The following is a 57,671-nucleotide window of genomic DNA, read 5'->3' as shown; positions in this document are numbered from 1 at the left end:
ATCATCGCCCATTGTTCCGGGAAAGCAGGGCGGGTGTAAATTTCTAAGGCTGCTTCATAAAATGCGATCGCCTTTTCGATATTCTCACCCGGTTCTCCTTTGATTCTGTCACTGTAAGCATTTGCCAGATTATTTTGAATAGCTGCCCAAAATTCGGCCGAAAAATTTCGCTTAAAAATTTGCAGCCCCACCTCGTAGCCTGCAATGGCAATTTCCATATTGCTGCTTTTGCTTCCCAGCGGAAACTCTTGAATCAAGTCACTGAAGTTAAGAATATTAATAGTAATGTTTGTAGCTTGGCGAAACTCCATTTCTGCCAGAGTTTGAGTAGCCCAATCGCGCAAAACTGAGGTGAAGTTATCGTCGATTAGTTCGAGATTGTTTTGCAGGATAGCGATTTGTTCGTCCCTTGGGGAGTTGATCAGGGATTCGATCAGGTCGAAATAGGTTTGTTTTTTGCTTTTCATTGCACTACCCATGTTTGGGATATTGTACATTTTTTGCGCGGGAAAAACCAGGGATTTTTGCACAATACCTTTACCCAGATTTTGTAGGGGCGGGTTCCACCAACAATATCTAAGGAATACCAACAATCTAGATAAACCCGCCCCCCACCACCGATAACCCACATCAACCTGGAATTTGCATCGCATCGGAAAATGTAGGTTGGTATTTTTCGTTGGGTGGGGGCGGGTTTTCGAGATTGTCGATAATTGGCAATTATGGTTGGTGAAACCCGCCCCTACGGGCACCATGTACATTGTGATTTATGGTTGGGTGGGGGCGGGTTTATCAGATTGTCTATAATTGACGATTATGGTTGGTAAAACCCGCCCCTACAGTTTCCCCGAAATCACCTGATCCGAGTAATTAACCCAACCCTTCAACTAACAAATTGCGAGCACTTTCCAACGCTTCCTGCAACTTACTTGCATCGCGTCCCCCAGCTTGCGCCAAATTCGGCCGCCCGCCGCCTTTTCCGCCGCAAATTTGAGCAATTCCCCCGATAAACTTGCCAGCTTGTAATCCTTTCTTATTGACTTCAGGACTAAAAGCTGCCACCAAACTTACCTTGTCTGGTTCAGGAATTGAGGCCAAAACAACCGCAGCATTTCCTAACTTTTGCTGCAATCTTTCCGCCGCAGTTTTCAGCGCTTCTGTATCCACATCACCCAATTGAGCTACAATGATTTTGAATTCGCCGATCGCCTCCGCCGCACTCAGCAACTGGTCGGATTTCGCGATCGCCAATTCCGACTTCACAGCAGCCAAATGTTTCTGAGTATCCTTCAACTCATTCTGCAAATTAGTAATCCGGTTCGGCAATTCTTCAGGCTTCGCCTTAAATCGATCGCCCAAATCGCGCACCACCTTATCCCGCACATTCAAATAATCCAAAACAGCTTGACCGGAAACCGCTTCAATCCTGCGAGTTCCCGCCGCTACCCCCGCTTCGGAAACAATCTTAAACAGCCCGATTTCTGCGGTATTGCTGACGTGAGTTCCGCCGCACAATTCCATCGAAACGCCGGGAAAATCGATAACCCGCACCACATCGCCGTACTTCTCGCCAAACATCGCAGTCGCGCCTTTTTCTCTCGCAAGGGCGATCGGCATTTCTGCAACCTCAGCAGCGTGCGCCTCAGCAATCCAACTATTAACTAAATCCTCAATTTTCTGCAACTCTTCTGCTGTGACAGCGCGCGGAGAATTGAAATCAAACCGCAATCTCTCAGACGATACCAGCGAACCAGCTTGCGAAATCGAATCGTCCACAATTTTTCGCAAAGCTGATTGTAATAAGTGAGTTGCTGTGTGGTTAGCCTGAACTCGGCGGCGACCGCTATTGTCAATTTTCGCAGTAATACTATCGCCAACTCTCAGCGTTCCCCGTTCCACAAAGCCGAAATGCACGAAGAAATCCGATTCCTTCTTCACATCCTCAACTCTTACTAACAAACCATCACCATTATCTCCGGTTTTCAAATAACCTTTATCCCCAATTTGTCCGCCGGATTCTGCATAAAACGGCGTTTGGTTCAAAACAACTTGTACCTCGGTACCGGCGGCTGCTTCTTCCACAGATTTGCCGTCAACCAAGATAACTTCCACCTCAGCTAAACTCGACAATTCAGCATAACCGACAAACTCAGTCCCCTGGATTGTTTCAGCCAACTTATCCAAAGAACCCTGCACCGTTAAATCGATTGTTTGGCGAGCATCTTTAGCGCGAGTTTGCTGTTCCTTCATCGCCGCTTCAAAGCCGTCCAAATCCACAGTAATTCCCTGTTCCTCAGCAATTTCTTGAGTCAGTTCTAAGGGGAAACCGTAGGTATCGTAAAGAGTGAAAGCATCTTGACCGCTGATTTGTTGGTTTGCTTGCTGTTTTGTGCGATCGACAATTTCCTCCAGCAGCTTCTCTCCGCGTTCCAAAGTCTTGAGAAACTGCGCCTCTTCCCTTGCCAATTCCGCCTTAATTTGAGCTTCCCGCAGCCGCACGTTCGGATAAGCTGCTTCCGAAAGGGCGATCGCACTTTCAGCCACCCGCACCGTAAATTCGCCCTGAATTCCAATCAGTCGCCCGTGGCGCACCACCCGGCGAATCAACCGGCGCAAAATGTAACCCCGACCAACATTCGACGCGCGAATTTCGTCCGCAATCATGTGCACCACAGCCCGAATGTGATCGCCAATTACTTTCAGCGAAACCTTGACTTTTTCGTCGCTATTGTGGTAATCAATCCCGGCAATTTCCGCCGCCGATTGAATGATCGGAAAAATCAAATCTGTTTCGTAATTATTGGGGACTTTCTGGAGGATTTGCGCCATCCGTTCCAGTCCCAAGCCAGTATCAATATTTTGATTTTGCAGCGGTGTTAAATTGCCCTCTGCATCTTTATTGTACTGCATGAAAACCAGGTTGTAGAATTCAATAAACCTGCTATCATCTTCGAGGTCAATATTGTCGCCTCTTTCTGGGTGAAAATCATAGTAAATCTCCGAACACGGGCCGCAGGGGCCAGTCGGGCCGGATTGCCAGAAATTGTCATCTTCTCCCATGCGCTGAATGCGATCGCCCGGAATGCCAATTTCATCGCGCCAAATCGCAAAAGCTTCGTCATCTTCTCGGAAAACGCTAACAACCAAATTCGACGCTGGTAAACCGAAAACTTCCGTGGAAAGTTCCCACGCCCAGGCGATCGCCTGTTTCTTGAAATAATCCCCGAAACTGAAGTTACCCAACATTTCAAAAAACGTGTGGTGGCGGGCGGTGCGGCCGACGTTTTCGATATCGTTGGTGCGGATGCACTTTTGAGAAGTCGTGGCGCGCGGTGATTCGGCGGTGCGCTGTCCGAGAAATATCGGCTTGAATTGTAGCATTCCGGCGATCGTCAGCAACACCGTCGGATCTTCGGGCACCAAAGAAGCACTCGGCAATATCTTATGTCCCCGCTGAGCATAAAAGTCGAGGAAGGTTTGGCGGATTTGGCTGCCACTGAGAAACTTAGGAGAAATAGTCATGACAAGAACTGTTAAGAATGTAAAGATGTAGCAACAATAGAATTTATAGGACTTTTGCACGGGTGTCCAGAAACCGGGTTTTTCAACCAAAATACTTGCTTAAAATCCTCAATCTCGGTGAAAAAACCCGGTTTCTTTGTTCGGAGTGCGTGAGTGCTAACTTACATCTATTTGGATATTCATATCATTATACTTAGTAATGTAAAGACCTATCAAGTTTTGCAAATAGTGCTTTACTCCTCCGAAAGGCCATGCTAACTTAATAATAGACACCGGGACAGAAAGAGAAAGGAGGTCGCTATATTTAGAAAGAAAGTTCGAGGATATAGGCATGGTGTCTCCGGTCTAGATTCCGAGGCGCAGCAGAAATTAACCGAACACAACTTGGAATAGTGGCGAACTGCCGATCGAGCAGTCAAGCCAAACCGCAGTCGAGTCAGACTTATTGTGGTTGCGGATTAAAAGTAAAGCTGCATAAGTTGTAAACCCTAGTAAGTAACAGTTCTCAACCGGAAACACATCTCGTTTGTTAGAAAAAACAAAGTTCTCATATTATTGGGTCTGGTCGCTGTCGATCGGGCCCTATGAATTTTTAGAGGGCCTCGCAGGAGAAGAGGCTTCCAGGCAGGGCGGTTTCATTCTCTTGTAGGGGCAGCCCCCCGTGGCTGCCCCAATCTCTGAAACACGAGCGCAAATCGTGGATGGGGAGGGTAGGCACTCTTAGCACTACAAGAGTCAAAATCATCGTTTTCCGTAAGGGCAATCCGACCCCTACTCCCCGTGGTTGCCCCGAAACAGCCCTGGGCTTCCAGGAGCACAGAGGGGCCGAGTTCGGCTGTATAAGTGGTTTCTGCTGAAAGAAAACTTCCCTGTGAGGCGATCGGCGAGCGATCTGTGCAGCTTTTGAGTTATATTATATATAAGGGGACGTGGAGCAAGCCCACCCGCTTTTTGCCGGGACTCCAGCGCAGTGATAGGAGCCACTGTCAAGATGAGATATCATTGAGGATGTCACTCAAGACCTTAAAACCTTCCCCGCTGTGCTGTATCGCAGCAAAATCTACGCTTCTATTAGCTTGCTGCAAGCCAAGGATAGCCAACCGCCATTTTTGGTGACAAGACCAGGCTCAAAAATTTGAATCTCAGGATATTTAGAGTCAAAACTCTAAAAAATCCCATCCCCGACGCAGGGGTTAGAGTTCAAACAATAAAAGCCCGCCCACTCAAAAAAGCTAGTGCCACCCACAACGGTAGTAAATCACTAGCACAGTTCTTAAACTCACAATGTCCAGAGATTCCAGGTAAAAGTATGCCCGAAATAACTAAAGAAGAAATGCGCGAACGGCTGGGAAATATCGACCAGATCCGCGATATCATTTTTGGAGCGCAGCTTAGAGAATACGACAATCGCTTCGATAAAATAGATTCCGACTTGTCGATGATGCAGCAAGATATGCAAACTCGCATCGAACAAGTAAGAACAGTTCTTTCAGGAGAAATGAGGGCTGCAGTTGATTCGTTAGAAAAGAAAGTTAAATCGCTCACCTCAAACACCCAAGAAGAAAGCGCCGATATCCGTCAGCAAGTCGATCGCATTAACCGCAAATTCTCCAGCAGCGTGGAAGCCCTCGACGAGGCTATAGACAATCAAACCAGTTCGCTTCGCGACGAACTCTCCAAAACCAGAGATCGACTATCTGAAGAAAGCCGCACTTTGAAAACACAAGTGTTTGAAGAACTCGATCGTCGCTTTTCTATGCTCAGAGATGTTAAAGTTTCTAGAGACGACATGGCAGAAATTCTGTTTGAACTCGGCATGAGGCTCAAAGGAACAGAATTTGTACCCGAACTTAAAGGCGTTGCGGATAATAAGTTAAATACCGAATTTCTGTTGCCGGAGCGCCACCATAACGGATAATAACGCATGGCTTTACCGAAAGAAAATCCGGCTGACGAAAATGAGTTAGAGGGTTTTGTTTCTCAACCTGACGAGTCTGCTGCAGATGCAGCAACCCAGCTAGAACCCTTGCTGAATCTGTTAGTCGATCTCAAAATTATTGCGGGTTCAAACCAGCAAAATGCAGAGCCAGAAAGTGACAGCAGTGGCGACAATAATCAAGCTGGGGCCCTCGGCGGGTTGATGGATTTGTTAGGTATTTCTGAGCAAGCGCCAGAGGAAGTTGCAGCGAGTGTACCCGAAACTGGATCTGGCCAACCGGAGTCTGGCGATACGCCGCCTGTTGCAGACGAGTTCAAAAGTTTGCTGTGGGCTACTCACAAACTCAACACTTCAGAACTGGAAAAAGACTATTCCTCAGCTAAAACTATAGATGTTTCCGCGATCGCCCAGCCGGATTTGGAGGAGGAATCACAGCCTGTCGAAGAATTGTCTAACTTGACAATGAAAGATTCTCTACAGTACGTACAGGCTCAAAAATCCCACAAGTTCGATCGGCATTTACAGGATGTTTCCCCTCCCGAAACCGAGTCAAAACCCTCGGAAATTCCCCATAATCCCATAGTTTCCACAGTCTCAGATCCACCAGAAACGGGATATTTAGATACTGCGGTGGCTTCGACTCTAGAAAGCCCTAACTTACTAGAACCGCCAGCAGAAATATTAGGTCAAATTAAACAGGATTTACATGAAGCCGACACCGCGATGGAAAGGCTGCAAAATCTGATGTTCGGCTCAAAAATGTCGGATATCGAGCAAGTCAAAAATCTTCTGGCAGAAAACGATTTGCCGGGGGTGCGCCACCTGATGGCCACAATCGACGATAAATTAGGAAAATTGGAGCACCAAATCTACGAGCCCCAAGAGTTGATTGAGTTGATGCTGCCTTGGATCGCAGAAATTCTCAGCCGCAAAGTGGCCGATTCCAGGGAAGAAGTTGTTAAGGCGATCGTGCCCATTATTGACGAAGTGATTAGGGCAAAAACTCAGGAAAACAAGTCGGCAATGAGTGCGGCAATAGCTGAGTTACTTCCCGACGCACTGGCTCAACAAATCGTGAATTCCCCAGCGGATATTGCTAACGCGATCGCCCCAGAAATCGGTCTGGCAATTAAAGAGCAAATTCGCCTTGACCAAGAGTCGATCGCTCAAGCCCTCGCGCCGGAAATGGGCAAAGCGATTACAGCCCAAATAAGACTCGAACGCGACTCTATGGTGGATGCGCTCTATCCCGTAATTGGCAGTACAATTTCCCGATACATGGCAGAAGCTATCAAGACAATCAATGAAAAAGTGTCAAATGCCATCAGCGTCGAAGGATTCAAGAGAAAAATTCGCTCCAAAGTACAAGGAGTCTCCGAAGCTGAATTAATCCTCAAAGAATCAATACCCTTTACCGTCCAAGCAGCATTCTTAATTCACAAAGCATCTGGCTTGATTATTTCCGAAGTTCAAAACTCAGAAAGCTACCAGTTAGAATCAGAAATGGTAGCAGGAATGCTCACAGCTATTCGCAGCTTTGTTAACGAGTGCATCCTTGGGCCGGGAGAAGTTTCCGAACTCAATCAAATTGAATACGGCGACTCAAAAATTATGCTAGAAGTAGCTGGATATTGCTACATGGCCGTCGTGATTAAAGGAGAACCGCCACAGTCGTTCATCAACAAACTGCGGCAAACAGTTAGTAATCTCATCCTTAATTACGCTAAAGTAATTCACGAGTTTAATGGCGACCCCGGTACTATACCGGAGTCGCTGCACCCGTGTATAAAAACTTTATTCGACCCGCTACAAAAAGAAAAATCAACAAAACCCCCGATCGCCCTAGCGGCTATCAGTTTAGCCGCCCTGAGCTTAATCTTAGTACCTTGGGGGATTTATCAGTATCGCAGCAGCGTTGAGCGCCGCCTCGAAGCAAATGCCCTCGCAGCTTTAGCATCCACTCCCGAATTAGCAGTTTACCGCTTAGATGTTGCAGTTGATGGCAAAACTTTAAAGCTAACCGGAAAGTTGCCAAATCAAGAATTGCGGGCACAAGCTGCAAAAATAGCCGCATCAACTGCACCGAAATTGCAATTAGATAATAGAATTCTAGCTGTAGATGTCCCCCCAGATCCAGTTTTGACGGCGGCGGAGGTGCAGCGGATTACCGCTGTTTTGAATCAGAAAGAGGGCCTTTCTATTTCTACGCGGTATGGCGATCGTAAAGTGACTGTAGAGGGTACCGTTAGAGACGGTGCAGACGCACAGAAAATAGCTCAGTCCCTGAAGCAAATACCCGGTGTTCAATCGGTGATTAGCACAGTTAAATTAGATCCGCTGAAAATTACAACCCGCATCTACTTCCAGCAAGGAACGGCAATATTAGACTCTACACATGGAGAAATCATCGCCAGTGTCAAAAAGTTTATGGATCAATATCCTCAAAAACAGATTAAGATAATTGGACACAGCGATCGAACTGGGGAAATTTCTACAAATCAACAGTTGTCGCTGAGGCGTGCCGCAGCAGTGCGAGATGCTTTAGTGCGGCAGGGTGCTGACCCAAAGCGCCTCCAAACGGTTGGCATCCCCCATCCTCCTGCCGACGTGGAGCCCAATCAACCACGACTTTTAAGCAGATGCGTGGTATTTGAACCAATAACTAACACCATAAACAGTAAATAATTATGTCAGTTACTATATCTAAAAAAATGTGTATGATCGGCGATTTTGGCGTGGGCAAAACCAGCCTGATCCGCCGTTTTGTCGATCGGCAATTCACCGACCAATACCTCTCCACCGTGGGAGTAAAAATTTCTCGCAAAAACGTAGAATTAGAAAACGTAAAACAGCGGGAAAACGTGACTGCACAGTTGCTGATTTGGGACTTAGAAGGGCATACAAAATTCAAAGGAATAGCACCGACTTACTTGCAGGGAGCTAGTGGCGCTTTAATCGTTGCCGATGTCAGCCGATCCGAAACAGTTGAGCGAATCTCCGAACACATTCAGCTTTTTTCTTCAGTGAATCCTAAAGGGTCAATTATCGTCGCTTTAAACAAAGTAGACTTGATTGACGAGGAAAAATTGGCGCTGCTAGTGGAAATGTCCCATTCGATAGGTCAAGACAAAGTAATAGCAGTTTGCACGACATCTGCTAAAACCGGCAAAGACGTTGACGAAATTTTCTACAAACTAGCTTACACAATGGTAGAAAAAGTATGAATCCCCTGTTAAGAAAGCTGTTAGGCCCGCGACAAACACAGTATTTTCTAGTAAATCACCATTTCATCATTCAGGAAACCTCCGCCGAAGTGCAGAATTATGCCGATACTCCGGGCGACGCGATACCAGGTGCAGATGCTCGCCTGAGTTTTCCCGAACTGATTGGCATTGAAAATATCCTCATGTCTATCATTATGGGACGGCTCCCTGGTTTTGAAATCAAAGGTATCGCTCGGTTTGCCGACCCGAACCGCCCTTTATACTTTGATATGTTGGCTATCAAATATGAAGAAGAACAAGAATATGTGCCAAGTAAATTGCTAATTTTGATTGAAGATACCACCGAAAAGATGGTAATGAAGCAATCCTTGATTCAGAGGGCGAATGAAGCTAATCTTTTGGTTAGTGCCTTAGCCGCTTCTAAAGATTATATAGATAAAGTTATTCGTTCGATGGGCGATGCTTTGTTGGTGACAACAACATTAGGAAATATCAAAAGAATCAATCAATCGTCCCAATGGTTATTTGGGTATAGCGAAGCAGAATTAATCGGTCAGCCCCTGTCTTTAATATTACTAGAAGAAACCTTAATCTCCCAAGCTCGCCACCGCTATATTTTGTCTCATAAAGAGCTGCGTAGAGAACTAGAAATAGTCTGCACTACTAAAGCAGGAGAAGAAATTTGGGTAGAATTTTCCTGTTCGGCAATTCAGACAGAATTAGAGGGACTTTACGATTTAATTTATATAGGCAGGGACATCACAGAACGCAAACAACAAGAAATAGAAATTCGCCGCTCTTTGGCAAAAGAGCAAGAACTCAGACAGGTAAAATCTCGTTTTTTCTCGATGATTGCTCACGAATTTGGCAATCCTTTAAATACAATATTATTTGCTACTAAAATCCTCCAAGACTACGGCGACGAAATCACCCACGAGGAAAAACAAGAATACCTCGCACACGTTAAATCCGCATCTAAACACATGGCTCAGCTATTAGATGACGTGCGGTTGCTCAGCAGCGCCGAAGCAGGAAAACTCGAATTCTATCCCGCACCAGTTGACTTAAAACAATTTTGCAGCGAGTTAGTAGAATCAATTACAATTAGTTATGGAAAAAATCATACAATTAACTTTATTTATCAAGAATTAGTTACGCCAGCGAAAAAAGATGATAGCGACTCGCAGGAAACGCAACAGTTGCCCGCACTAGATCCAAAATTGCTGCGGCACATATTGACAAATTTGCTGTCAAATGCTGTCAAATATTCGCCCCTCGACAGCAATATTTATTTTGAATTAAATTGTCAGAATAATGAAGAAGCTATATTTAAAATTAAAGATGCAGGCATTGGCATTCCTCTCGAAGACCAGGAACAACTCTTTGAATCTTATTATCGAGCGAAAAATGTCGGAAAAATACCCGGTACAGGACTGGGTTTATCCATAGTCAAGCAGTGTGTAGATTTGCACGGAGGTCAAATCGAATTTTCCAGCGAGATAGGGTTAGGCACTACCTTTATAGTCAGAATTCCCTTTGAGAAACAGAGATAAATATAGCCTTTCTCAGTAACATGAGGTGCTCTCGCGGGCATAGGGCATAGGCCTCCCTGGGCATAGGGCATAGGCCTCCGTGGGCATACCTCACCAAGATGGAGAACCGCTATAGATTGATTTTCGATAATTCGATACACAGGGCGCATTCACTACTAAGAATCTCACATGAAAACCTTGTTAAAAAAACTGTTAGTTCCGCACCACTTGGAGTACCTAGCACTGGATCAAGACTTTTTAATCCAAGAAATCTCTCTGCAAGTGCAGCGGTTTGCCGACTGTCCCGACGAAGTAGTCGCCGGCAACGATGTTCGCATTCCCTTTCCAGAATTGGTGGGAACTGAAGAAATTTTAATCGATATTTTTGAAAAACGTTTGCCAAATTTTGAATTAAAAGCGATGACGCGACTATTAGAAAATGGTTCGCGGCTTTATTTTGATATGTATATCGTGGAGTTCACCAATGACGAGAATTATCAGAGATTAATTATATTTTTTCAAGACGTAACCGACAGGATGGCTTTAGAACAAACTCTCGTCCAAGCTACCAATGAAATGGATATTTTATTGAGTACCTTAGCTGCTACTAATAATTATGTTGAAAAAATTATTACTTCAATGGCGGAAGTTTTGTTGGTAACAACAGCATCGGGAAAAATTAAAAAAATCAATCAAGCTGCTCAAGATTTGTTCGGTTACAGCGAATCAGAATTAGTAGGGCAGCAAATAGACGCTATTGCTGCTTTTGGCTCCTCTTTGCAAGCAGTCAGCCAAGAGGAGTCTCAACAATTGCAAACTCACGTCGAAGTAATTTGCACGGCAAAAACCGGAGAAAAGCTCACAGTTTCGTTTTCCTGTACGGCGATTTCGACTGACATTAAAGGCATTTCTGGCCCTTTGCCTGCCGTTCAAGATTTCGTGTACATCGGCCGCGATGTCACAGATAGACAGCGCGCCCGCAAGCGACAAATAACTCAGTACGTCGCCACTCGCATCCTGTCGGCATCCGAAACAATCAAAAAAGCTATAGCAGCAATTCTCCCCGTAATTTGTGACAGCTTGGGATGGGATACCGTCGAACTTTGGATGCCAGAATCCGGGGAAAAACTGCTGTCAGAAACTAAGAGAATAACTGCGGTTTCCGACCCCAATTTGCTTCGGTGCGTCGCCAGTTGGACAAAACGCTCAGTTTCTATCCCCAAATTTGCCGAATTTACCGAACAAATGACTTGTGCGTTTGGCGAAGGATTGCCGGGTTTCGTTTGGGCTAGCGGTTCAGCTCAGTGGATTGCAGATGTCACAAAAAGCGACTGTTGTCTGCGCCGAGAACTTGCGGCCGAAGAAGGACTGCACGGAGCTTTTGGTTTCCCAATTGTGGGCGACTACGATCAGGATAATTCTGCAAAATATGTGTTGGGTGTGATGACTTTTTTCAGCCGCGAAGTGCAGTGTTTTGATGAAGAATTGCTCCAGACAATGGCGACAATCGGTAGCCAAATCGGTCAATTTATCAAGCGCAAGCAAGCGGAAATAGCTTTGCGGGAAAGCGAAGAACAACTGCGAGACTTATTTGAAAATGCTACTGACTTAATTCAAAGTATAGGAGCGGACGGTCATTTTTTGTATGTAAATCGGGCTTGGCGGCAAACTCTGGGCTACACCGAAGCCGAAATTGCTCAAATGACTGTTTTTGATATTATTCATCCCAACAGTTCCCAAGAGTCTCTGGATATATTCTATCAAGCTTTTACCCAAAAAACGGTAAATGAAAATACCTTGTATCCAGAATCGATTGAAGTAATATTTATCACTAAATATCACGAACAAATTTTGCTGGAAGGCAGCATAAGCTGTAAGTTTGCGGATGGTTCGCTAGTAGCGATTCGCGCTATTTTGCGAGACATTACTGCTCGAAAAATGACAGAAGACGCCCTGGCAAAATCTGTGTCCCTGCTGCAAGCAACTTTTGATTCTACTGCTGATGGTATTTTAGCTACTGACAGGAGCGGAAAAATAGTCACTTTCAATCGAGAATTTGTGGAAATGTGGGGCATACCTAACGAAGTGATGGCACTGCGAGACGACGCCACAACGATCGCCTTTGTCCTGAACCAACTCAAAGACCCCCAAGCATTTCAAGAGAGAATAGAATCGCTTGACGATCAGCCCGAAGCCGAAAGTTACGATTTGTTGGAATTTCAAGACGGCAGATTTTTTGAACGCTATTCGGAACCGCAGCGGCTGGGAGATAAAATTATCGGCAGAGTCTGGAGTTATCACGACATTACGGAACGCAAGCAAGCAGAAGATGCCCTGCGGGAAGAACAAGAAAAATCCGAAAAGCTGCTGTTAAATATCCTGCCCAAGGCAATAGCAGAACGCCTCAAGCAAAACGAAACTACTATTGCCGAATACTTTCCTGAAGTGACTGTTTTGTTCGCAGACATTGTGGGGTTTACACCTTTGTCTGCCCTCATGAATCCGATCGAGCTTGTGGAGCTCCTCAATAAGATTTTTTCAGGATTCGACCTTTTGTGCGAACAGCACGGTCTAGAGAAAATCAAGACCATCGGCGACGCATACATGGCGGTTGGAGGGCTGCCTGAACCCAGGGCAGACCACGCAGAGGCGATCGCCCAAATGGCACTAGATATGCAAGCAGAAATAGCCAGATTTAATGCTAGCCATAATAAATATTTTAGCATCCGCATCGGCATTCACAGTGGCCCGGTTGTTGCCGGAGTAATTGGCATCAAAAAGTTTATTTACGATTTGTGGGGCGACACAGTAAATATTGCTTCCCGCATGGAATCTCACGGTTTGCCTTGGCGGATTCAAGTCAGCGAAACTACTTATAAGTTATTAGAACACAAATATGTATTTCAGGAGCGGGGAACTATTCAAGTTAAAGGCAAAGGGGCCATGAAAACTTATCTGCTCATTGGCAAAATATAAGGCCGGTCATCAGTCATCAGTCATCTGGCTGATGACTACAAGTGTTGCTAAAGTTAATTAGCAATACTTTTTGACCAAGACTAATGGAACTTGCTAATTTGTCGGCCAATTTACGATCGCCCGACGAAGCTGTCGATCGCCATCCTGTGACGGTTGCGCCCTCAACTTCCATCGGCGATGCGATCGCCCTGATGCGTCGGGCGAGCAACCCTTGCCCACTGCCTAATTCACCTGCACTTCCCGACTCAAACGAAACTGTAAAAGCACCGATTAGTTGCCTCTTAGTTGTCGATGAAAATCAGCTAGTCGGACTGCTAAGTCCGGAAGATGTGCTGAACTTAGCCGCGGCAGAATACGGATTGCAAGGCATGAAAGTTGCCGACGCAATGACGCGGAATTTAATTGTCTTAAAAGAATCAGAATTTACAGATATTACTACCGCATTCAAGCTATTTTGTCAATACTCGCTCGATTGCTTGCCAATTGTAGATGAACGGGGTCAGCCAGTAGGTTTAATCAGTGAAAAAAGGATTCGCCCAGCAATGTATAGCTGGATGGAGGCACTACACCAAGAAGCGGAAAAACTCCAGGAACAATGCCAACTGTTAGAGGGCAATTGTGAACTAGAAAAAGTGAGCGATCGCCAAAATGCCGAAAATGCCATGTGGCAGAGCGAGGCGCGCTACCTGGCGATTGTGGAAGACCAAACCGAACTGATTTGCCGCTACCTCCCCAACGGTAAAATAACTTTTGTCAATCAAGCTTACTGCCGTTATTTCGGCCTGCAGCAGTTCGACTTACTCGGCAAATGCTTCATGTCGCTGCTGCCAGAAGCAGACCGAGAAATTTTTCAACAGCAATATACTTCTGTGTCTCCGGAAAACCCTATTTTTACCTGCGAACACCGAGTAATTTTGCCTAGCGGGGAAATTCGCTGGCAGCAGTGGATCGATCGGGCTATATTCAACGACAGCGGACAAATCGTCGAGTATCAAGCAGCAGGCCGGGATGTCACGGATCGCAAACAAGCAGAAATCGCTTTGCAGCAGCTCAATGCAGAGTTAGAACGGAGAGTGCAGCAGCGGACACAATGGTACGAAATGGCAGTAGCGGCCGGCAAAGTGGGGGTTTGGGACTGGAATTTGGAAACCGACGAAATCTACATTGCTCCCTCTTTGAAAGCTTTGTTGGGCTATCAAGACGCAGAGATTCCCAACCGCATGGAAAATTGGGCGTCTCATGTTCATCCCGACGATCGAGTTGCAGTCGAAGACGCAGTAAATGCTTATCTAGAAGGTGTGACAGAAATTTATGAAGTAGAACACCGGATGCTGCGTAAAGACGGCAGCACCTGCTGGATACTTGCCCGCGGCAGCGCGATCCGATCGGCGGACGGCAAGGCCTGCCGCCTGACGGGCACTGACACCGACATTACCGATCGCAAATTGACCGAAGAAAAACTCCAAAAATCCGAAGCCGAACTGGTAGCGCTGTTTAATGCCATGACGGATATCGTGCTGGTTTTCGACGCAAGCGGCCGCTACCTCAAAATCGCCCCCACGGCTCCCGAACTGCTGTACAAACCGGCTCCTGAAGTGATCGGCAAAACCCTCGCCGAAATCTTCCCAGAAGCGGAAGCTAATTTTGCCCTCGGCCACATTCGCCAAACATTGGCATCTGGGGAAACCCACAGAATTGAATACAGCATGGAAATTGGCTGCAAGTTATTTTGGTTTGATGCCAGTATTTCGCCGCTGGAGCTCGATCGGGTGATGTGGGTCGCCAGAGACATTACCGCTCGCAAACAGGCAGAAGCTGCACTGCAAAAGAGCGAGGAAAAGTTTCGCAACTTATTTGACGATGCTCCGATCGCGCTTGGTTTGGCAAGCGTGCGCGACTACCGCACGATCAAAGTGAATGAAGCTCACCGCCAGATGTTGGGCTACAGCGATTCGGAGTTGGCTACCATGACTTTTACTGAACTCACGCATCCAGAAGATTTACAAGCAGATGTGGAGCAAGTCAAGGAGTTGGTCTGCGGCAATATTTCTCGCTTCCAAAGGGAAAAACGCTTGATTAAGAAGAATGGCGAGCTGATGTGGGCAAACTTGACGGTGACGCTGATCCGCGATCGCGAGGGCATTCCTCTCTACAGCATGGGGGCGATCGAAGATATCAGTTATCGTAAGCGGGCAGAAATCGAATTTCAGCAGTTAAAAGAACGCCTGCAATTTTTGCTGGGTTCTAATCCGGCGGTAATTTTTACAGCCGCACCGACGGAGGACTTTTGTACTACTTACATCAGCGACAACGTTCAGACAATCGTTGGCTACGAGCCGCAAGAAGTGTTAGCTGATTCTAAATTTTGGTCGAGCCGAATTCACCCGGAAGATCGGCCACAATTTCTATTAAATTTTTCCGATTTGTCCGAGGAAAACAATTGCATTTGCGAGTACCGTTTTCTACACCAAGACGGAATTTACCGCTGGCTAAGGACGGAACTAAAACTATTGGTTAACAGCAGGGGTATTCCGATCGAAATTATTGGTTATGCCGCTGATATCAGCAATTCTAAATACGCCGAACTCGCTAGGGGGCAGCAGTTCGAGCAAGAACGGCTTGTGGAGGCGATCGCCCGTCGTGTGCGCCAGTCTTTGCAATTAGAGGAAATTCTCAACACTACCGTTGCCGAACTCCAGCAAGTATTATTAGCCGATCGAGTTTTGATTTATCAAATTTTACCCAAAAGGGGCGGCCGAGTCATTGCTGAAGCCGTGGCAGAAGGATGCAGCCAACTTGTGGATAGATGTTTTGACCAAGAGGCTTTTCCGGCTGAAAGTTATCAGCTTTATTTACGAGGGCGAATTTGTGCGATCTCCGAACTAGATGAGCCGTCCCTGAAACCTTGTGTGGCCCAGTTTATGAAAGAGATTCAAGTTAGGGCAAAGTTAGTAGTGCCGATTCTTCAGCACAGCCAACTTTGGGGATTGCTAATTGCCCACCAATGCGAGATCCCTCGTGATTGGAAAGAATGGGAAATTAATTTATTTCAGCAGTTGGTGAATCAATTGGCGATCGCCATTCAGCAATCTCTACTTTACCAGCAACTGCAAGCTGAACTGAGCGATCGCAAACAAGCAGAAGCAAATTTGAAAAACTCCCTCAAAGAAAAAGAAATTTTGCTCAAAGAAATTCACCACCGCGTCAAAAACAACCTCTGCGTAGTTGCCAGTCTGTTAGAATTGCAATCGAACACAGTTGCCGACCCGCAAGTAAGCAAAATGTTTGAAGAAAGTCAGAATCGCCTTTATTCTATGGCTCTGATTCACGAAAAACTGTACCGTTCGACTAACCTGGCGCAAATTAATTTTGGCGAATATCTCGAAGATTTGGTAAGTAACTTGTTTCACTCTTACAATATTAGCAACAACCGAATTCAGTTGCAGGTATTAGCTGAGCCAATTTCCCTAAATCTTGAAACCGCTACTCCCTGCGGTTTAATTGCCAATGAATTGGTTTCAAATACCCTGAAACACGCTTTTCCTGATGGCACAACTGGTACAGTTAGTGTAGAATGCTATCAAACGGGCGATCGAGAAATCAACCTCTTAGTTAAGGACAACGGCATTGGCTTTCCTGAAAACTTAGATTTTCGGAAAACTCAGTCGATGGGCTTTCAAGTTGTCTGCACTTTAACCGAGCAGTTAGAAGGAACCATCGAAATCTCCAGAGAATTTGGTACATCTTTTCACTTGAAATTCAACGAGTTAAACTACTTTCAAAGATTGTAATGATATGAGTTTGACAGAACAAGAAATTAATATTTTGATTGTCGAAGACGAACTGTTAATTGCTAAAAACTTATCCCCTAAATTAGAAAAATTGGGATATCAAATCGCCGATATCGTTTCTTCAGGAGCGGATGCCATCCAGCGCGCCCGCGAACTAAGACCCGATTTAATTTTAATGGATATAGTTATCAAAGGCGACATTGATGGCATAGAAACAGCAGCAATAATTAATCAAGAATTAGATATACCAATTATCTATACAACTGCCTATGCCGACGACGAAACTTTGCAGCGAGCCGAAAATACTGGTTCTTACGGCTACCTGCTCAAACCTTTTAAAGAAAGAGAAATGCACGCCACTATCAAGATAGCACTGAGCAAACATCAAGAAGCAGTTAATCTGAAAAAAATAATGGCGTTAGCAGCAGAAAAAAGCGAAAATAGATCGCGCTTTATTTCTATGGCTTACCACGATTTAAACACTCCTTTAACTACTATACAGTTATCGGCTGAAATGCTAGAAGATAGCGACTTGCACAGCACCCCCGGAACTACAAATAAAAATGTCGCTCGAATTAAAAAAGCCGTCAGTAATATGAGTGGGTTGCTGGAAGATTTTTTAATGATTAGCAAAGCAGAATCAGGCAAAATCTCATTAAATTTAAATCAGATTAATGCGACGGATTTATGCAATTCTATTTTAGAAGAACTGCAACCGATAGTCACCGAAAAACACCTCGTAACTTTCCGCAGCCAAACAAATCCGCTGCACGCCAATCTCGATCCCAAACTACTGCACCACCTCCTGACTAATTTGCTTTCAAACGCTATTAAATATTCTCCAAACGGCGGCAATGTCAGTTTAGACTTAAGCTGCGAAAACCAACAAATAATTTTGTGCGTTCGAGATGAGGGAATTGGGATGACAGCGGAATATCAAGAAAAACTATTTCAGCAGTTTGAACGGGGTGCTAATGTAGGCAAGATTAAAGGATCGGGTTTGGGACTCTGCATTGTCAAACACATAGTTGACCTGCACGGCGGTACAATAAGTGTGGAAAGTGCGATCGGCAAAGGTACTACATTTATTGTCACGCTGCCTTTGTTAGTCAGTAGTCAGTAGTCAGTAGTCAGTAGTCATTAGTCATGTCCGGTAAAATAAGCACAATACTTGTAGGGGCGGGTTTCACCAACAATCTATCATCCAGACTAACAATCTACATAAACCCGCCCCCACCACGCGACAGAATTTCATCGCGGACAATTCAACGGAGAGGAGATAAAAGTATCGGGGGGGCGGGTTTATGAGATTGTAGATTACAGGCAATTATTGTTAGTGAACCCGCCCCTACAAAATTCATACAAGTCTCAATCAGGCCGGACATGATATCATTTTTAAGCAAATCGATCGGGAGACAAAAGCTCGATCGCCCTATCTTCTTCTCCCCCCGCCGCCTTCGCAAATCGCTCAGCCAAAGCAGGTACAATAGTCAAAGGATTGCTGAGACCAGAAAAAACGTGCAATCCAGGGCGATCGGCAATCGGCCCCACTACAGGCAAATTATCCGCGCTGAATGCCACACTACACTCGTGCCAAGTTGCCGATAAACCTGCCAAATCAGGCAAAACCTTGCCGATTGCTGCACGAATTGCCGTTTCGCTGGTTTCGCGATCGACTTTAGCATTCAAATCGCTCAAAGTGCGAGACAATTGCCCGATCCGCAAACTGCCATCATTAAACTGAATGGCACCAGAATCTAAAATCGGCGGCTGTAACTCTTTACCAGGTTCATCCCAAAGAAAATCCACCTCATTTCTACTCGATTCAGCTTCCAATTCAAAACGTTTTAATACCGCAGGCATCACCAAAGTCCTGAGTTTCAAATCCACAGGTGCAGTTTCCAAAATCTCGGTGCGAGTAAAATAAACTCCCGCAGAAACACCAGCCAGCTTCAGTAAACTCCGACTCCAACCTCCAGCACAAATAACCGTATTTTCGCAGGCATAACTTTCCTGTACCGTCTGGACTCCCGAAACCCGATTTCCCTCTTCTATAAACCCAATTACTTCAGCAAATTCTATAGTTCCTCCCAACCGCAGAAACCCTTGACAATAAGCTTTATTTGTGGCCGTCGGCGAAATGTGACCGTGACGCACAGTCAGAGCTCCGGCGATCGCACTTTTATTCAGCAAAGGTTCCAACTCGCCAGCTTCTGCAACACTCAAAAGCTGCGGAACGATCGCAAAATGCGCGTAATTAGCCGCCACTTTTTCGGGATCGGAGCCCGCATCAATTGTCAGCAACAAATCCAACTCGCGGAACTCAGTATCAGCATCTAATTGGGCTGATAAATGGCGGTGGCGTTCGATACCTTCCCGACACAATTGCCGAGTTAAATCAGTCGTTCCCGACCAATAAGCCAAGCCGCCGTAACTAAAACGAGTAGCATTTTGCATGGTAGCATCTCGTTCCAAAAGCAGCACAGCAAAACCTTTTTTTGCCAGTTCGTAACTCAGTGATGCACCAGTAATGCCACCGCCGACAACAATCCAATCGTAACTTTTCATGGGCAACTCAAAGGGAATCAAAATATCATGGTTAGATTTTAGCTTACGTTTTTTCGGAACCAATCGAAAAACCTCTACCTACAGGAAGAGGCTGCCTGCGATCGCCCTAACTGAAACTTCCACCCGTCGGGAGATGTTTAGGTAGAGATATTTTTCGTTCAATAGTAGGAATTAGAGTCAGCAAAAAATTAGAAATACCAGAGAGGTTTTTATGAGTATCGACAAACCAGGCAAAGATATGGAGCGCACGGTCAATCCGGGCGATCGCATTTCCGACAAACCGCAAACCATCGAAGAAAAAGCCCAGCAACTGGCAGTTGACCACGTACCCGACATCACGGGAGATGTTGTTACAGTTCCAACTTATGTGATCGTAGAAGAACCGGATGGGGAAAAGAAAGCTTTGCACCACGTCAAAGACGCCGACGAAATTTCCGACGTAATTCGGCAGGCCCGCGTTGACGAAAATGGTGAGCGGGTTTGGGATTAAGTTCAATCCAATAAAAACGGCTTTGTTGTACAAAAGTTATCAGAGAAATCATGGAAACAAATCCCAGAAATAGTACGCCCTATCCCAATCTTCCGCCGATTCTCGAAAGTGACGACGCAGAGTACCGCGACGCCGGCATTACGAGTACGCTTTCAATTGCAGGCCATCCCATCCACCCCATCATCGTCATCTTTCCGGTAGCCTTTTTAGTAGGAGCAGCGGGCACGGACATCGGTTATTGGCTGACAAGCGATCCGTTTTGGGCGAGAGCTTCGGTTTGGCTGATGGGTGTCGGTTTTGCTGCGGGGATTTTGGCCGCAATCACGGGCTTTTTAGATTTTTTCAAAGTTAAAAGAGTGCGCGATCGCAGTGCCGGTTGGTTGCACATGGGCGGCAATGTGGCGGTTATGGTACTTACCCTGATTAACCTGGTGTTGCGACAAGGAAATCCGGCTGAGCCGATCGTATATACAGGTTTAGCAATATCGATCGTCGTGGCAACCTTGCTCGGCATTACAGGCTGGTTCGGCGGCGAACTAAGTTTTCGCCACAAAATCGGCGTCATTGGCCCTAGCAGTCATAATTCCTAGGTGTCTGACCATTTGTAGTAGGGACTTCACTCCCTCTTCATTGGATAATTTAGGACTAAAGTCTTGACTACTAACTTAAAGATTGTCCCAGCCAATTCAGATAAGCATCGCTGCCAGCGATAATAGGAATAGCAATAATTTCGGGAACTTCATAGGAATGGAGTTCCTGAACTTTTGTTTTTAAAGCCTCAAATTTAGCCATATCAGTTTTAATCAGCAACTGCCACTCTGACTCGCAATGAATCTCGCCTTGCCAACTATAAATCGAGCGAATGGGTGACAAACTCACACAAGCAGCCAGCTTGTGTTCAACTAGAGATTTAGCGAGATTCTCCGCCTCCGCCTCCGATGCTGCAGTTACCAGCACCACCCCAAAATTAATTGTCATAGCCATCAGTGAACAGTGAACAGTGAACAGTGAACAGTCAACAGTCATCAGTCAACAATCATCAGTCAACAATCAACCGTTAATCTCATTAACTTCCCAAGAATTGACTCTGCCCGCCCCAGCTAAAGAAAAATAGCGCCTAGTAGATTCCGGCAAAATAGCTCCAGCCAACAAAGCATTATCTAAATTAGCTCCTATTAACGTCGCCTCGCTCAAATCTGCCGCCATCAAATCTGCTTGACACAGCTTTGCCCAATTCAGATTTGCCCCTCTCAAACAACTTCCCCTCAACTTAGCCCCGGTTAAGTTTGCACCCGCCAACTTCACCCCCCGCAACTGAGCCGCGCTGAAATTCGCCCCCGCCAAATTCGAGCCTTCCAAATTAGCTCCCATTAGTTTAGCTTCGCTCACGTTAACGCCGCTTAAATCTGCACCGCAGAGATTCACCCCTGCCAACTGCGCTCGCCGCAAACTGACTCCTGTTAATTGAGCTCCAAAAAGTTTTGCACTATTGAGCCTTGCACCGTAAAGGTTTGCCCACTTAAAATTAGCAGCAGTCAGATTCGCGCCCAGCAAGTTAACTAATTGCAAGTCGGCGCTGCACAAATTCGCATTCCACAACACAGCACCCCGCAGGTTGGCGCCAGTTAAAGTTGCGCCGCTTAACTTTGCTCTCGGCATTTTTGCTTTTACCAAAAAAGCACCGCTGAGATTGGCTTTTGTCAAATCTGCACCTGAGAGTTGGGTTTCACCCATTTTGGCAAAACTCAGATTAGTTCTGTGCAGCAGTGCACCTTTGAGTGTTGCTTTGGTGAGAAACGCTCTACTGAGGTTGGCCCCGGAAAGATTAGCTCGCGAAAGGTTGACTCCGATTAAGATTGCTCCGCTGAGGTCTTTCCCGCTGAGGTCGGCTCCAGTAAAGTCTCTTTCTCCTTTTTCGTAATTGTTGAGCAGTTCGCTAACTTCCATAGGGCGTGATACCTTCTATGATTGGGGGGGTTTCGATCGAGAAATCTCTAATCTTAAGGTTGTTTCAGAAATTAGACTGTTTCAGAAATTAGACTGTTCCAGCGTTTGCCTCAAACGGTATAAATCCCAATAACATCACTTTCTGTTTAAAGGCAATCTCTTAATAAAGATTTTATATCTTCCACGGGGTAGCGATCCCGCTTTCGGTATTTTTGAATTAAAAATTAATGTTTCTTGACATAGATAGTCATTGCTTAACGATCGACCGTTATATCAAATCCGTTAGCATCGGAATAGTAAATTCCAGTTCACTGTTCACTGTTGACTGTTCACTGTCAACAGTGAACCGTCAACCGTCAACATCATTCCGGTGTAACCGGAAATGATATTATTCGCAACTTCAGGCGCAGCGTGCCCTTGAATCCTGCGGGAGGTTGCCAGGAACTCAAGGCCCTCTTGAGATCCTCTACGGCGTCTGTTGCTTGCAGCGTCGAGGTTTTAGTGTCGATAGCCAATCGGGCAACGCGGCCGTCTTGTACCAATAACTTCCATACCGTTTCACCGCTAACCCCCGCCGGGAGATTAACAGATTGCAGGTATTGAGTCAAATCCGCGATCGCCCCTGCATCCAACCCTTCGACGCTAACTACTTGCAGGCGAGAAGCCTTTGGCTGCGATGGTTGCAACTCACCGTAACCTCGCGGCGGCGCCATAGCAGGAGCTGGACTCACCGGTGCCGAGTTGCGATTCGAGGTAACGCTGCGAGTGCCGCCTCTAGTTGGCTCTGCCCCCTCCGACTGGAAAATACCCTCATAGTTGACACCCTGCGGCAATTCTACAGGCACTTGCACTCGACGACGAGTTCCATCTGCTTCGACTCGCACTTCTTCGCTCACAGCCACAAAAGCCGTGTATTCCGACAGCAAGCGATAAGTCAGAGCAGTATTAGTCACAGATTCCACTAGAGATTTAGTCTCGCCACCAAACATTTGATTCATTAAATCTTTAATGCGCGATCGCCCCCAAAGTTGAGCTACCGCAGGATTGCCAAAATCCGTAGCGGTTGCTGCGACTGAAGTAGACTCCCGCTGCCGCCCGCCGGATTGAGCAAAATTAACCGGTAAAACTTGCTCGTAAGCTTTGCCGCCCGCAAGAGTGCCGCGGATGCGAAGTTGGCCGGGGGCTCGATCGGTCTTTTTGCCAAACAAAACCAGCGGCCCACTCGCAAACAAGTCTGGCGGTGCGATCGGATAAATCTCCGGTTTTTCCCCCATTCCTTCCCAACTAATTTGAATATTAGTCAATACCGGACGATTAATTTGACTAAAAAACTTTTCTGCTGCTTCTGCTGACGGTTCATCTTGACGAATTACTTGAGACGTGCCTCTTCCCACTTCCGCCAAACGGTTGAGCAAAAACCGATTCACCGAACCGCCGACACCAAAACTATAAAGTCGATTTCCTGGTTTCAGACTCTGCTGAACCAGAGCCAGCACTTCATTTTCATTACCAATGTAACCATCCGTAATTAATACAATACTCCGCAGCCTTCCCGTAGCCGCCGCCGGAAAATTCATCACTGCTTGAATCCCGTTAAGCAGTTCACTTCCTCCGTTAGCCTGCAACTTTTCGATATAATTAATTGCGCTTTGTCGATTTTCTGCCGTATTCGCTAAAGGAGTAGTTGAAAGCGCTTGCGTAGTGTTGGCAAAATCAATAATAGTAAAAGTATCGTTGGGATTCAGTCCTTGGATGAAGCGGCGCATCAACTCCTTAGATTTTGCTAGTGGTTCGCCCTTTTGAGAACCGGAAGTATCCATCAGAAACACGACATCTTTAGGTACAATTTCATTAGTTTGGTAGTTTAATGCCGGAATCAAATAAGTAGCAAAATGACCGCCCCGCTGGTCGGATTGAGTCAAGACAGTTGAGCGCGTATTTTCGCCCGCCACTCGATAGCGCAAAATTAAATCTTTATTGGGAATTGTGTCAGAATTGGCTAATTGGACTTGCACAATATTTCCCCTGCGGTCAGTTGTAATTTGATGGGAAGTAGAGCGGACATCGCCGATCGCAACTCCGGCATCTATTTCTACCGAAACAGCAATATTGTGACCCGATCGCGTTCCCGGAGGCAAGACAGGCGGGTTAATGCGATCGGCATCGGTATTAACCCCCCCCTGCCCCCCCCTTGCTAAGGGGGGGGATTGAGCATCGCCCCCCCTTAGTAAGGGGGGGTTGGGGGGGGTCGAATTTCTCGAAATATAGCGCGGCCCTACCACCATTGGAAACACAAATTCGTAATCGCCGCCGACAAACTTGAGACTTTCGGTGTAGCGAATCGTAACTTCAATTTTTTCTCCCGGTTTGATATTAGCCAGAGACTGAGTAAAAATATTATCGCGTTCTTGTTCCAACAAACCAGCACTCCGGCCTTGCTTTCTGGCTTGTTCGTACATTTCCACAGCTTCCTCGCGGCGTTTGATATCAGCTTTAATAATTCGATCGCCTATTTTAATTTCCATATCATCCACCGCCGCTTCATCGGGCAAAGGAAATACATAAACAGCTTCTATAGATTCGGGAAAAGGATTTTCAAACTTCTGAACAACTTCGACGCGGGAGATATTGCCAGCTATTTTGGCTTTAACTTCCGTCTGCTTGAGAGGAAAGACTTGTTCTGGGGCCGTATTTGGAGTTTTGACGAACAAACCGCCGACAGGACACCGATTTTGTGGCGATCGTCCGCCATTGCAATTAACATCGTTACTAGCGAGGATTTTCGGCGACACAGACGAATAATTTTCCCCAGGATCTTTTGCCCGCGCTGCATGGGGAGCAAGCCACGCGCCACACTCTATCGCAGCGAGCAATGCGATACCAGCACAAAGCAACCGTTGAGGGGAGAGAACGCAGACAAACTTCATAGCTGTTTTTTTTAGCAGACTTGAGGTGCTTTGTTTACCATGACTTTACCCTTTGCAAAACGTTCCTGAGTTAGCTTTTTGGGAAAAATGAAGAAACGGGCTGCACAAACGAGCAGGTTTGGTCGATCCTCTTCGAGGGCTTCACCAACGGGCGATCGAGCCCAACCTGCAAGATTGTATAATTAAGTTAGACGACAGTTAAATAGCTCTAACCGAAACCCCTGAAACCCTAATAAATTGTAATTACCATGAATTTTATCAACCCCAAAACCGACTTTGCCTTTAAAAAAATATTCGGCTCGGATGACAGTAAAGACATTTTGATTAGTTTCTTAAATGCTCTCCTCTACGAAGCACAGCCCGTTATCGAAGATTTAGAAATTATCGACCCCTATTTAGCTCCAAACATTAAAGGCATCAAAGATACTTACTTGGATGTTAAAGCCAAGATTACTGGTGACAAAACTGTGATTATTGAAATGCAGGTTTTGAATGTAGAATACTTTCAGCAGCGGGTTTTGTATAATGCAACTAAAACTTATTCAATGCAGCTAAGCACAGGAAGTGGCTACAGCAATTTAAACCCTGTGATTGCTCTGACAATTACAGATTTTAAAATGTTTGAGAATATGGACACAGTGATTTCGCACTTCATCTTCAAAGAAAAGACATTTTTAGTAGATTATCTAGCGGATCAATTTGAGCTGGTATTTGTGGAGTTACCAAAATTCAACAAGGGACTAGATGAATTAGAAACCTTGACCGATAAGTGGATATACTTCATGAAAACAGCTCAAGCTTTACAGTCTGTTCCAGAAGAATTGGAAAATGTACAGGAACTGAAACAGGCTTTTAAAATTGCCAATAGAGCGAATCTAAATGCTCAGGAACTAGATGATTTAGAGAAGCGAGAAATCTTCATTCAAGACCAGCGTGGCTCCATTAGTCTAGCTACCAAAATAGCCCTTGCAGAAGGTATCGAGCAAGGTATCGAACAAGGTATCGAGCAAGGTATCAAACAAGGGAATTTGCGATTAATTACTCGCCAGTTGGAACGTAGTGTAGGCGCACTGTCGCCGGAGATCCAAGCCTGTATAAGTCAGTTATCCGTTGAGGAATTAGAGAGTTTAGGAGAGGCTGTATTAGACTTTGCCACCTTGTCAGATTTGACAACTTGGTTGCAAGCACATAACAATCGTCAATGATGGGTCAAATGGGTGTAGGGGCAATCCCCCGTGGTTGCCCTTATGGATTACCTATGTCACATTTGAGTCTGACCTGACATTGAAGCATCTAAAGTCGAAAATCCTATGAGCAAATTTGTGTTTGTGACTGGCGGCGTGGTTTCCAGCATCGGCAAGGGAATTGTCGGTGCTTCCTTGGGCCGCCTATTAAAGTCGCGGGACTATTCTGTCTCGATTTTGAAGCTAGACCCCTATATTAACGTTGACCCCGGCACTCTGAGCCCGTTTCAGCACGGAGAAGTCTTTGTCACGCAAGACGGTGCGGAAACTGACCTGGATTTGGGGCACTACGAGCGTTTTACCGATACTTCCATGTCTCGCCTCAATAGCGTCACCACGGGTTCCATTTATCAAGCGGTGATCAACAAAGAACGCCGCGGTGAGTATCAGGGGAGCACGGTGCAGGTGATTCCGCACATCACTAACGAGATTAAAGAGCGAATTCACCGGGTAGCAAAAAATACTAATCCCGATGTGGTGATTACGGAAATTGGCGGAACGGTGGGAGATATTGAATCTTTGCCGTTTTTGGAGGCAATTCGCCAGTTTCGCAAGGATGTCGGCCGGCAAAATGTTGTGTATATGCACGTCACGCTGATACCTTGGATTCCTTCGGCTGGGGAGATGAAAACTAAACCGACTCAGCATTCGGTGAAGGAATTGCGATCGATCGGCATTCAACCAGATATTTTAGTCTGTCGGTGCGATCGCCCGCTGTCTTTGGGCATGAAACAGAAATTGTCGGAATTCTGCAACGTCCCCGAAGAATGTGTCATCACCGCTCAAGATGCTAAAAGTATCTACGAAGTGCCGCTGATGATGGAACAGGAAGGTTTGGCCCAACAAACCCTCAATTTGCTGCAACTCGAACATCGCCAGCCAGATTTGCATCAGTGGCAAACTTTAGTCAACAGGCTTTACAGTCCCAATCACAAAATTGATATTGCTTTAGTTGGCAAATACGTGCGGTTGAACGATGCTTATCTTTCGGTGGTCGAAGCTTTGCGGCACGCGGCAATTGCGATCGGCTGCGACCTGAATTTACACTGGATTAACTCAGAAGATTTAGAATCGGGAAACCTCGATAATTATCTCAAAGGTATCAACGGCATTGTTGTACCGGGAGGTTTTGGGGTTCGGGGAGTTGACGGCAAAATAGCGGCGATCGAATATGCTAAACACCACAAAATTCCATTTTTGGGATTGTGTTTGGGGATGCAGTGTGCTGTGATTGAATGGGCGCGCAACATCGCCCAACTACAGGATGCCAACAGCGCTGAATTTAACCCAGATACAGCAAATCCGGTAATTAATTTATTGCCAGAACAGCAAGATGTAGTCGATTTGGGCGGTACAATGCGACTGGGTTTGTATCCGTGCCGTGTCAACCCAGACACGCTAGCTTTCAAACTTTATCAGAAAGAAGTGATTTACGAGCGGCACCGCCATCGGTACGAATTTAACAACGCCTACCGCAATCTTTTCTTAGAATCAGGTTATGCAGTCTCCGGTACATCTCCAGACGGCCGATTGGTAGAAATGATCGAATTTCCCAACCATCCCTTTTTCATAGCCTGCCAATTTCACCCCGAATTCCAATCTCGACCTAGCGCCCCCCACCCATTGTTTCAAGGGTTTATCCAGGCCGCTAGCATCCAGGGAAAGCAGGATGTTTTAGAAGATGAGGGTCGCGACTTGGTGGCTGGGAAAGTTGTCGCAAACTGATCTCATATCATGTGCGATCGATTAGTTCTGATATATTAGATGTCTGTAGGGGCGGTTCCGAGTAGACAATATTCAAATCGCCCCGACTATCGACATTACAAAACCCACCCAACAGACCAATAGGATTTGATAGGGGTCGCACTTACCGGACTAGATATCGGGCAGCATTCTCAACGAGTGAAAAACCTCCCCCCCAACCCTATGCTAGGGCTGGGGGGCTAGTACCACAAGGGAGAAGGCAGAAGACAGAAGGTAAAAATGCTGATATATTTTTACTTAACTTTTTACGGATTTCCAGGGTGATACCAGTTTCCCCAAAAAATGCAACTTTAGGCAACTTCCCAACCCAGATAGTCATCAGTCATGCCCAATCTAAAATCTACAATCTAAAATCTAAAATGGTATGAGTTGTCAAATTATCCTAAAATACCAGGAAACACCGGTTTGAGGAGGCTTTGTGGCTTATTGGAGCAAAATTACTTATGAGAAAAGTACATACATAATTGACCTTGACACTATAAGTGCTTTTTCTAGCGAACTGGATAACAAGCGTATCACCTTTTGGCTGCCTAATAGCAGTCAGCCGATTATCCTCAATCCCCAAGGCAATTCTGAGGCTTACAAGCAAGTTCTCGATTACCTAAAAAAAACCATCGATCGCAATTCTAGAGGTTCGTGGATTAAAATTAATTATGACCGCAAAGAATTTGCGATCGATATGAGTCGAATTAGCTCTTTTGCTTGCGAACAGAACGGTCGGCTAAGCTTTTGCCTGCCTGACAGCGCAACTAATATTATTATCCTGCGCCAAAGCAACCCGGAAACTTATCAAGAAATTCAGGAATACATTAAAAATACGACTGGACAATCTCTGCCATGAAGAAGTCATTAGTCAGTAGTCAGTAGTCAGTAGTCAGTAGTCATTAGTCATTAGTCATTAGTCATGAGTCATTAGTCATTAGTCATTAGTCATTAGTCATTAGTCATTAGTTTAGAAGCATGAACAATGAAGGAGACTATGTTTAGTAACTCCTCACCTTCCTTCTATTTTTTTTTAGCTAAAGTGCTTAGGTTGCACTCTAATTTTAGTAAAAAAGCGCAGTAAAATGCGCTGTTTTTTTAAATTTTAACTATTGAACAAGCTGCCAAGCTAATTTGGCTGCCCCTACCATGCCTGCTTGATTGCCCAATTCAGCAACCAATAACTGCAAATCTTCGCGAGAACTCGGCAGTACACGTTGCTCAATTTCTTCTCGAACCTTCGGCAAGAAAAATTCTGCACCTGCACTAATTCCACCGCCGATAATAATAGCTTCCGGCGTCAAGATATAAATGAGACTTGCCAAACCGATACCCAGATAGCGCCCGTAATTTTGCCAGAATTCTAAAGCTTTGGCATCTGCCGACTTAGCTAGATTTGCTAATTCTAGCGGTTCCAAACCCGTTTCTCGGCGAATTGCTTGCACCGAAACGTACTGTTCTAAAGAACCGCGATTGCCGCTGTTGCACTCCGGGCCGTCGGGATTTATAGTAATCAATCCTAGTTCTCCGGCCGCGCCTTGATGACCTACAAATAGTTTGCCGTCTAGGATAACTGCGCCGCCGACTCCTGTACCTAAAGTTATTAAAATTAGGTCTTTAAATTGCCTTCCTGCGCCCAACCAAGCTTCTCCCAATCCGGCACAGTTGGCATCATTTGCTAATATTGTCGGCAGTCCGGTTTTAGCTTCCAACCAGTCAGCTAGGGGGACGTTATGCCAGTTTTTGAGGTTAATTGCTACTCTCGCTATTCGGCCGGCGGCGTCTGCGGGGCCTGGAGTACCGATGCCGATCGCACTTACAGCATTTTCGACCGGATTAAGTTGTAAAATAGCATCGGTCATTGTAGCTACAACGGCTTCTGGCGTTGCGGGTTGAGGGGTGGGAACAGTTAAGGATTGGTGACAAATGCCGTCTTCGCTGAATCTGCCGAGTTTAATGGCGGTTCCGCCTAAGTCAATGCCGATTACTTGTGTCATTCAATTTGGGTTTGGGATGGAAGAATTTGCGATTAATTTTAATAGGATAAATATTTTGTGTTATCCGCCTTGGCACCTTACAAATTCAGTGTTTAGTGAGGACTGAAGTCCTAAAAGTCCTATTTTAGTGTATAATAATTAGCGACGAAAACTGCGCTTAATTCTCAATAGTATCATACCGATCGCAATACGTAGCAAAAATTAGGGAGACAAGCGAGTTCGCCTATTTAATTTCGCCTAACTTACGTTGCGCTACCTCTCGGTTGTGCAAAGCATCGTGATAATCTGGTTGGAGAGCAATTGCCTGGTTATAAGATGCGATCGCCTCTTCAAATCTTCCTAAATTATACTGCTCATTCCCTCTCTCGCACCACGCTTTCGCCTCTACATTAACTTCCGATTCTGCCTCCGCAGCCTCAGCGCCTCTGCGATTCACTTCCCCAGAAAAACCCAAACCATCCCCAACAAACACCGCCTCAATCACCCTCCCCTTTGTATCCTCCTCCTCAACCTCCGGCAGCGGAAACCGTGTCAATATCTCCCGCCCAATTTGCCGCGCCACCTCTGACAATTCCCCGCTGCCAATTCTACCTAACAATACCAGCCGCTGCGCCAATTCCTGAAGCGATGCCACCGCATCCGTAGGGGCGGTGCCCCCGTGCCCGCCCTGCAGGTTTTCCCCCTCTAACAATCTTTGCCCAAACCGTCGCAGCCAAGCAGCCACTTCACCATCTTTAAGGCGTTTTGCGATTAAGAATCCCGCTACATCCCCTCGACTCCAGCCAGCATTCACCCCTTCTAGAATTTCCATGAATTTCGATTCGTATTCCGCGTCAGTTAATGTTGGGCGGATGGCGGTATTTTCCGAAGGCGGGGAGGGTTTGGTTGGGGTTCCGAACAGCCGCTGAATTAGTCGTTTGAAGAATTGCAGAATTTTGTTTAGCATTTGTGGGGTTGGGAGGAGTGGGGTATTTTCTATTTTATAGCAATTATCAAAAGTAGGATTACATCGAGATTGTCGGCGATGTCTGTAGGGACACGGCAGTGCCGTGTCCGGGATTGCGACGCACAACTAACAATCACGTGAAGTAGAATTAATCTACTTTAAAAGCGGATAATACAGTTCTCCAGTTGAGTTGATATAACCGGCCCTATCGCCCGCTAAATCCCCCGTTCCCATAAATACATCAACTCTCCCCGCGCCTTTGATTGCGCCGCCAGTATCCTGATCCAAAACGTACCGATTCACGGCATTTTGTTCGAGTTGTCCCGCCGCATTCGGATAAGGGAGTTTTGTACTAATTAATGCTAGTGCACCGGGTGGCATTAAAGCTTTGTCGGTGGCGATCGACCTTTCGGCAGTTACTGGCACTCCAATGCTTCCTGTGGCTGGAGCTCCATTACTATCCCGGAAGAATACAAAGCTTTCATTTTTAGGCAAATATTTGTTCATATCTGCGGGAAAGTTGGTAAAATATTCCCTTAGTTTCGGCAAAGTTAACTCTTCTAAAGTAAACTTTCCGTCTTTAACTAATTCTCGCCCGACTCCTGTATAACTGTGACTGGTTTTGCCTGCAAAACCGACGGTCATCTCGCTACCATCTGTTAGTTGCAATCTCGCAGAACCTTGGACGTGCACGAGAAATGCTTGGAATCGATCGCGCAACCAAACTAATTCTAATCCTCGCAGCAATCCTTTACTTGCCTGCAAAGCATCTGCGCCTTCTAATTGCAATCTTGTCGGGTGAGGTTTCGGCCAAGATGCCATGTTTGGCGGCATCCGGTACAGGGGATAACGGTATTCGGAATTCGGCGTGCGAGATGCTGCGTAAGTCGGCTCGAAATAACCTGTAAATGCTACTGTTCCTTTGCCGTCTTTGCCCGTGGATTTGTAAAATACAAATTCGCGCTTGACTGATTCCTGAAGTTGTGCTGGCGTTGTGGAACTGACAACTAATTGGCGGAATCGATCGAGGGAACGGCGGACTCGATCGCGCGTAACTCCTGCGACTGGATAGCGGCTGTAAGCGCTGGCGGCGGCCGATGTATTGAGATAGCGGAGGCTGTGGTCGATCGACCTTAACAGCAATTCTTTATCGCCCGGTTTGCCATTTTCGCCCCAGATTTGAGCGTCAAAGGCGATCGACTCCAACCCACTCGCTTGTAATTGATTTACAGTCATTGGTTGCAGCGATGGAACTGCAACGGCGGGCACCGAAAAAGCGATCGCCAAAACGCAACAGGCAATGGCTAATAGCTGATAGCGAAAAATCTTGCTCAATTTCCAATCTTCCCTACTGAATTGATTATTTTCCTTATTCATCGAATCGTTCGACGCTAGAAGTAAATATCGGTTCTACGCGAATTGCGAGAACGCTGGTAGGCCGAACTACCATGTATTCGCCTTGAATATTTTTAATCGGGACATTAAGAAATTCTCTTGAATCTTGTTTCGGCACCAGCGTACTGCTGTACCACTTTTGAAAATCTTGCAGCGTTGCGAAACGTACTTCTTCGCGATGGCCGCCTTCAAGCAGCAGGTGCACGGAATATTCGCTGGGTGTTCTAGGCATAGCAGATGGGGAGAGTTGTTGGAGGACTATCTAAAATCTCAAATCTAAAATTGATGTGGTCGCCCTCAAGCAACAGGTGCAAGGAATATTCGCACTTGTGTTCTAGGCATATCTGTATTTTAGTTTTTTGATTTTAAGCTTTTGGAACGATTCCATATTTTACATCTTCCTCGGCGCATTCCCTCATCTAGTAGGCTGGGTCGAGGGACGGGGAGAGGGAGAGGGGGGAGAGTGGCAGAGTGGGAGAAGGGGAGACGGGCAGGGCTGTTTCATTCTCTTGTAGGGGCAGCCCCCCGTGGCTGCCCCAATCTCTGAAACACGAGCAAATCGTGGATGGGGAGGGTAGGCACGGGGAGTAGGGGTAGCACTACAAGAGTCAAAATCATCGTTTTCTTGAGAATGAAGCAGCCCTGGGGAGAAGGGGAGGGTGGGAGAGACCAGAGAGTTGTTGCAGGAAAATCTCAATCTAAAATCTAAAATCTAAAATCGATTGAGTTGCAGGAGGAAAACCCCAATCTAAAATCTAAAATCTAAAATCTAAAATCGATTGACGGCGGCCCCCCTCTGCGGCTACGCTGTGAAAATAAGGCTGCTTTCCTCAAAGAGGAAGCAGCCCACGTCGCTCAAAAATCTAGTTGCACTGCCCAAAGCTGCTACCAACAGCAATGGACAGCTAACCGCCAAACTGAGTAAGCAGTATGGAGGCTAGTTGAGAATTTTAACACTCTCTGTAGCCGCCCTGCTCTGTGTTAACCTGCGGGGCGGCTGGGTTTTTGGTTTTCTAGGAAAACCAAAAACCAGGAGACCATATTATGTCACAGGAATTCGTACCTGACGTTGACACTCCCCTGGCTGAAGCCGAGGGGATTCTTAATTCAGCGACTGACCTTAAAATGTTCTGTCCTTGCGGCAATTCTTAAACCTTTCAACCGTGGGGATACCACCAATTGATGAGCCTAACTCAGAAACACCCCAGCGGGTCTATCTCCAAAAGCGTACTAGGATACGAGCCTAGAGTTCGGGTATGCCCTACCCTACTTAACAATTCCCAGTAAAAAAGTTAGGTTAGCTGGATTTGGCTGTTTAGAGTGTTCTCGCCGCACTTTGTCCCCCGGTTTATGCCTAAAAGTGTGTCTCATGTCCCGTTTCACTTCGGGCAAGGGAGTTTAACCCTGACTGTTTCAGTTTACCATGCTGTCCTGTCGTGTCCAAAACTTTTCACGAAAGTTTGTGGAATTGAAAAGATGAGATTTTAGATTTAAGACTGGGGTAAAGAGAGCAGGCAGGATGAATCCTGCAACGCCCTTTCATCCCCGGACTGAAGTCACGGGGTTTTCAGGGTATTCCTTATAACTTATCCGCGCGTCCAAATGACGACTCAGCAGTATCGGAACAGGAAGTCGTGCGGATAACGGTTGTCGGTTCCCGCGCAGCCGTGTTAGAAACCATCCACACCTTGTACCGACTGGGATTTGCGGCTGTTGGCGATTGGAGTCCGCCACAGCGAGGCGCACAGCCGGGACAAGTTATAAGCGTACTCATTCGCCGATCGCGCAAAGCCCAAAAATAGGCTGAAATACGCTAGGGACACGACACCGTGCCTTTCGTCGTGTCAACAAACACGTTAAACCCGCAGTCCGACAGGGGTTGAAACCCCTGCCTCAAAACTCAAGTCCTCGCTATGAGGACTCAGAAGAAGACTTTTAAACTCATTAGTCCTCTTGAGAGGACTTTAGCTATTAGACAGGGAATTCATTCCCTGGCGGACTGACGGGCGGGTGGGAGGACTGGCGGACGATGGGCTTAAGTTGACACGCTTTGCACAAGGTATTGCCGTGTCCTCCATCGCCGCGGCTACATGGCTGGATCTGTGATTGTCACATCCTCCGAGGGCGATGGCGTCCCGCCCTCGCCCGTGCTACGGGAAATTTCATCATCCAACCCGGTTAATTTTATCCGTTCCCCCCCACAGTCAACACAAGCCTTGGCCCAAGTCTCTACAATGATTAATCAGGCGGAATACAGGGATTGTGTATTTTAGAACACGATTTGACCGCAACACTTAAAATAGTCTTGATTTACCGATCGACTGCACCCTTTTCTCATCAATATTTCTGGTTAGCTGGGGGTGTCTGTGGGCCGGAGTTCCGAGGTTCTGCTTCCAAAATGCTGAGAATGGTGCACAATTTCAAATTAACAACAAAACTTGCACTTTTTTGAGTAAGCTTTTGGGGGAACAGCTTAGAAACCCTCTTTCTAAGACTGATGCAAAATATCAAATTAATCCTCCACCTTGTCCAATTACTAATTACGAACCTATGCCCCGTCGTCAAGACTTAAAAAAGATTCTTCTTATTGGTTCCGGCCCAATTGTTATCGGTCAAGCGTGCGAATTTGACTATTCCGGGACACAAGCTTGCAAAGCTTTGCGAGAAGAAGGTTTTGAAGTAGTGTTGGTGAATTCCAACCCGGCAACGATTATGACCGATCCGGAAACTGCCGATCGCATTTACATCGAACCTCTAACGCCGGCCATCCTCGAACAAATCATCGCTAAAGAAAGACCTCAAGCAGTTTTACCGACTATGGGCGGTCAAACTGCGCTAAATTTAGCAGTAGCAGTCGCTAAAAATGGCGTTTTAGAAAAATACAACGTCGAGTTGATTGGTGCTAAGTTGCCAGCAATTGAAATGGCAGAAGATCGACTATTATTTAAGGAAGCGATGGCGCGAATTGGGGTCGCAGTTTGCCCTTCGGGAATTGCCAACACTCTCGACGAAGCCAAAGCAATTGGTCACCAAATCGGCAGTTATCCGTTAATTATTCGTCCTGCTTTTACAATGGGCGGCACGGGAGGCGGCATTTCTTACAATCAAGAAGAGTTTGAAGAAATGGCACAAGGCGGGATTGACGCCAGTCCAGTATCGCAAATTTTGATCGAACAATCTTTGATTGGTTGGAAAGAGTACGAACTGGAAGTAATGCGGGATTTGGCAGATAATGTAGTGATTATTTGTTCGATCGAGAATCTCGACCCGATGGGCGTCCACACCGGCGATTCTATCACCGTCGCCCCGGCGCAAACTCTCACAGACAAAGAATATCAGCGCCTGCGGGATGCTTCGGTGAAAATTATTCGCGAAATCGGAGTTGAAACCGGCGGTTCCAATATTCAATTTGCCGTCAATCCTGTCAACGGAGATTTCATCGTTATTGAAATGAACCCTAGGGTTTCCCGTTCCTCCGCCTTGGCCTCGAAAGCAACTGGTTTCCCTATTGCCAAAATGGCGGCAAAATTAGCGGTAGGTTACAGCCTAGACGAAATTTCCAACGATATTACCAAGAAAACTCCGGCGTCTTTTGAGCCGACAATTGACTACGTGGTGACGAAGATTCCCCGATTTGCCTTTGAAAAGTTTCCCGGTTCCGAACCCACTCTGACAACGCAAATGAAGTCAGTTGGGGAGGTAATGGCGATCGGGCGCAGCTTCAATGAATCCTTCCAAAAAGCCCTGCGGGGATTGGAAACAGGCCGCGCGGGTTTCGGCTGCGACAAACCGGAAAAGTTGCCGAGTTTGGAACAAATTCGCGCCGGATTGCGGACGCCAAATCCCGATCGCATTTTTACAGTTCGCCACGCGATGATGATGGGAATGTCGGTGGAAGATATCTTCGAGTTCACAGCAATCGATCCTTGGTTTTTGGATAAAATGCAGGAATTGCTGGAAACTGAGAAGTTCTTGAAACGAACGCGGTTGGAACAGTTCACAAAAGAGACAATGTTTGAAGTAAAGCAGTTGGGTTTTAGCGATCGCCAAATTGCTTACGCCACCAAAACATCGGAAGATCAAGTCCGCGCTTACCGCAAACAGTTAGGCGTAATTCCGATTTACAAAACCGTCGATACCTGTGCCGCTGAATTTGAAGCGTTTACACCGTATTATTATTCCACCTACGAAGCGGGAGCGGCAATTTGGGAATTGGGCGATGAAGAAAAGAAAGTTTCGCCTGTAGGCCACAGTCTCGCGCCGGAGTCGGAAGTTTTGCCTTCTACCAAACGAAAAGTGATGATTTTAGGTGGCGGGCCGAACCGGATCGGACAGGGAATTGAGTTTGATTACTGCTGCTGTCACGCTTCCTATTCCCTAGGAGAAGATGGCTTTGAGACAATTATGGTCAACTCGAACCCGGAGACGGTTTCAACGGATTACGATACGAGCGATCGCCTGTATTTTGAACCGCTAACAAAAGAAGATGTTCTCAACATCATCGAAGCCGAAAATCCCGAAGGAGTAATTATTCAGTTTGGCGGACAAACCCCGCTGAAGTTGGCGCTGCCTTTACAAAAAGCTCTGGAAAATCACCCCGACGTACAAACAAAAATCTGGGGAACTTCGCCGGATTCCATTGATACTGCTGAAGACAGGGAGCGATTTGAAAAGATTCTGCGGAAATTGGATATTCAGCAAGCTGCTAACGGTTTAGCCCGTAGTTTTGAGGATGCTTTAATAGTAGCTCAACGCATCGGTTATCCGGTAGTGGTGCGACCGAGTTACGTGTTAGGCGGGCGAGCAATGGAAATTGTTTATTCCGATACGGAATTGGAACGTTACATGACCTATGCCGTGCTAGTAGAACCGGAGCATCCGATTTTAATTGATAAGTTCTTGGAGAATGCGATCGAGGTGGATGTCGATGCGATCGCCGATCTTACTGGCAATGTGACGATCGGCGGTATTATGGAGCACATCGAGGAAGCGGGAATCCACTCCGGCGACTCTGCTTGTTCTATCCCTTACCAAACGCTTTCTGATGCAGCTTTGGCAACAATCCGCCGCTGGACTGTAGAATTAGCAAAATCGCTGAAAGTGATCGGGTTGATGAATATTCAATTTGCCGTTCAAGGGGAAGAAGTTTTCATTTTGGAAGCTAACCCGCGCGCTTCTCGAACAGTGCCTTTTGTCTCCAAGGCGATCGGAGTTCCCTTAGCAAAAATGGCCTCGCGAGTCATGTCGGGCAAAACTCTAGAAGCTTTGGGTTTTACTGAAGAGATTATACCCACTCATGTTTCGGTAAAAGAAGCTGTATTGCCCTTTGCTAAGTTTCCGGGAGCTGATACCTTGTTAGGGCCAGAAATGCGATCGACCGGCGAAGTCATGGGAATTGACACCGATTTTGGCAAAGCATTTGCCAAAGCTCAACTCGGTGCTGGACAAATGATGCCGCTGTTTGGAACTGTGCTGGTTTCGATGCGCGATCGGGACAAACTAGCAGTTGTACCCGTTGTCAAGGAATTCTTAGAATTGGGTTTCAGAGTAGTCGCAACCCACGGGACACGCAAAGTTTTGCAAGAGCAAGGTTTACAGGTAGATTTAGAATTGAAACTGCACGAAGGGCGGCCGAATTTGTTGGATTCGATCAAGAATGAGAAAATTCAACTAATTATCACCACGCCTTCCGGCGAAGAATCCCGCGCCGACGGAATCTTTATCCGCCGCACAGCTTTGACTTACAAAATCCCGATTATTACTACAATAGCCGGTGCCAAAGCGACAGCAGCGGGAATTCGATCGCTAAAATCCTACCCAATGGAAGTAAAAGCAATTCAAGACTATTACCCGCAAACCTAGAGGGCGAAACACCCTATGTTTAGGGTGTGCAGCGCGCACTATTAGTGTCAACTGAAGCTTTTAGTCCGCCAGTCCTCTCGCTCACCCCAGAACTGTTTCATTCTCAGAAAAACCAGGGTTTTGTAGGGGCGGTGCGACCCCTACTCCCCGTGCCCGCCCAGCCCATAGACGAGCGGGTCGGGGTTTCAGACTATCGGGGCAACCGGGCGTGGGATTGCCCCTACAAGAGAATGAAACCGCCCTGCCGTGCCCGCCCAGCCCATAGACGAGCGGGTCGGGGTTTCAGACATCGGGGCAACCACGGGGGGATTGCCCCTACAAGAGAATGAAACAGTCCTCTCGCTAACCAGGCAGCCCGCCAGGGAATGAATTCCCTGTCTTATAGCGAAAGTCCTCTCGAAGAGGACTGAAGAACTCATTAGTCCTCATAGCGAGGACTTTCGCTTTGAGGCTATTGTTTTAACCCCTGCCGGACTGAGGGTTTAACGTTAAGTTGACACCAATGGTCGCGCACCTTACCCTAAACATAAGGTGCCGCCACCAAAACCTAATCTGCATCGGAATCCAAAACTCCGCTAGACAGCATCAACCTCGGCCAAACTAACAAGAAAAAACCCATCCAAGCTAATAAAGGAATCGCGACTAAAACCGTTATCCAAACAGTTTTTAACAAAAACCAACTACCGGAAATCAGACTCGTGCCTGTCAAAAGAATCGACCAAGGTTGACACCACCAAGGTTTGTAACTCCAAGGACTAATAGCTTTTTGATTAGAAAGTTTTTTATCAGAAATAGATTTCATATTTTCAGTGATTTTTTATGGAGAATAGTCGGGCTAGCTGGATTAACCGAAGTTAAACATTCATCACTTCTTCTGCTGTCAGCGTTAATTCGGGAAAAGTTCGCGACACAATTCGTTCACTGCCTTTAAACACGCTTATTTGATAGTTGCCATCTGCATCCAAAAGGTGAACAAATACAGTTGGAATTTTGGGATTTCCCAGAAATTCCCTGCTGCCAATTGCTAAATAATCGACAATCCAATACTCAGGAATTCCGAGGCGCCGATATTCGTCCAATTTGTCTATATAATCGTCCTCCCAATTCGTCGATGTTACTTCCACTGCCAGTTGAATTGGTTCTTGTAAGGCAGAATAAGCAGAACGGTTTGACCGCCACAAATCGCGATCGATTACGCTGACATCCGGTTTCCGCCCTTGTTCGATTCCGGCTTTAGTTACAGTTCTGATAACGGCGGTATTTTTGACTACATAATTTAAACTTAGCCGTTTAATTTCATCTTTAAATGAGTCAGATGTAAAATCCGCAACATCATCATGATTTCTTGTCGCATTCATCTCTACAATTTCTCCATTTACCAGTTCATAGAGTCCATCTTCTGGACATTCTACAAGGAATTGGTCAAAGGTTAATTTTTGCGTGACTGTTGCAATCATAAGATTCTTCCTTATTTTGCAGTAATACTATTAGTCTATATTACCACAGGCAGGAAGAAATTTGTTTTTTTGACCCCAGACATCCAATTATAAAATCTAAAATCTACAATTAAAAATCTCAAATCGATTCAGGTAAATGGTAAAATACGAGCGCCAGCCGGCAGATTGAGTTAAATATGTCACCTACTTGCTAGGGTAGAAAGTAACAAACCTAGAAATCGAGCCACTCCCAGGTCAACCCCGAACCATGAGACTAGACGAAGCCGTAGAATTTGCCGAAAACCCAGAGCCGCGCTGTCCCTGCGTCCTCCTGCTGGACACCTCCGGCTCCATGCAAGGCGCACCGATAGATGCCTTGAATGAGGGGCTGGAAATTTTTAGGAATGACCTAATTAAAGACGAACTAGCTAAAAAGCGAGTCGAAGTCGCGATTATTTCGTTTGACAATCAGATCAAAGTCGTGCAAGACTTCGTTACCGCCGACCAGTTCGAGACGCCACTGCTGACAGCTCAAGGACAAACCCACATGGGCGCAGGCATTCAGCTAGCATTAGATACCATTGCCGCCCGCAAATCCGAATACCGCAACAACGGCATTACCTACTACCGCCCGTGGGTATTTATGATTACCGACGGCGAACCTCAAGGTGAATCCGACGATGTTGTGGAAATAGCAGCACAGCGGATTAAAGAGGAAGAAACTAACAAGCGCGTGGCATTTTTTGCAGTCGGAGTGGAAGGTGCTAATATTCCCCGTCTCGCGCAAATTGTCGATCGCACGCCTGTAAAATTGAAAGGATTAGACTTTAGAGAGATGTTCATCTGGCTGTCGGCTAGTATGCAGAGAGTTTCTCACTCAAAAATTGACGAACAAGTAGCACTGCCGCCACCCGGATGGGGAACTGTTTAGTCATTAGTCATTGGTCATTAGTCATTAGTTATTGGTCATTAGTCATTGCTCATTAGTCATTGGTCATTAGTCATTGGTCATTAGTCATTGGTCATTAGTCATTGGTCATTAGTCATTGGTCATTAGTGAGAGTGCCGTAGGGACACGGCAGTGCCGTGTCCCTACAAGGGCTAGTACCTACGAACCCAGAAAAGTGCTGTAATTAGGGATAAATAAACCCGTCCAGACTTTGCATAGTTGTGAATTTACGAAGTTTTGAGTTAAAGAGTTATTAATGCAGAATTCATCCTTTAATTGGCAAGTTGTAGGGGCGTCGGTGATAGGTACGAGCCACGAAAAAAGAGCGCAGCCTTGTCAAGATGCCCACTGCTGGCGTCTCTTGCCAAACGGTGTTTTAGCGGCAGCGGTTGCCGACGGTGCGGGCTCGGCAGCACTCGCAGAAGTTGGGGCCAAAATTGCTGTGGAAGCGGTTGTCGAAACGATTTGCCAGCAACAGGAAAGGCTGCCTGAAACTGACGACGAATGGCAGGTATTCTTGACAGCATCGCTGCAAGTCGCGCGGGCGCAGGTGGAAGCAGAAGCGGCTGTGCGGGAAGTGGCTGCGAGAGATTTAGCCTGCACTTTAATTGCGGTTGTTGCTACACCAGAATTAATCGCAGTTGCTCAAATCGGCGACGGTGCGGCGGTAGCAGGTGATAGTGCAGGAAATGCGATCGCCCTGACAGTACCTCCCTGCGGCGAATACATCAACGAAACTATCTTTTTGATTTCGCCGAATGCGATAGAAACAGCGCAATTTCAGGTACTGCGGGAAAAACTGCCGCACTTAGCCGTTTTTTCCGACGGCTTGCAAATGCTAGCTCTCAAAATCCCAGAAGGCACGCCGCACAAGCCGTTTTTTGCGCCTTTGTTTCGGTTTTCTGGCGAGTGGAAAGAAGAAGAAGATGCGAAACAGCAGTTAGAGTCATTTTTGCGATCGCCCCGCGTTTCCGAACGCACCGATGATGACTTAACATTATTGTTAGCAACTTTTTCGACCAATGTCTAGTCTGTTCAACTTGAGATATTGCACCATTCTCAAGAACAGGCAAGATGCCTGTTCCACAAAAGATAAATTTTCTTGTGGAACAGGCATCTTGCCTGTTCAGAAAAGGCTTATTGAGAATGGTGCAAGATGTGATCTCAACTCCACTTACAAAAAGCGGATAAAAAATTATGACAGATCCACGAATTAGTGCCAGAAGCTTGCTGCGAGAAACATTTGCTACTACGGGGCCTATATACGCTCCCCTGTTGACAATCAATTTTCCCAATTTTATATTGGTCGCGCTCAATAGTTTTGGCAATCTCGGTTCAGCAGGTGTTCTTTTCTTTATCTACTCGTTCGTGGCAGTTCCTTTATTTTCGGGAGCCATGATTTTCTACACTTACCGAAGTTTGACTCGAAATCAAGTAACTGTGGGTCAGGCTTTCAATCAAGCAAGCAGAAGATTGCTGCACCTTATTTTGGCTTATATTTTGTTTGTGGGGGTGGTGTTTGCAGGCTTCATTGCACTAATAATTCCCGGTCTTTATGTATCATATCGCTTAACATTTTCATTGTACGCTACCGTCATTGATAACTCTTCGGCGGTGGACAGTCTTAGCAGCAGTTGGAAATTAACTAAAGGGCGCTGGTGGTTGCTATTTCGAGCGATTTCTCTGATTGTTTTGCTTGTTTTTGTGCCAATAATATTGATTTCCCTATTAATCGATCCGACGGCCAAATCCGTAGGATATCAGCTTACAAGTAATCTACTCGGATTTTTAGCCGGGCCGTTGATGAATGTTTATTTGGTTTTATTGTACCTGCGCCTGCGGGAATCGGCAGCAACTATTCAATAGACATCTCCGAAAAATCAAGTCAAGGGCTGTCAGGATACCTACCCCACAAAAATTGTTAGCGCTGTCTCGCGAGCGGTGAAAATTTGGCGCGGTTCTATAATAAAATCGAGGTGTCAACAATTTTGCTTTAGTTTGTACAGTAGGTCGTCATTTGCAAGCACAAGAGATTAAGGATCAGCTCAACTCCCTAATTAGCGACGCAGATCTAATAGATCCGAGTTTAGCGAGAAGATTGGATGAAATCAATCGCTGGGTGAAAGATATTAAACCCGGTTCGCTAACGGCTAAAAAATTTGTGATGGCTTTTTTGCTGCAGCTTATCCGAGATTCTCAGGTTTGGCTGGCAGTTCAATCTCTACCTTCGGAAAGAGAACAGCAAGCCGCGTTTGAGTTAATGACGCCGGGAGAAAGGTATTGGTACAGCTATCTATTTCCTAAATGGCTGAGCGAAAACGATCGCAAATTTTACATCTGGAAACAAAAACTCAAGGCCGGCCAATTCGATCCGGGAGATGATCTCGTGATTCGTGCGATCGCAGCCCGAATTGTCGATCGGCAAGGCACTGTTTTGTATCGATATGTTGCAGACCTTTCTATGGCAACCGATTCCATCGTTAGCAACCGCCAACAGCAGCCCCTCTGCATTCAAGTCACTACTCTTTCGGATGAGTTTTCTGAACTAAAATATCAAAATTGGCAACAAACTCTTCAAGCTTGGGGGATTGACAGAGGATTATTCTTAAGTTATGATAAAAATGATGCAAATTTCTTGAACCAGTTAGTTAACATTGCATTATATAATAGTGATAATTTGCCCGCAGGTCGTTACCTCAAGTTCCCGTAAATCAAGCAGATATGCTGCTGAGAATAGTTCGACTGCTCCAAACTCCGTGAAAAAAAAAATTTGACTAACTCACATATTGCACAATTCTCGACAATGGCAAAAGCCTAGTCCCCAGACAGCTTCCCGCAAAAGGGAAGGCGGAGCAAGATTCTTCCTCCCCTTTTCTGGTTCCGGGAGGGGTCTGCCAGACGGCGACAACAGGTGCTTGATACCAAGGCTAAGCAGGGAAGATTTACCGCAGCAATCAATCTTGTTAAATAACTAGCAACTCGGCCTAAATTGAATTGAGATTTGATTTAATCGCCGTGGAATTGTGGGAAAAAAAATCAAATTACATCAAAATCAAATACTATGACTGTACAAGGTACGAGCATCGTTGAAAATAACTTGCAAAAAGTCTGGGAAGAACTGGAAGCAGCCCGAAAAATGCAGGATGACTGGATGAATTACGGGGTAGATTTTGTGGATTTGTACGTGGAAGATGCTGGCGGGGAGTGGTTGGAAAAGTGGGGAAAATGTGAAGAAGAATTAGAGCTAATAAAAAATAAAAAGGTAGATATTGAAGCAGTCAAAGCAGCGATCGACCTTTCCAGCTTTCAGCAGACAAAACTGCTGGAAATTGCCTTGAATTGCCGTTACTCTACCAGCTATTACTCCGAGCGCCCCCAGGAGTCTCCCGCTTGGCAAGAGGTTAAGTACAAACGGCTGTCACTCTTAGGCGCAGCGATTTTCGGTGCTGTTGTTACCGATTACCTCTACCGCGAATATCCAGAACTCGATCCCGATGCTATCTCAACCTTAAAAGCTCGTTTAGCAGATCCGAAAAAACTTGCGGATTTTGCACAAAATCTGAAATTAAACGAACTCGGTTGGCGCGTCTGGAATGGGAAAGAAGCAGACAAAAGCGAGCAGACTAGGAATTTTTTGGAGGCTTTTGAAGCTTTGTTTGGCGCGATTTACTTGGAGTTGAATCGCGATTTTTTCCGTGGGGGAAACTGGCTGATTCAGCACTTGATTGAACCAAACATTAGCCAGCATCTGGATCTAACTCAGCCGCGACAAGTAGGGCCAGAAAACGAGGTGAAACGGCGGGAAATGCTGGGTGCGGCTATTCTAGATGCGATCGCGATCGACTATTTGTACAACCGCTTTCCCGAACGCAACGCCAGCCAGCTAACTCGCTGGAAAAATATGTTAGTGGCCAAAGAGATTTTCCCCAAAGACTTTAAGGCAAAACTAGGCAGTCAGTACCTGGAATTGAGAAGCAATTTCTCGCGTACCCGCGACTGGTTGGTGGATAACTTTATCCAAACCGCAGTTGACGAACTGGAAGAGGAAACAGGCGATCGACTAAAATAAAATCAACTTGTCAAAAAAATTGGGGAAACAGCAATGGTTACACAACTGCAATCTCCCGAAAAATCAAATATCATCTACCCCGACGATAACGGCGAACCGATGTCAAACAATACGGATCAGTTTCGATTAATTGTTTGGATTAAAGAAAACTTAGAATTGCTGTTTGCCGATGATCCAAATGTTTTTGTAGCAGGTGACTTGCTTTGGTATCCGGTGGAAGGAAATAATAAACTTTGCCAAGCACCAGATGTGATGGTAGTTTTGGGCAGATCAAAAGGATATCGAGGTTCCTACCAACAGTGGCATGAAGATAATATTGCACCGCAAGTCGCGTTTGAAATTTGGTCGCCGGGAAATCGTCTGACTCCGATGATTGAAAAATTCAGATTCTACGAACGCTACGGCGTGGAAGAATACTATTTGTACGACCCGCAAACATTAGAACTGACAGGATGGTTGCGGGTTGAGTCACAATTAGAAGCGATCGAACAAATGGACGGTTGGGTAAGTCCCAGACTGGGAGTGCGGTTTCAATTATCAGAAACAGGACTCGAAATGTTCGGGCCATCTGGAGAACCGTTTAGGAGTTTTGTGGAACTCGATCAACTGATCCAGCAAGCCGAGGCGCGGGCCGAACAAGAACGGCTGCGGGCCGAACAGGCAGAAATGCTGCTGGAACAAGAACGATCGCGATCGCAAGCTTTGGAATCAAGACTCCGAGAAATGGGCATCGATCCCAATCAATTGTAAGCACAACTGCAAAATTGAACTATTGTGGAACAGGCCCTCGTAGCCTGTTGCTGAGTTTTCCAGGGCGGGCTCTCCTGCCCAATCCCTACTCCCCACAATAAAATTGAACTATTGTGGAACAGGCCCTCGTAGCCTGTTGCTGAGTTTTCCAGGCCGGGCTCTCCTGCCCAACCCACAATAAAATAGAATTATCGTGGAACAGGCCCCAAAGCCTGTTGCTGAATTTTCCAGGGCGGGCTCTCCTGCCCAAGCCCTACTCCCCAGAATAAAATAGAATTACGGATCTATCAGTGGGGTAGCTTTCTTTAATCTAAAATCCAAAATCTAAAATCTAAAATCGATTGATGCCCCCATACCCTAAGCGAATTCTATGCAGTTGCAGCGCCAATTTAGCGGACAACTGATTGCGATCGACACCAAAACCGCGATCGCCAGCGGGGGTGAAGGTCGCATCTACCCGATCGCCCAAGACTCGTCCCTTGTAGCAAAAATCTACCACAAACCGACAGACGAAGACGGCGACAAACTCACAGTCATGTTCAGTATGCCGCCGGATGCGCCGATCGCGGAACCGGGGCACGCTTCCATTGCTTGGCCGATCGATTTGCTGCATACTGTGGGCGGGCGAGAAAAAATCGTTGGTTTTGTGATGCCGCGCGTCAACAAAGTGATGCCGGTACACACTTTCTACACACCCAAAACCAGGCGCGAACAAAAACCGCTATTTAGCTATCTTTACCTCCACCGTACCGCCAGAAATCTCGCCTCGGCTGTAAACGCCCTCCACGTCAGGGGTTACGTCATCGGCGACGTAAACGAGTCGAACATTCTCGTGACGGATACGGCGTTGGTAACGCTGGTAGACACGGATTCGTTTCAAGTCCGCGATCCTTATACCGGTTACGTTTATCGGTGTCCCGTGGGGAAACCAGAGTTTACGCCGCCGGAGTTGCAGGGGCAGACTTTCCGCGATATCGATCGATCTCCAGAGCACGATTTGTTCGGTTTAGCTGTATTAATTTTTCAATTGCTGATGGAAGGTACGCATCCGTTTTCGGGAGTTTATCTCGGTAGCGATGAACCGCCGTCTTTGGAAGCAAGAATTCGATCGGGCCATGTCCCCGGATGCAGTAGGGGCGGTGCCCCCGTGCCCGCCCGCTACCGCCCGATGCCGGCTGCGCCTCCTTTTGAGATGCTGCATCCGCGGCTGCGGCAGATGTTTATCCGCTGTTTTGAGGAAGGGCACGGCAATCCTTCCGCGCGCCCGGATGCGAAAACTTGGGTGAATGCGATTCGGGAAGCGGAAGATGCTTTGGTAACTTGCAGCAAAAACAGTCAGCATAAGTACGGAAATCATCTCAGTCGGTGCCCTTGGTGCGATCGGGCAAAACTCCTCAAAGGCCGCGATCCGTTTCCTTCGCGGCAAGCAGTCAGCAACGGATTGCACTTGCAGCCCGCGAAAATCAAGCGTAAAAAGCCCCAACCCCCGCCCGTCGTAAGGGAGCCCGCAGTCCGCCGGCAACAGCCCGCCACGGGGCTGCCGCGCCCCATCGGCCAGTACGCAGTGCCGTTGCTACCGATGCCGATGTCTTCTCGGAGTCGGACTCCTGCGCCTCAGCTTCCCGTGGGCAAGTTTGAGCGCATTGTTCAGGATGCTGCTTGGGGTGGTGTTTGGGGGAGTTTGTGTTTGGCGGCGATCGGGGGGATTTATTCGGTAATAGCTGAGGGCGGCGGGGCTATTTTGGGGGCGATTTTTGTTGGTACGATTTGGGGCTGTTTTTTTGGGATGATGTGGGGCGTTTTTACTTTGCCGCCGAATCAGATTTGGCGGAAGTGGGGGGGAGTTTTGGTGGGGGCGGCTTGGGGGGCTTTTTTGTTGGCGGCGATCGGCGGTGCGGTGTTTGGGGCAATTAATAGCACTCCGGGGATCGGGGAGAGGATTTTGGCTGGGGCGGGGGTTGGTACTGTCTGGGGCTGTGTTTGGGCGAGTTTTCGGCCTCCTCTGGCGCTGCCGGCGGGGAGGGTGTGGGGCCGGCGGGGAGGGTATTTGGGGGCGGTCTGGGGCTCGTTTGTGGGGACTCTGGCTGGTGTTTTTTTGGGGGCTGGGCTGGTGGTTTGGCAGCAATACGGTGTCCAGATGCGGCCGGTGGATGAGTTTGCGCGTTTGCTGCTGGGTGTGGCGATCGTGGCGGCTGGTGTGGGTTCTGTTGGGGGTGTGGTTTCTGGAGGTTTGTTAGGTTTGTGCGGGTTTGCGCCGAAGCTGCCGATTTCGTTTCAGCCTTCGGGGGTGAGGGGTGGGGCTTTGGGGGCGATTTGGGGCAGTTTTTTGGGGACTTTTGCGGGTGCTGTGTTGGGGGCGCTGGTGTCTGCGATGTTTCCGGCTGTTAGCGCTGGGGTGCCGGTGGAGTTGGGGCCTGTGGCGGGGGCGATCGTGGGGGCTGGTTTGGGGGCGATTTGGGGCGTGGTTTCGGGTACTGTTTGGGGGGCTTTGGGTAAGTGGTGATTCGGTTGATGTCTGTTTTTGGGTGGAAAATGCGTCTATGCCTAGGTGTAAAAATCGAGGGGTTAATTTTTGGGGCTATAATGTATATGCTCTAAGGGTTTGAGGCAGTTCAAGCAATAAAATGGTAGACGCAATCGCTGGAATCTATGCAGGACAAGGGTTTGAGGGCTGTCTGAAAAGTTGGGTATTGACAAGTCGAAGGCTGAAATGGTACTTTTGTTTTATGCAGACGCAAATGAACGTTGAAAACCAAATACAGCAAGGCTTCTGGAACGGGCAGCCGCAATTAACCAAACTCCCTATCAGGGATTGAAACAAGACCGTGACCTACAATTAAACAGAATTAGCAAGAGCCGCAATTAACCAAACTCCCTATCAGGGATTGAAACCCACCACTTCTTTTTGCGGCAAGTTTGGCGGCCTGTGCCGCAATTAACCAAACTCCCTATCAGGGATTGAAACAATATACGAGCACGGGATGTAATAGTGATTGAGCCGCAATTAACCAAACTCCCTATCAGGGATTGAAACATGAACTCTGTTTTAGCTGGTACAAAATATGAACAGCCGCAATTAACCAAACTCCCTATCAGGGATTGAAACTCGCTTCTTGCAGAGGAAAGTCAGCCAGCGATCGGGGCCGCAATTAACCAAACTCCCTATCAGGGATTGAAACATAAACCGGACTTGCGTATATTTAAAACCTACTGCCGCAATTAACCAAACTCCCTATCAGGGATTGAAACACGATCAAAGACTGGCTGTCTTCAATCGTGGATTGGCGCCGCAATTAACCAAACTCCCTATCAGGGATTGAAACTAATTTCCCCGAATTCTCCCACTGTAGAAAATGAGCCGCAATTAACCAAACTCCCTATCAGGGATTGAAACCACTGAACACAAATGGAAAGCTTAAAATTCCCAACGCCGCAATTAACCAAACTCCCTATCAGGGATTGAAACGAATTTCAATTAAGAATTCTGAGAAGTGGCCAAGCCGCAATTAACCAAACTCCCTATCAGGGATTGAAACAATTAAAAAAGATTATTGACAAAAGCATAAAAACAAAAGCCGCAATTAACCAAACTCCCTATCAGGGATTGAAACTTTCTCTCTCCCTTCGATTTTTACCAGTGCGGTTTTGCCTTGCCGCAATTAACCAAACTCCCTATCAGGGATTGAAACGGGAATCGCCTTTACGCAGTTTGGGTGACAACTCCCGCCGCAATTAACCAAACTCCCTATCAGGGATTGAAACCCGGCGCCGGAGGGGGCTGATCTCGATCGCCCTGCAGCCGCAATTAACCAAACTCCCTATCAGGGATTGAAACGAGAAAAGTTAATTTGACCACAAACCACACCGTTTAAGCCGCAATTAACCAAACTCCCTATCAGGGATTGAAACCCTAGAACAAACTCTACAATAAGAATTAGTAGCGGCGGCCGCAATTAACCAAACTCCCTATCAGGGATTGAAACGCAAATGGATTGCGGGCTGCGGGTAAACACGAGGCTGCCGCAATTAACCAAACTCCCTATCAGGGATTGAAACATACTCGATCGGCGGCAATAGGGCAAGTGATTAATGCCGCAATTAACCAAACTCCCTATCAGGGATTGAAACGCTTGGTAGATGCCAATTACTTGGATGTAGCGGGCCGCAATTAACCAAACTCCCTATCAGGGATTGAAACTTGGAAAAAATGGCGGTATTTTGGGCTCGCAAAGCCGCAATTAACCAAACTCCCTATCAGGGATTGAAACCCCCGCAGCGCTGGCACGACCAACGCAAAAAAACGCCGCAATTAACCAAACTCCCTATCAGGGATTGAAACCAAGATTTTACTGGCAGCCTGTCGGGCGATCGTAAGGCCGCAATTAACCAAACTCCCTATCAGGGATTGAAACACAGCAAGTAAAAGAGTGGTTTGCTCAACTTGAGGGCCGCAATTAACCAAACTCCCTATCAGGGATTGAAACTTGATGTCTTTGTGCCGCTGATCGGGATGATTGAGCCAGGCCGCAATTAACCAAACTCCCTATCAGGGATTGAAACTCATGGATTTATAGTAGAAGACTTAGAAGCAGTTGAGCCGCAATTAACCAAACTCCCTATCAGGGATTGAAACTAACTCCTAACGATGTGTAACCCGCAGAGAACAAGTCAAACAAGCCGCAATTAACCAAACTCCCTATCAGGGATTGAAACCTCGTTTGTGCGCCGCTCCCCTCGCTCGTTCTCGCCGCAATTAACCAAACTCCCTATCAGGGATTGAAACGCCTGAAACCGTTACTACGCAAAGCTTTCAAGCCTCTAAGCCGCAATTAACCAAACTCCCTATCAGGGATTGAAACGCACGAGTGAGGCGATCGGCCTGCGGTGGAAAAATGCCGCAATTAACCAAACTCCCTATCAGGGATTGAAACCCTGACAGCAGACGAGAGACTAGACTCTACAAAGCCGCAATTAACCAAACTCCCTATCAGGGATTGAAACATATCATAATCGCCTTGAAGAGATACTCTTTCTTGCCGCAATTAACCAAACTCCCTATCAGGGATTGAAACGTTTCAGTGTCGAGTATTGCTAAATTATCAAGGCCGCAATTAACCAAACTCCCTATCAGGGATTGAAACTAGGAATGCTGCTGCGGGACTCCGATGTTGCCAGCCGCAATTAACCAAACTCCCTATCAGGGATTGAAACTGGTTGGTATTGTCGGTGAAGCGATGAATGCTTCAAACGGCCGCAATTAACCAAACTCCCTATCAGGGATTGAAACGTTGGGGCGATCTGGGGAGCAACCTGTCACTTTTGCCGCAATTAACCAAACTCCCTATCAGGGATTGAAACCATCAATCAGTCGAATATCCGCAAAAACTTCCCCCGGCCGCAATTAACCAAACTCCCTATCAGGGATTGAAACAGTCCCGTTATCCAATTGCAAACAAGCTTTACACAGAGCCGCAATTAACCAAACTCCCTATCAGGGATTGAAACTCCAGCGATCGCTTTTACAGAGGGGCGATCGCTTGCCGCAATTAACCAAACTCCCTATCAGGGATTGAAACAATTTCAGAAGTTTTAACCATCTTTGATTCTCCTGCCGCAATTAACCCAACTCCCTATCAGGGATTGAAACCAACTTGCTGTAGGGATTATTTTCGATTAATTTGGGCCGCAATTAACCAAACTCCCTATCAGGGATTGAAACCTGGAAACACAATTGATTCAATTTCTGGAATCGGCCGCAATTAACCAAACTCCCTATCAGGGATTGAAACCCATAAAAGTATGTCTAAGGTCTTAGTTGATATTGGCCGCAATTAACCAAACTCCCTATCAGGGATTGAAACTTTAAGCCAATTTTCGAGGTACTTTCAGCCTTGATCAGCCGCAATTAACCAAACTCCCTATCAGGGATTGAAACTTTCGGAAGTATTCACCAGAGGAGGAAAGAGGGTATTCTTCTCCTGACTCCTGACTCCTGACTCCTTCTTCGCCACAACCAACCTAAATCCCATCTTCACTTCAAATGACAGTGACAATTCGGCTTTTCAATCAAAGACTCAACCAAAGCATTCAAAGCAACCGCCGCCAACAATCCGCCGCCAAAAGTTCCCACAGTCGTAATATAAGCAACGCCCGATCGCACTAACCGCCGTTTCGCCACCGGAGAATGACTAAAACCGATCGGCATTCCAACTACCAAAGCCGGTTGTAGTTGCCCACTCTCGATCGCCTCGCAAACCGCCATCAGCACAGACGGCGCATATCCTATCACTAATATACATCCTTTTTCCAGTTTCAACAACTTATCAAACCACTCACCCTGCCGCCAGAATTCCTGTTCCGCTTCTGCCGCAGCATTGATGTGCGGGTCATCAATTAAAGTTGCAATACTTGTTCCCAAATGCGCCAATCTAGTTCCATCCAAAGCCGCAAAAACAGGCGGCACATCAGCCACAATTTGACACTGAATTTTCAAAGCTTCCCGCGCCGATTTAATCGCTGTTTCGCTCAACTTCACAAACGGCAGCAGCGAACAATCTCCGCAGGCTAACACCAGTTTTGAAAGCAAGTCTACCTCAATTTCCGAGCGATCGGGCAAATCCGGCAACAAATGCTGCAACGACTCCCCAAAATCCTCCGGGTGAGTGTGCGCCCCCGCATCCCAACCCTCCCAAAGTTGTTCCAACTCATCCAACCCCCCCTCAGTTTCGGTCTGCAACAGCCTTAATTGCGCCAGTGCGTCCGCTTGCACCGCTTGACAGGAAATATCCCGCCCCAGCAATCCTTCCAGCGCCGAAGCCGTTTCTCTGAGGCGAACAATTTGCTGAATAACCGACAGATATTGCCGTTGCAGAGTCCCCATCAGCGCGTCTGGCGAAGCATCCGCGTCTGTTTCTAACAGTTTGCGGATGTGAGACAGTTGAAAGCCTTGCTGCTTGAGTGCGACTATTCTTTGCAGCCTTTGCACATCGCTGCGGGTGTACAATCTGTAGTTAGAGGTCGATCGTACCGCCGGAGATAGCAGCCCCAAAGCGTGATAATGTCGCACCATCCGAGGGGTAATTGTGCCTTTTACCGCTTCTGTAAGTTGTTTGATTGTCAGGTATTCTTGCATTGGATTTTGGGAATTTTGGGATTGTATATTTGGCTTTCTGATTCACCCGCAATCCTAGGAGTGAATCAATTCCCACGCATTCACCCACAGTCCGCCGGGGATTGAAATCCCCGTCTCATAGCAGAAGTCGGTTAAAACCGACTGAAACATTAAATTTAATTCTCAACTATCTTCAGTCCTCTTTCAGAGGACTTACGCTATGAGACAGGGAATTCATTCCCTGTCGGACTGTCGGATGTAACGAATGACAAGTTGAGGGCGAGGGCCTTGAGATTCACCCGCAGTCCTAGGAGTGATTGAAATCCCCGTCTCATAGCAGAAGTCGGTTAAAACTGACTGAAACATTAAATTCAATTCTCAACTATCTTCAGTCCTCTTTCAGAGGACTTACGCTATGAGACAGGGAATTCATTCCCTGTCGGACTGTCGGATGTAACGAATGACAAGTTGAAGGCGAGGGCCTTGAGATTCACCCACAGTCCTAGGAGTGATTGAAATCCCACGCATTCACCCACAGTCCTAGGAGTGAATGAATTCCCCGTCTCATAGCAGAAGTCGGTTAAAACCGACTGAAACATTAAATTCAATTCTCAGCTATCTTCAGTCCTCTTTCAGAGGACTTGCGCTATGAGACAGGGAATTCATTCCCTGTCGGACTGTCGGACTCTGGTACTCAACGAGGGGCGAGTTGATGCTGGATTTATTTTGGTTTCACTCTTGACATTGACACTAATGTCAAGGTTTAGGGTAAAGGAGTCATCTACCAAATCAAATTTCCCCCATGACTCCCAATTCCCTCCCCAATTCTCGCCTCTGGCGCCTCGCAGAAGAACATCCAGATGCTGTGACTGCCGCCCTGTGCGGAATTCTAGTAATCTTGGGTTCGCTAGCCCTGCAATTCGGCTGGCTGGGCGTAGCCGTCTTAATCTTACCCGCAGCTTATGTTATCGGCGGCTATTCCAGTACCCGCGAAGGCTTAACAACCCTTTTTCAAGAACGCGAATTAGATGTAGATTTGTTAATGATTGTCGCTGCTTTGGGCGCGGCCGGTTTAGGGCTATGGCGGCAAGAATATCATTTAATTGTTGACGGTGCGGTGTTGATTTTAATCTTTGCAATTAGCGGCGCCCTTGAAGGTTATGCTATGCAGCGGACTGAACGCAGCATCCGCAGTTTGATGAGTTTGACGGCGGATACTGCTAGAGTGGTAATGTACGGCGGGGAACGGGAAGTTGCGATCGACAAATTGGAAATAGGCGATTACATTTTAGTCAAGCCCGGAGAAATCATCCCCACAGATGCGATAATTATAGAAGGCTACAGTGCGATCGATCAAGCCTCGATTACCGGCGAATCGATGCCCGTGGAAAAAACCAGCGGCGATGAAGTCTATGCAGGTACAATTAACGGTGTCGGCGCGCTGAAACTCGAAGTTCATAAAACTCCAGAAAGCAGCTTGATTCAGCGAGTGATTCGGCTGGTTCAAGAAGCGCAAACAGCAGCGCCGCCTTCTCAAATGTTTGTGGAAAAATTCGAGCGCGGTTATGCTAAATTAATTGTAGGTTTAGGCTTGCTTCTCGCAACTTTGCCGCCCTTTGTTTTGGGCTGGAATTGGGAAGAGACAATCTATCGGGCGCTGATTTTCCTAGTAGTCGCATCCCCCTGCGCGCTGATGGCTTCGATTATGCCGGCGCTGCTTTCGGGAATTGCTAATGGGGCGAGACAGGGGATTTTGTTTAAAAGTGGCGCGCAATTAGAGATGATTGGTAAAGTCAGGGCGATCGCCTTTGACAAAACCGGAACTCTCACCACCGGAAAACCCGAAGTTATCCAAATTGTACCAGCAGCCGGATATACTGAAACAGAAGTTCTGCAATTGGCTGCAGCCCTAGAAGCTCATTCCGAACACGCGATCGCCCACGCAATTGTCAGCGCCGCCCAGCAGCAACAGTTACAATTGTCAACCGCTACCGACGTACAAGCAAAAATCGGCCAAGGAATTGTCGGCAAAGTCAACAATCAAATCATTGCCATTGGTAAAGCCGAATTTGTCGAAGCAACCTCCGAATTGACTCAAATCAGCCAGCAGTTGCAAGCCGAAGGTAAAACCGTTGTTTGGGTAGCAAAGAACGATCGGCTTTTGGGAATCATTGCAGTAGCAGATACCCTCCGCCCCGAAGCAGCAGCAACAGTAAAACACTTGCAAAAATTAGGCGTAGAACATATAATTATGCTAACCGGCGACAACGAGAAAACAGCTCAACACATCGCCCGTCAATTAGGCATCAAAGAAGTCTACGCCGAACTTTTGCCAGAAGACAAAGTGCAGGCAATAAAACAACTGCAAACCCAGTATCAAACTGTAGCAATGGTAGGAGACGGCATCAACGACGCCCCCGCCCTCGCTCAAGCTTCCGTCGGCATTGCGATGGGAATTTCCGGCAGCGACGTTGCTTTAGAAACTGCTGATATAGTATTAATGGCAGATAAATTAGAGCAACTAGCTAAAGCAATTAGTTTAGGCCGCCGCGCTCAAAAAATTGTCAAACAAAACATTGTTTTTGCACTCAGTTGCATTATAGTGTTACTGGCTGCCAATTTTCTCGGAAACATCACCATGCCTTTCGGCGTAATCGGTCACGAAGGCTCTACAGTAATAGTCACATTAAGCGGTTTGCGACTGCTCAGAAATTAGACCAATCGAGACAGAGGAAGAGTGATATCAAATCCGCTCTTCATCGGAATTATTAGTCTCTCTCTTCTCTTCCTCTGCGTTCTCTGCGTTCTCTGCGGTTAAAAAATCCAAATATTAAGAAAAACTACAATTTTTGTTTGCGTCACTCAAAACACGCTACCGTCAAAAGTATAGAATCATACCAAAATCTAAAGTTGCTCGAAACTGCAATAAAAATTAACCTAGAAAAAGTCTAGAAAATGGTATAGAACTGATTGCACCAAGAGCAATGGAAAACAAGTTTTCTGTTGGAGGCTATTATGAACCACAAAGTCCTTGGGGCCACGCGGAACGTTGCAATTGTTGGCCCTTATTTAAGCGGAAAAACCGCACTGCTCGAAAGTTTGCTGTCGGTGACAGGAACCATTACCCGCAAAGGAAATGTCAAAGATGGCAACACAATAGGTGATAGTTCGCCCGAAGCACGCGATCGCCAAATGAGCGTAGAAGTAAACGCCGCCACCGCTGAATATGAAGGCGTCCGCTTCACATTTCTCGACTGTCCGGGCTCGGTAGAATTTGCCCAAGAAACTTACAATGCGCTGATTGGTGTGGATGCGGCGATAATTGTTTGCGAACCCGTTGCCGATCGCACTTTAACCCTCGCACCCCTGTTTAAATTCCTCGATGATTGGGAAATTCCCCACTTAGTTTTCATCAACAAGATCGATCGAGCTTACACAGACGAAACGACTTGCGGCACCAACTTCACCGAGGTGATCGACGCGCTCAAATCCGTTTCCAGTAGACCGATCGTACCTCACCAATATCCGATCGGCAAAAACGAACAAATCATCGGTTTTATCGACCTAGTAACCGAACAAGCTTACCACTACCATCCGGGCGCCGCCGCAGATCCCGTCCCGCTTCCAGAACACCTCAAAGCAGAAGAAAGCGCAGCGCGGCAGCAAATGCTCGAAGAATTGGCGAATTTTGACGACCATTTACTCGAAGAATTGCTCGAAGAAATCAATCCCGACGCCGAAGAAATTACCCGCGATTTAAAGATGGAATTAGGCGCAGATTTAATTGTGCCAGTATTCATCGGCATCGCCGAACAAGATTTCGGCGTGCGGCCTCTGCTGGAAGCTTTGCTGAGGGAAGCGCCGACACCGGAAACAACAGCCGATCGCCGTGGCATTATACAAAGTGAAAACAAAGTTCTGGCTCAAATCCTCAAAACCTATTACACACCGCAAGGAGGCAAACTATCGTTAGTGAGAATGTGGCGGGGGACGCTGGCAGACGGAGCAAATTTGAACGGCGTTCGAGTTAACGGTTTGTACCGCTTGACCGGCCAGCAAACGCAAAGTTTGCAGTCTGTCAGCGCCGGGGAAATTGTGGCTTTTGGAAGGCTAGAAGGCTTGAAAACAGGCGATACGCTGGGTTCTGAGGAAGAATTGCCAAAAGCCGAAATCATCCCGCCTGTCTACGCACGGGCGATCGTCCCAGAAAAGCGCAACGATGAAGTTAAGCTGAGCTCCGCTTTAGCTAAATTGCTAGAAGAAGACCCATCTTTAGTCTGGGAACAGCACGGCGACACTCACGAAATTATACTTTGGGGTCAAGGCGAAATCCACCTGAAAGTAGCCTTAGACAGGTTGCGCCGCAAGTATAATTTGCCGATGGTAACTCACTTACCGCAAGTGCCGTACAAAGAAACCATCCGCAAACCAGCATCTTCCATCCACGGGCGCTACAAACACCAAAGCGGCGGACACGGACAGTTTGGCGACGTGTACCTCGACATTCAACCGCAGCCTCGCGGAGAAGGTTTCACCTTTAGCGACAAAATAGTCGGCGGCGTCGTCCCAAAACAGTACATTCCCGGCGTGGAAGTGGGTGTGCGCGAGTATTTGGACCGCGGCCCGCTGGGTTTCCCGGTGGTAGACGTAGCGGTGACGCTGACGAACGGTTCCTACCATTCTGTGGACAGTTCCGAACAAGCTTTCAAGCAAGCGGCGCGTTTGGCGATGCAGGAGGGAATGGCGAAGTGCGAACCGGCATTGCTGGAGCCGATCGCCAAAGTTGAAATTTGTGCTCCGAACGAGTGTACATCAAAGGTGTTGCAGTTGGTCAGCGGACACCGGGGCCAAATTCTCGGCTACGAAGGTAAAAAAGACTGGAAGGGATGGGATGCAGTTTCTGCTTATTTGCCGATCGCAGAAATGCAGAATTTGATCGTAGAATTGCGATCGCAGACAATGGGAGTAGGATTTTTTAATTGGGAGTTCGATCGACTGCAAGAAGTGCCGGAACCTTTAGCTAAGCGGGTTTTGCTAACGACTGGCGGCAATGGAAACGGTAACGGTAAAAGTTAGGTAATTGTCTTAAAAAACCCGGTTTCTTCAATAAACCGGGTTTTTGCACGAGTTGCCATTTAAGTTTATTGCGATCGATTCCCATTTACCTCACATCTTGCACCATTCTCAAGAACAGGCTTTCCGGCCTGTTCCACAAAGAGTGAATTTTCTTGTGGAACAGGCCGGAAAGCC

Annotated in this window: 37 protein-coding genes and 1 CRISPR repeat array (1 of these 38 running past the window's edge); of the genes, 23 read left to right on the top strand and 14 right to left on the bottom strand. The window is 46.8% G+C overall.

What is annotated here, in order from left to right; genetic code table 11:
- Positions 1-467, bottom strand: partial view of a tetratricopeptide repeat protein gene (locus QUB35_RS18435; RefSeq protein ID WP_333143228.1) — the beginning only. Its footprint begins 1,342 nt before the window's first position; only the first 467 of its 1,809 coding nucleotides appear in the window; its start codon is at positions 465-467; the stop codon falls past the left edge of the window.
- A 403-nt stretch (positions 468-870) separates the two neighbouring features.
- Positions 871-3,522: an alanine--tRNA ligase gene (gene alaS, locus QUB35_RS18430; RefSeq protein ID WP_333143227.1), complete on the bottom strand. Its 2,652-nt coding sequence runs from the start codon at positions 3,520-3,522 to the stop codon at positions 871-873.
- A 1,309-nt stretch (positions 3,523-4,831) separates the two neighbouring features.
- Here alaS and QUB35_RS18425 point away from each other — a divergent pair.
- The 7 genes from QUB35_RS18425 to QUB35_RS18395 all read left to right on the top strand — a co-directional run bounded on the left by QUB35_RS18425 (position 4,832) and on the right by QUB35_RS18395 (position 18,107).
- Positions 4,832-5,440, top strand: coding sequence for a hypothetical protein (locus tag QUB35_RS18425; protein WP_333143226.1), 609 nt, complete (start codon positions 4,832-4,834; stop codon positions 5,438-5,440).
- Positions 5,441-5,446: 6 nt separating this feature from the next.
- Positions 5,447-8,146 carry an OmpA family protein gene (locus tag QUB35_RS18420; RefSeq protein ID WP_333143225.1) on the top strand — a complete coding sequence of 900 codons (2,700 nt, stop codon included), beginning with the start codon at positions 5,447-5,449 and terminating at the stop codon, positions 8,144-8,146.
- Between the two features lie 2 nt (positions 8,147-8,148).
- Complete coding sequence (locus QUB35_RS18415; RefSeq protein WP_333143224.1) at positions 8,149-8,685, top strand: Rab family GTPase; 537 nt, start codon at positions 8,149-8,151, stop codon at positions 8,683-8,685.
- On the top strand, positions 8,682-10,238 hold the full coding sequence (locus tag QUB35_RS18410) for a PAS domain-containing sensor histidine kinase (RefSeq protein WP_333143223.1): 1,557 nt from the start codon (positions 8,682-8,684) through the stop codon (positions 10,236-10,238). Before QUB35_RS18415 ends, QUB35_RS18410 begins: the two co-directional genes overlap by 4 nt.
- A gap of 168 nt (positions 10,239-10,406) precedes the next feature.
- Positions 10,407-13,193, top strand: a complete 2,787-nt coding sequence (locus tag QUB35_RS18405) for an adenylate/guanylate cyclase domain-containing protein (RefSeq protein WP_333143222.1) — start codon at positions 10,407-10,409, stop codon at positions 13,191-13,193.
- Positions 13,194-13,276: 83 nt separating this feature from the next.
- Positions 13,277-16,984: a PAS domain S-box protein gene (locus QUB35_RS18400; protein ID WP_333143221.1), complete on the top strand. Its 3,708-nt coding sequence runs from the start codon at positions 13,277-13,279 to the stop codon at positions 16,982-16,984.
- A gap of 4 nt (positions 16,985-16,988) precedes the next feature.
- Positions 16,989-18,107: an ATP-binding protein gene (locus QUB35_RS18395; RefSeq protein WP_333143220.1), complete on the top strand. Its 1,119-nt coding sequence runs from the start codon at positions 16,989-16,991 to the stop codon at positions 18,105-18,107.
- A gap of 272 nt (positions 18,108-18,379) precedes the next feature.
- Here QUB35_RS18395 and QUB35_RS18390 read toward each other — a convergent pair whose 3' ends face one another.
- The gene (locus QUB35_RS18390; protein WP_333143219.1) at positions 18,380-19,552 is read right to left on the bottom strand and encodes an FAD-binding oxidoreductase; all 1,173 of its coding nucleotides are present in this window, start codon (positions 19,550-19,552) and stop codon (positions 18,380-18,382) included.
- A 211-nt stretch (positions 19,553-19,763) separates the two neighbouring features.
- Here QUB35_RS18390 and QUB35_RS18385 point away from each other — a divergent pair, with 211 nt between their 5' ends.
- The gene (locus QUB35_RS18385; protein ID WP_333143218.1) at positions 19,764-20,042 is read left to right on the top strand and encodes a hypothetical protein; all 279 of its coding nucleotides are present in this window, start codon (positions 19,764-19,766) and stop codon (positions 20,040-20,042) included.
- Positions 20,043-20,092: 50 nt separating this feature from the next.
- Positions 20,093-20,632, top strand: coding sequence for a DUF2231 domain-containing protein (locus QUB35_RS18380; protein WP_333143217.1), 540 nt, complete (start codon positions 20,093-20,095; stop codon positions 20,630-20,632).
- A gap of 70 nt (positions 20,633-20,702) precedes the next feature.
- On the opposite strand, the gene cutA is transcribed toward QUB35_RS18380, so the two are convergent.
- The 3 genes from cutA to QUB35_RS18365 form a co-directional block, all read right to left on the bottom strand.
- On the bottom strand, positions 20,703-21,020 hold the full coding sequence (cutA, locus tag QUB35_RS18375) for a divalent-cation tolerance protein CutA (RefSeq protein ID WP_333143216.1): 318 nt from the start codon (positions 21,018-21,020) through the stop codon (positions 20,703-20,705).
- A 72-nt stretch (positions 21,021-21,092) separates the two neighbouring features.
- Positions 21,093-21,989, bottom strand: coding sequence for a pentapeptide repeat-containing protein (locus tag QUB35_RS18370; RefSeq protein ID WP_333143215.1), 897 nt, complete (start codon positions 21,987-21,989; stop codon positions 21,093-21,095).
- Positions 21,990-22,351: 362 nt separating this feature from the next.
- Positions 22,352-24,916, bottom strand: coding sequence for a VIT domain-containing protein (locus QUB35_RS18365; RefSeq protein WP_333143214.1), 2,565 nt, complete (start codon positions 24,914-24,916; stop codon positions 22,352-22,354).
- Between the two features lie 248 nt (positions 24,917-25,164).
- Between QUB35_RS18365 and QUB35_RS18360 the strand changes: the two genes are divergently transcribed.
- The 3 genes from QUB35_RS18360 to QUB35_RS18350 all read left to right on the top strand — a co-directional run bounded on the left by QUB35_RS18360 (position 25,165) and on the right by QUB35_RS18350 (position 28,765).
- Positions 25,165-26,121, top strand: a complete 957-nt coding sequence (locus QUB35_RS18360) for an Rpn family recombination-promoting nuclease/putative transposase (RefSeq protein WP_333143213.1) — start codon at positions 25,165-25,167, stop codon at positions 26,119-26,121.
- Between the two features lie 105 nt (positions 26,122-26,226).
- A complete protein-coding gene (locus QUB35_RS18355; protein ID WP_333143212.1) occupies positions 26,227-27,885 on the top strand; it encodes a CTP synthase in 1,659 nt (552 codons plus the stop codon).
- Between the two features lie 457 nt (positions 27,886-28,342).
- A complete protein-coding gene (locus QUB35_RS18350; protein WP_333104639.1) occupies positions 28,343-28,765 on the top strand; it encodes a hypothetical protein in 423 nt (140 codons plus the stop codon).
- A gap of 250 nt (positions 28,766-29,015) precedes the next feature.
- Here QUB35_RS18350 and QUB35_RS18345 read toward each other — a convergent pair whose 3' ends face one another.
- The 4 genes from QUB35_RS18345 to QUB35_RS18330 form a co-directional block, all read right to left on the bottom strand.
- Positions 29,016-29,903: an ROK family protein gene (locus QUB35_RS18345; protein ID WP_333143211.1), complete on the bottom strand. Its 888-nt coding sequence runs from the start codon at positions 29,901-29,903 to the stop codon at positions 29,016-29,018.
- 223 nt (positions 29,904-30,126) lie between these two features.
- Positions 30,127-30,849, bottom strand: a complete 723-nt coding sequence (locus QUB35_RS18340; protein WP_333143210.1) for a tetratricopeptide repeat protein — start codon at positions 30,847-30,849, stop codon at positions 30,127-30,129.
- 153 nt (positions 30,850-31,002) lie between these two features.
- Positions 31,003-32,226 (bottom strand): murein transglycosylase A, encoded by a 1,224-nt coding sequence (locus QUB35_RS18335; protein WP_333143209.1) that lies wholly within the window; start codon positions 32,224-32,226, stop codon positions 31,003-31,005.
- On the bottom strand, positions 32,219-32,476 hold the full coding sequence (locus QUB35_RS18330; protein WP_333040861.1) for a hypothetical protein: 258 nt from the start codon (positions 32,474-32,476) through the stop codon (positions 32,219-32,221). The genes QUB35_RS18335 and QUB35_RS18330 overlap by 8 nt, the downstream gene beginning before the upstream one ends.
- Before the next feature lie 547 nt (positions 32,477-33,023).
- Here QUB35_RS18330 and QUB35_RS18325 point away from each other — a divergent pair.
- On the top strand, positions 33,024-33,185 hold the full coding sequence (locus QUB35_RS18325; protein ID WP_333143208.1) for a hypothetical protein: 162 nt from the start codon (positions 33,024-33,026) through the stop codon (positions 33,183-33,185).
- A gap of 638 nt (positions 33,186-33,823) precedes the next feature.
- On the opposite strand, the gene QUB35_RS18320 is transcribed toward QUB35_RS18325, so the two are convergent.
- Positions 33,824-34,018 carry a hypothetical protein gene (locus tag QUB35_RS18320; RefSeq protein WP_333143207.1) on the bottom strand — a complete coding sequence of 65 codons (195 nt, stop codon included), beginning with the start codon at positions 34,016-34,018 and terminating at the stop codon, positions 33,824-33,826.
- A gap of 776 nt (positions 34,019-34,794) precedes the next feature.
- Here QUB35_RS18320 and carB point away from each other — a divergent pair.
- Entirely contained in the window at positions 34,795-38,106 is a 3,312-nt protein-coding gene (gene carB / locus QUB35_RS18315; protein WP_333143206.1) for a carbamoyl-phosphate synthase large subunit, read from the top strand.
- A 547-nt stretch (positions 38,107-38,653) separates the two neighbouring features.
- Here carB and QUB35_RS18310 read toward each other — a convergent pair.
- Positions 38,654-38,908 (bottom strand): DUF6737 family protein, encoded by a 255-nt coding sequence (locus QUB35_RS18310; RefSeq protein ID WP_333046688.1) that lies wholly within the window; start codon positions 38,906-38,908, stop codon positions 38,654-38,656.
- Positions 38,909-38,960: 52 nt separating this feature from the next.
- A complete protein-coding gene (locus QUB35_RS18305) occupies positions 38,961-39,563 on the bottom strand; it encodes a Uma2 family endonuclease (RefSeq protein WP_333143205.1) in 603 nt (200 codons plus the stop codon).
- 247 nt (positions 39,564-39,810) lie between these two features.
- Here QUB35_RS18305 and QUB35_RS18300 point away from each other — a divergent pair, with 247 nt between their 5' ends.
- The 7 genes from QUB35_RS18300 (at position 39,811) to QUB35_RS18270 (ending at position 47,813) form a co-directional block, all read left to right on the top strand.
- Positions 39,811-40,473 carry a VWA domain-containing protein gene (locus QUB35_RS18300; RefSeq protein WP_333143204.1) on the top strand — a complete coding sequence of 221 codons (663 nt, stop codon included), beginning with the start codon at positions 39,811-39,813 and terminating at the stop codon, positions 40,471-40,473.
- 274 nt (positions 40,474-40,747) lie between these two features.
- A complete protein-coding gene (locus QUB35_RS18295; RefSeq protein WP_333143203.1) occupies positions 40,748-41,521 on the top strand; it encodes a PP2C family serine/threonine-protein phosphatase in 774 nt (257 codons plus the stop codon).
- A gap of 167 nt (positions 41,522-41,688) precedes the next feature.
- Positions 41,689-42,357, top strand: coding sequence for a hypothetical protein (locus tag QUB35_RS18290; protein WP_333143202.1), 669 nt, complete (start codon positions 41,689-41,691; stop codon positions 42,355-42,357).
- A gap of 151 nt (positions 42,358-42,508) precedes the next feature.
- A complete protein-coding gene (locus QUB35_RS18285; protein ID WP_333143201.1) occupies positions 42,509-43,201 on the top strand; it encodes a hypothetical protein in 693 nt (230 codons plus the stop codon).
- A 351-nt stretch (positions 43,202-43,552) separates the two neighbouring features.
- The gene (locus QUB35_RS18280; RefSeq protein ID WP_333143200.1) at positions 43,553-44,560 is read left to right on the top strand and encodes a ribonuclease III domain-containing protein; all 1,008 of its coding nucleotides are present in this window, start codon (positions 43,553-43,555) and stop codon (positions 44,558-44,560) included.
- A 33-nt stretch (positions 44,561-44,593) separates the two neighbouring features.
- Positions 44,594-45,310, top strand: coding sequence for a Uma2 family endonuclease (locus QUB35_RS18275; protein ID WP_333143199.1), 717 nt, complete (start codon positions 44,594-44,596; stop codon positions 45,308-45,310).
- A gap of 370 nt (positions 45,311-45,680) precedes the next feature.
- Positions 45,681-47,813, top strand: coding sequence for a DNA-binding protein (locus QUB35_RS18270; protein WP_333143198.1), 2,133 nt, complete (start codon positions 45,681-45,683; stop codon positions 47,811-47,813).
- Positions 47,814-48,092: 279 nt separating this feature from the next.
- A CRISPR array of direct repeats spans positions 48,093-51,245; the repeat unit is 37 nt; unit sequence GCCGCAATTAACCAAACTCCCTATCAGGGATTGAAAC.
- A gap of 96 nt (positions 51,246-51,341) precedes the next feature.
- Here the strand turns inward: QUB35_RS18270 and QUB35_RS18265 are convergent.
- Positions 51,342-52,442, bottom strand: a complete 1,101-nt coding sequence (locus tag QUB35_RS18265) for a precorrin-8X methylmutase (RefSeq protein WP_333143197.1) — start codon at positions 52,440-52,442, stop codon at positions 51,342-51,344.
- Between the two features lie 781 nt (positions 52,443-53,223).
- Here QUB35_RS18265 and QUB35_RS18260 point away from each other — a divergent pair.
- Together QUB35_RS18260 and QUB35_RS18255 are read left to right on the top strand one after the other, a co-directional pair.
- Entirely contained in the window at positions 53,224-55,137 is a 1,914-nt protein-coding gene (locus QUB35_RS18260) for a heavy metal translocating P-type ATPase (protein ID WP_333143196.1), read from the top strand.
- A gap of 299 nt (positions 55,138-55,436) precedes the next feature.
- Entirely contained in the window at positions 55,437-57,497 is a 2,061-nt protein-coding gene (locus tag QUB35_RS18255; protein ID WP_333143195.1) for an elongation factor G, read from the top strand.
- Positions 57,498-57,671 lie beyond the last annotated feature (174 nt).

Source organism: Microcoleus sp. B13-B6 (assembly GCF_036705405.1).
Classification (GTDB): Bacteria; Cyanobacteriota; Cyanobacteriia; order Cyanobacteriales; family Microcoleaceae; genus Microcoleus.
Note: the sequence above shows the minus strand (reverse complement) of the source record. Positions and strands in the feature narration are given on the sequence as shown.

Bases quoted from the DNA above. Each gene is read 5' to 3' on its own strand.
- QUB35_RS18420 (WP_333143225.1), top strand. From the start codon at position 5,447: ATGGCTTTACCGAAAGAAAATCCGGCTGACGAAAATGAGTTAGAGGGT.
- QUB35_RS18335 (WP_333143209.1), bottom strand. From the start codon at position 32,226: ATGAATAAGGAAAATAATCAATTCAGTAGGGAAGATTGGAAATTGAGC.
- QUB35_RS18255 (WP_333143195.1), top strand. From the start codon at position 55,437: ATGAACCACAAAGTCCTTGGGGCCACGCGGAACGTTGCAATTGTTGGC.
- QUB35_RS18280 (WP_333143200.1), top strand. From the start codon at position 43,553: ATGACTGTACAAGGTACGAGCATCGTTGAAAATAACTTGCAAAAAGTC.
- QUB35_RS18400 (WP_333143221.1), top strand. From the start codon at position 13,277: ATGGAACTTGCTAATTTGTCGGCCAATTTACGATCGCCCGACGAAGCT.
- QUB35_RS18355 (WP_333143212.1), top strand. From the start codon at position 26,227: ATGAGCAAATTTGTGTTTGTGACTGGCGGCGTGGTTTCCAGCATCGGC.
- QUB35_RS18380 (WP_333143217.1), top strand. From the start codon at position 20,093: ATGGAAACAAATCCCAGAAATAGTACGCCCTATCCCAATCTTCCGCCG.
- QUB35_RS18270 (WP_333143198.1), top strand. From the start codon at position 45,681: ATGCAGTTGCAGCGCCAATTTAGCGGACAACTGATTGCGATCGACACC.
- QUB35_RS18330 (WP_333040861.1), bottom strand. From the start codon at position 32,476: ATGCCTAGAACACCCAGCGAATATTCCGTGCACCTGCTGCTTGAAGGC.
- QUB35_RS18305 (WP_333143205.1), bottom strand. From the start codon at position 39,563: ATGATTGCAACAGTCACGCAAAAATTAACCTTTGACCAATTCCTTGTA.
- QUB35_RS18395 (WP_333143220.1), top strand. From the start codon at position 16,989: ATGAGTTTGACAGAACAAGAAATTAATATTTTGATTGTCGAAGACGAA.
- QUB35_RS18410 (WP_333143223.1), top strand. From the start codon at position 8,682: ATGAATCCCCTGTTAAGAAAGCTGTTAGGCCCGCGACAAACACAGTAT.
- QUB35_RS18390 (WP_333143219.1), bottom strand. From the start codon at position 19,552: ATGAAAAGTTACGATTGGATTGTTGTCGGCGGTGGCATTACTGGTGCA.
- QUB35_RS18275 (WP_333143199.1), top strand. From the start codon at position 44,594: ATGGTTACACAACTGCAATCTCCCGAAAAATCAAATATCATCTACCCC.
- QUB35_RS18290 (WP_333143202.1), top strand. From the start codon at position 41,689: ATGACAGATCCACGAATTAGTGCCAGAAGCTTGCTGCGAGAAACATTT.
- QUB35_RS18370 (WP_333143215.1), bottom strand. From the start codon at position 21,989: ATGGAAGTTAGCGAACTGCTCAACAATTACGAAAAAGGAGAAAGAGAC.
- QUB35_RS18340 (WP_333143210.1), bottom strand. From the start codon at position 30,849: ATGCTAAACAAAATTCTGCAATTCTTCAAACGACTAATTCAGCGGCTG.
- QUB35_RS18310 (WP_333046688.1), bottom strand. From the start codon at position 38,908: ATGAAATCTATTTCTGATAAAAAACTTTCTAATCAAAAAGCTATTAGT.
- carB (WP_333143206.1), top strand. From the start codon at position 34,795: ATGCCCCGTCGTCAAGACTTAAAAAAGATTCTTCTTATTGGTTCCGGC.
- QUB35_RS18295 (WP_333143203.1), top strand. From the start codon at position 40,748: ATGCAGAATTCATCCTTTAATTGGCAAGTTGTAGGGGCGTCGGTGATA.
- alaS (WP_333143227.1), bottom strand. From the start codon at position 3,522: ATGACTATTTCTCCTAAGTTTCTCAGTGGCAGCCAAATCCGCCAAACC.
- QUB35_RS18385 (WP_333143218.1), top strand. From the start codon at position 19,764: ATGAGTATCGACAAACCAGGCAAAGATATGGAGCGCACGGTCAATCCG.
- QUB35_RS18260 (WP_333143196.1), top strand. From the start codon at position 53,224: ATGACTCCCAATTCCCTCCCCAATTCTCGCCTCTGGCGCCTCGCAGAA.
- QUB35_RS18365 (WP_333143214.1), bottom strand. From the start codon at position 24,916: ATGAAGTTTGTCTGCGTTCTCTCCCCTCAACGGTTGCTTTGTGCTGGT.
- QUB35_RS18300 (WP_333143204.1), top strand. From the start codon at position 39,811: ATGAGACTAGACGAAGCCGTAGAATTTGCCGAAAACCCAGAGCCGCGC.
- QUB35_RS18345 (WP_333143211.1), bottom strand. From the start codon at position 29,903: ATGACACAAGTAATCGGCATTGACTTAGGCGGAACCGCCATTAAACTC.
- QUB35_RS18405 (WP_333143222.1), top strand. From the start codon at position 10,407: ATGAAAACCTTGTTAAAAAAACTGTTAGTTCCGCACCACTTGGAGTAC.
- QUB35_RS18320 (WP_333143207.1), bottom strand. From the start codon at position 34,018: ATGAGTACGCTTATAACTTGTCCCGGCTGTGCGCCTCGCTGTGGCGGA.
- QUB35_RS18265 (WP_333143197.1), bottom strand. From the start codon at position 52,442: ATGCAAGAATACCTGACAATCAAACAACTTACAGAAGCGGTAAAAGGC.
- QUB35_RS18360 (WP_333143213.1), top strand. From the start codon at position 25,165: ATGAATTTTATCAACCCCAAAACCGACTTTGCCTTTAAAAAAATATTC.
- QUB35_RS18425 (WP_333143226.1), top strand. From the start codon at position 4,832: ATGCCCGAAATAACTAAAGAAGAAATGCGCGAACGGCTGGGAAATATC.
- QUB35_RS18415 (WP_333143224.1), top strand. From the start codon at position 8,149: ATGTCAGTTACTATATCTAAAAAAATGTGTATGATCGGCGATTTTGGC.
- cutA (WP_333143216.1), bottom strand. From the start codon at position 21,020: ATGACAATTAATTTTGGGGTGGTGCTGGTAACTGCAGCATCGGAGGCG.